Origin of the sequence: Bacillus sp. A01H (assembly GCF_045277205.1) — a bacterium.
GTDB lineage: Bacteria > Bacillota > Bacilli > Bacillales > Bacillaceae_G > Bacillus_A > Bacillus_A paranthracis.
Window position 1 is genome coordinate 5,169,709 of record NZ_CP117702.1, and the last position, 57,671, is coordinate 5,227,379.

The following is a 57,671-nucleotide window of genomic DNA, read 5'->3' on the forward strand; positions in this document are numbered from 1 at the left end:
AAAATCATTCAAGATGACTAAAAATCACTTTTTATATAGATAGATTTCAAAATAAGGGTTCCTTACAAAAATGTAAGTTTCCAGTTAGATACATCGATGTTTGCAAACATTTATTCCTTGTAAACTAATAACTAGTTAGTCCAATTTAAACACACAAATAACTTATAGAGGAGTTTTCATATGAAAAAATTACTTGCTTCATGCGCTACTTTTGCACTATTCGCTAGCTTTGCGGTTGGTTGTGATTTATCTTCCCCAATCAAAATGGGTTCAAAGGAATACTACGTTCAAATCCAAGGTGAGGGTAAAATGGAAGATAATCAACGCCTTTATACTTTACCTACTTACGATGAAAACGGAAATGAAAAAACAGTTACATTTAGTAGCCAAAAGAGAGAAAATGATAAAAAACTTAAAGAAAATGCATTTTTACGCCTTTACATTAAACAAGAGGATGAAAAGAAAACAGATATACCAAACACAGAAGTTAAATCTTATGAAGAAGTACAGAAATCAGATTTACCTGCAAAAACAAAAGAGAAATTAGGTATAAAATAACAGATGATTATCAAAAAAAATAAAAGGAGTAGCTCTTATTAAATAAGAGCTACTCCTTTTATTTTTTGGAAGCATTAGTTTACCACAAACAAAAAGAACCATAACCTCACCAACCTGGCAAGATTATGGTTCATATCATACAAAATAAAAAACCACCAAATATGTATTGGTGGAGACGGTGGGAGTCGAACCCACGTCCAAAAATATCGGCACTTAAGCTTCTACGAGTGTAGTCGATATATTAGCATTTCGCGAACTCTTCAGCCTATCGACAGGCTTCCAAGTTGCTAGTCTGGTTGTTCTCTTCCTTTGTCCTCAGACGGCGAACTCCGGCGTAGTCCACTTAGTTTGAGTCCCTTACCCTACCACATGGACGATGGAGGGAGGAACCTTTAGTGCAATTAAGCAGCTAAAGAAAGATTGTTTTGTTTGCCAATTATAGGCTTTGACGTTTTAACGAGGCCGATCCCCTCGACTCGCAACCTAAGCTCGAACTATCCCTGTCGAATCCGTAACGTCCCCATGATAAAAATGGAGCATACGAAGAAAATTTCGTGATAGCTACTAAGAGCTGTTTTTCAATGTGCAACAATCTTACATAAGTTATTATAACATACGCGCGCCGTTTTACAAATGTAAATATCTGTATTACATCTTTTGGCGATCACGGAACGCGCGTGCAATTTCACGTTTAGCTTCTTTCTCTTTTAAATCGTGACGTTTATCGTATTGTTTCTTACCTTTTGCTAAACCAAGTGCCATTTTCGCAAATCCATTTTTTAAATAGATTTTAAGTGGAACTAATGCATATCCTGTTTCTTTTGCAGCTCCTGCTAATTTATCAATTTCTTTTTTATGCAGAAGTAACTTTCTCGTACGAAGCGGATCGTGGTTGAAACGATTTCCTTGTTCGTACGTACTAATATGCATATTATGAACCCATACTTCACCATTATGTACACGTGCAAACGCATCTTTCAAGTTCACTCGTCCAGCGCGAATTGACTTAATTTCCGTTCCTTGAAGGACAAGCCCTGCTTCGTATGTTTCTTCGATGAAATAATCATGAAAAGCTTTTTTATTTTGTGCAATAACCTTACCTGAACCTTTTGGCATATAACGTCCCTCCTCTATTTTTACTATTGTAACAAATGTTGATAAAAAGCGGAAGTGGCTCGTTCAGAATGTGAGGTGGATGGAGCTTCTGACCTTGAGGCGTTCTTTGCCTCTAGAGAAGAAGCGAAGCCGCCGAACATTCTAGCCACTGGAGCTGGATTCCAATAAAAAGCGAAAGTGGCTCGTTCTCCAGCCACTAAGAAAAAAGAAAAAGCCCCGCTTTTTATCAAAGCGAAGCCATCCTTTTCTTACTTACGCTTTTTCTTCTTCTTCTTGAATCCTGGTACGTTTTCGAAGAATGCTTTTTTCTTCTTGCCGTTACCATCTTTTTTCCCTGGTTGGCTAGCGGACGCGGATGCAGATCCTCTTCCTTTACCTTTGCCACCACGGTCAAATTTTCTACCTGTGCCACGTTCTCCGCCGCGCTCATTACTGCGTTCGCTACGTCCGCCGCGTTTCTTTCTGCCTGTTCTTGGCTGTTCAATCACGACTGGACGATCTTTGAACTTACGACGAGGCGTACCTTTCATGCCAACGATTTCAAAGTCGATTGCTCGCTCGTCTTTGTTTACGTTAATAACGCGAATTGTAATTTCGTCACCGATGCGGAATACGTTACCTGTACGTTCTCCGATCATTGCGAAATGCTGCTCATCATAACGATAGTAATCATCCGTTAAGTAGCTAACGTGTACAAGACCTTCAATTGTATTTGGAAGCTCTACGAATAAACCGAAGTTTGTTACAGAGCTAATCATACCGTCATACTCTTCGCCGATCTTATCAAGCATATATTCTGCTTTTTTCAGCTCGTCTGTTTCACGTTCTGCTTCAACTGCACGACGCTCCATATTAGAAGAGTGCTCTGCAATCTCAGGTAATTTTTCACGCCATTTTGCTTGTGTTTCATTGTCGACTTTACCGTTAATGATGTATTCACGAATTAATCGATGAACAATCGTATCTGGGTAACGACGAATTGGTGATGTGAAATGTGTGTAGAACTCAGTTGATAAACCAAAGTGACCTAAACTTTCTGCATCGTAACGCGCTTGCTTCATAGAACGAAGCATAACTGTTGAAATGACTACTTCTTCAGGCTGCCCTTGAACCATTTCAAGAATTTGTTGCAGCGCACGAGGATGTACTTCATTTGCACGTCCTTTTACTGCATATCCAAAGTTCGTTACAAACTCAAAGAAACGCTCTAGCTTATCTTCTTTCGGATCTTCATGGACACGGTACATGAATGGTACGTTCATCCAGTGGAAATGCTCTGCTACTGTTTCGTTTGCAACAAGCATAAATTCTTCAATTAACTTCTCTGATACAGAACGATCACGCATAACAACGTCTGTCGGTTTTCCTTCTTCATCTACTAATACTTTCGCTTCTTTAAAGTCAAAGTCGATTGCACCGCGGCGCATACGTTTTTCACGTAAAATTTGTGCTAATTGCCCCATCTCTTTAAACATAGGCACTAACGGCTCATAACGCTTAATTAGCTCTTCGTCCTCATCTTCTAAAATGCTTCTTACGTCAGCATACGTCATACGCTCTGTCGTTTTAATTACACTTTGGAAAATCTCGTGTTTGACAACGTCACCTAAATTGTTAATTTCCATTTCACAAGATAACGTCAGACGGTCTACTTTCGGATTTAATGAACAAATACCGTTAGATAGACGATGCGGAATCATCGGGATTACACGGTCAACAAGATACACACTCGTCGCTCTCTCCGCTGCTTCTACATCAATTGGAGAACCTTCTTGAACATAATGGCTTACATCCGCAATGTGAACGCCAAGCTTATAGTTACCGTTCTCAAGCTTCGTTACTGTAACAGCGTCATCTAAATCTTTCGCGTCTGCACCGTCAATCGTTACGATCATTTGGTCACGCAGGTCACGGCGATCTTTTAAATCTTCCTCTGAAATCGTTTCTGGTACACTGTTTGCGTGTTCCATCACTTCTTCAGGGAACGCTAAAGGTAAATGATGTTTATGAATAACAGATAAAATATCTACTCCTGGGTCATTTTTATGACCTAGAATTTGAACAACTTCACCTTCTGCACTTAAACGATTCTCTGGATAGCTCGTAATTTTCACAACTACTTTATGACCTTCTACAGCACCCATTGATGCGCTTTTCAATACGAAAATGTCACTTGTCCAGCGTTTATTGTCAGGTATAACAAATCCAAAGTTTTTCGATTCTGTATATGTACCAACTAATTCTTTCGTTCCGCGTTCTAAAATGCGTACAATGGAACCTTCTTGACGCGAACCACTCGATTGGGAACTAAGGCGTGCCAATACTGTATCGCCGTGAAGTGCACCGTTTAATTCTGTAGGCGGGATGAAAAGATCATCGTCTCCTGTTTTCTTCTCGTCTGGTACAACAAATGCAAAACCACGCGCATGTCCAATTAACTTACCACGTATTAAATTCATCTTTTCAGGAAGACCGTAACGGTTGCTACGAGTACGAATAACAAGTCCCTTTTCTTCCATCGTTACAAGTGCTTTTACGAAATCTTTAAAGCCCTCAGAACCTTCAATCCCAAATGCCTCTTCTAACTCTTGTATCGTTAGCGGTTTATACGCTTCTTCTCTCATAAATAATAACAACTTATCAATATGTTCTTGTATGATTTCTTCCAAGCAAAAATACCTCCTTTAAAACCTTATATTATTTAGTGTATCCGAAAGATAGGGGATGTATAAAGCGAAACTTCAATACTCCCCTTATGATTTTTACAGTTTTCACAAAAAATTCCTTATGAAAAAAAGAGGCAACTAGATCTTACCAATCTAGTTGCTCCAAGAAGTTATATACATCCTCATGTAGCTCGTCACGCTGCTTATCAAGTGTAATGACATGCGTAGAGTCTTCATACCATTTAATGTCTTTTAACGTTGATTCTACACCGTTATAAATAATGTTCGCACTATCTGTATTAATCATTTCATCATGACGCGCTTGTACAACAAATGTTGGTGCATAAATCATGTCCACATTGTTACGTACGTCAGCAATTAATTGTTGTAATGCTTTTAATGTATTCATCGGTGTCTTTTGGAATTCCAACATTTCTTGTTCGATTTGCTCTGGTGATTTTTGCTCACGCTTTTTATATTCGCGGGCATATGCCAATATACCTTGGTACATCGTTTCTTCACTCTTAATATACATTGGTGCACACATCGGCACTACACCTAAAACCGGTACTGTATAACCTAATTTTAGTGAAAATACTCCGCCAAGTGACAATCCAACCACAGCAATTTTCTCAAAACCTTTATCTTTTAAAAGCTGATATGCCTCCGTTACATCTTGCCACCAATCTTCAGGACCTGTATGAACAAGCTCTTCTGGTGGTACACCGTGCCCTTTATAAATTGGGGCATGACAAGTGTAGCCTTTCTTTTCTAAGAAACGCCCTAACATACGTACATCAGCTGAGTTTCCTGTGAATCCATGTAGTAATAAAACAGCGCGGTCTCCACCCTCAAATGTAAATGGTTTCGGAGATGCTAATTTCATCATGTACTTCTCCTCTTTCTCTTCTGTAATCTAGTCGTATTCTTTCTATATCTAGTGTACCATATTTATATTTCTATAATCTAATTAGAAACATCTTTCAAATGGCAAAACAAAAAAAGAAGAACCATTAGTACATCCTACTAACGCTCCTTCTTTCAATTCTATAAGTTTAAGTACGTAACACCAATTGTTAATGCGAAGAACAATACAGCTAAAACAATTGTAATACGGTTTAATACCGCTTCAATTCCACGTGCTTTTTGCTTACCAAATAATTGCTCTGCACCGCCTGAAATTGCACCTGAAAGGCCTGAGCTATTACTAGACTGCATAAGTACCATAACAATCATTAAAATCGATACAATAATAAGTAAAACGGATAATAACGTATGCACTTGGCGTACCTCCTACAAAGATTCAGTTATTGTAACTGTAGCATAAATTCTATAGAAAAGCGAGAGCTATAAGGTTGCTCTCGCTTTTCTTCTATTACATGAACATCATTGCAAATAGCGGCCCGAGCAAACATGTCAAAATGGCTGTTAATGTCATTGTTACCGATCCAATAACACCTTCATGTTCATTATTTTTCATCGCTCTCATCACGCCCATAATATGAGAAGCACATCCAAATCCGATACCTTTACCAACTGAGTTTGTAACGCGGCTCCATTTTAATAAAAGCGGGCCGGTAATCGTTCCAGTAATACCTGCAATAACAACGAAAGCTGCTGTTAATGACGGTACACCACCAACTTGCTCCGAAACACTCATCGCAACTGGCATTGTCACCGATTTTGGTAAAGAAGATAAAATTAAGCTTTTATCTGTTCCCATAAGTGACGCAATAGCAAAGTCACTTGCAATGGCAACTGTTGTACCTACTAATACACCACCGGCAATCGGTACAACATACTTTTGCAGAACGTGACGTTGTTTATAAAGAGGAATTGCAAATGCTACAACACCGGGTCCAAGTAGCTTTGCAATCCAGCCGCCACCACTTTCCATATAATGTTGATATGGTATATCAAGCACGATAAATAGGAAAGCCATTAATCCTGTTGCTACAAGCATTGGAATGGTGAATGGTGTTGGAAATAATTTATAGATTTTTTTAGATAATTGATATAATAGCACCGTAAAAAGAACCCAACCGATCCCGATTAATATTTGACTCATCGCGACTCTCTTTCCTTTCTATTCGCAAGATATTGTCCTGTATGTCCTGCGACAATAATGATTAAAAATGTACTCGCTACAACTGTAATGAAAAGAGAAATTCCTTTACTCATAAAAAAAGCACCGTAATTCATTAGGCCAAGCGTTGGCGGAATTAATAAAAACGGCATAATAGCAACGAGTGTTTCTGCTCCTAAATCGAACCATTTCACTGGAAGAACTTTTAGGCTAAGTAAAACAAGTAAGAGGAACATTCCAATCAAACTTCCTGGGATCGGAATATTTAACATTTCTTGTACCCAAGTTCCAACCATATAAAAAACGTAAAGAGCAGCAATTTGGACAAGAATCTTTGTAAATTTCATGTTCATCATCCCTCTTGTTTATACGATCTTCTGTTAATATCTTTATCATAGTATAAATTGTAAAAAGCTGCAATTTATCAACTTGACATCAAAAAACGCCTATGTTATACGCTTACAACCTTGATATGACTACATTTCTAAAAGGAAATTAAGTCAAAAACCTTGACCTAATATAAGAAGTTTTTATTTTCTGAATTTTAAAGGTTGTTATTTCAATAAAATAATCTTTTTATCCTTAAGCTTACATATATATAAACAAGATAGGTGGTGAACATATGCCCAAAAAAGTTCTTATTTTTTGTGATCCTGGCATTGATGATACGATGGCTCTCCTCTTAGCATTCTTTATCGATGAAATAGAAATCATCGGCATTGTTGCTGATTACGGCAATGTTCCAAAAGAGATGGCCGTACAAAATGCTCATTTTCTTAAGAATGAAACAAGGAATAGAAATATTAAGATATTCGGTGGTTCAGAACGCCCTCTTACTGGTGCCCCGCCTGCTTTTTTTACAGAAGTACACGGGAAACAAGGGCTTGGGCCAATTATTCCAAATGGGAATGTGACTAACGGAGAAATGGAGAATTTCTTTGAAGTGATTCCTCTTATTGAACAGTATAAAGATGAATTAATTATTGTAAGTTTAGGAAGACTTACCTCTCTAGCAATTTTATTTATCATGTGCAAACAGTTAATGAAACAAATTAAATCTTACTACGTAATGGGCGGTGCCTTTTTACATCCTGGTAATGTCACCCCTATTTCTGAAGCAAACTTTTATGGTGATCCTACTGCCGCTAATATAGTCCTTCAATCCTCACCTAACATGTACATCTATCCATTAAACGTCACCCAATATTCCATCATTACACCAGAAATGGCTGAATATATTGAAGCAAAAGGAAAAGCCCCACTCGTCAAACCGTTATTCGATCATTATTACTACGGCTATTATAAAAATGCTCTACCACATTTAAAGGGTAGCCCCTTCCATGACACAATGCCAATACTCGCTTTACTTGATAACTCTATGTTTACGTATCACACATCCCCTATCGTTGTCATGACAGAATCCTCTGCACAAGGAGCAAGCATAGGGGAATTTCGTTCTTTAGTGAACCAAAAGCCATTTATTGATTGGCCGGGTCATCAAATTGCAATTGATTTTGATTATAACAGTTTCTTTAAACATTTCATGTCACTTATGACGGGGGAACAATTTTAGCATAAAAAAACAGACCGTGATTTCTCACGGTCTGTCGTTATTTTCTACAATTATCGTTTGATGTTGTAGAAAGATTTGATACCATCGTAAACAGCGATTTCGCCTAGTTCGTCTTCGATGCGTAATAATTGGTTGTACTTAGCAATACGGTCAGTACGGCTCATAGAACCAGTTTTGATTTGGCCAGCGTTAGTTGCAACTGCGATGTCAGCGATTGTAGCATCTTCAGTTTCACCAGAACGGTGAGATACAACTGCTGTGTAACCAGCACGTTTAGCCATTTCGATAGCTTCGAAAGTCTCAGTTAAAGTACCGATTTGGTTAACTTTAATTAAGATTGAGTTAGAGATACCTTTTTCGATACCTTCAGCAAGTTTTTGAGTGTTAGTTACGAATAAATCGTCACCAACTAATTGTACTTTGCTTCCAAGACGCTCAGTTAATAATTTGTGACCATCCCAGTCGTTTTCGTCTAAACCATCTTCGATAGAGATGATTGGGAAGTCTTTGCAAAGCTCTTCGTAGAAATCAACCATTTCTGCAGAAGTTAAGCCAGTACGGCCTTCGCCTGCAAGGTCATATTTACCAGTTTCTTTGTTGTAGAACTCAGAAGAAGCAACGTCCATTCCTAAGAATACGTTCTCGCCAGCTTTGTAACCAGCTTTTTCGATAGCTTCGATGATTACTTCTAATGCTTCACGGTTAGAACCAAGGTTTGGAGCGAATCCACCTTCGTCACCTACTGCAGTGTTAAGACCTTTGTCATGTAATACAGCTTTAAGTGCATGGAATACTTCAGCACCCATACGGATTGATTCTTTGAATGTTGGAGCACCAACTGGTAAGATCATGAACTCTTGGAAGTCTACGTTGTTATCAGCGTGAGAACCACCGTTGATGATGTTCATCATTGGAGTTGGTAATTGTTTTGCATTGAATCCACCAAGGTAACGGTATAATGGAAGACCTACGAAGTCAGCTGCTGCGTGAGCTACTGCCATAGATACACCAAGGATAGCGTTAGCGCCTAGTTTACCTTTGTTTGGAGTGCCATCTAATTCGATCATAGCACGGTCGATACCAGCTTGGTCAGTTACGTCGAAACCAACGATTTCTGGAGCGATAATTTCGTTAACGTTGTTTACTGCGTTAACAACACCTTTACCAAGGTAACGAGATTTGTCACCGTCACGTAATTCTACTGCTTCGTGTTCACCAGTAGATGCACCACTTGGTACGATAGCGCGTCCGAAAGCGCCGCTTTCTGTGTAAACTTCTACTTCTACAGTTGGGTTACCACGAGAGTCAAGGACTTCGCGAGCATAAACATCAATAATTGTTGACATAATAAATTCTCTCCTTTTTATATAAGCAAATTATTTAATAATTGTTTTACCTGTCATTTCTTTCGGTTGCTCAACACCAAGAAGTGTAAGCATAGTTGGAGCGATATCACCTAAGATACCACCTTCACGTAATTCTACGTCGTTCTTAGTAACAATGAAAGGAACCGGGTTAGTTGTATGAGCTGTCATTGGCTCTCCGTCAGAAGTTAATTCTTCGTCAGCATTACCATGGTCAGCAGTAATAAGTGCTACACCATCTTTTGCAAGAATCGCTTCTACAACTTTTCCTAAACATTCGTCAGTTGCTTCTACTGCTTTAATTGTTGGTTCCATCATCCCAGAATGGCCAACCATATCACAGTTCGCAAAGTTAAGAATGATAACATCATGTTTATCATTTTCGATTTCATTTACTAAAGCGTCCGTTACTTCGTAAATGCTCATTTCAGGTTTCAAGTCATACGTTGCAACCTTCGGTGAGTTAATTAAGATACGTTCTTCTCCTGGGAATTCAGCCTCACGACCACCGCTAAAGAAGAATGTAACGTGCGGATACTTTTCAGTTTCCGCGATGCGAAGTTGCTTTAATCCCGCTTGCGCAACAACTTCACCTAAAGTGTTATCAAGGTTCATTGGCTTGAATGCCACGTAACCATCTACTGTTTCACTAAAGTGTGTCATACATACGAATTCTGGAATGTGAGGTACTTTTTCACCACGATCGAACTCACGGAAGTCTTCGTTTGTAAATACACGAGCAATTTGAATTGCACGGTCTGGACGGAAGTTATAGAAGATAACTGCATCATCATCATTGATTGTTGCAACTGGCGTGTTATCTTCGGTAACAATTACAGACGGCAATACGAATTCATCGTAGATACCATTTGCATAAGAGTCTTCTACACACTCTTCTGCTGATTTATAAGTAGGTCCTTCACCATTCACCATAGCACGGTAACATTTTTCTACGCGATCCCAACGCTTGTCACGGTCCATGGAGTAATAACGACCAGAGATAGTCGCGAATTGTCCTACTCCTGTTTCTTTAATTACTTCATTTGTTGCATCGATATAGCTTTGTGCTGTTTTTGGTCCAACATCGCGGCCATCTAAGAATGCATGAATGTATACTTTCTCAACGCCTTCTTTAGCTGCTAAGCGAAGAAGAGCAAACATGTGGTTCATGTGACTGTGCACACCACCGTCAGAAAGTAAACCGAATAAATGAAGTGCAGTACCTTTTTCTTTTACGCTTTTAATTGCACTTTGGAACGTTTCGTTCTTATCGAACTCACCTTCACGAATTGCAACGTTTACGCGTGTTAAGCTTTGATATACAATGCGGCCAGCACCGATATTTAAGTGACCAACCTCAGAGTTACCCATTTGACCTTCTGGAAGACCTACTGCCTCGCCACAAGCTGTAAGCGTTGTGTGAGGGAATTTGTTCCAGTAACCATCAAAATTAGGTTTCTTAGCTTGTGCTACAGCATTCCCGTAAGTTTCTTCACGAAGTCCGAAACCGTCAAGAATAATTAGAGCTGTTGGCTTTCTCATTTTACCGCCTCCAGAAGACCTAAGAACGAAGCAGGCTCTAAGCTAGCACCGCCAACTAAAGCGCCGTCGATGTCAGATTGTGCCATGTACTCTTTAATGTTTTCTGGTTTTACGCTACCGCCGTATTGAATACGAACAGCTTCTGCAGCAGCTGGAGAAACAGCTTCTGCAACAACTTTACGGATGTGCGCACATACTTCGTTTGCATCTGCAGAAGAAGAAGATTTACCTGTACCGATAGCCCAGATTGGCTCATAAGCGATAACAGTTGCTTTAACTTGCTCTTCAGTTAAACCTGCAAGTGCTTTTGTCACTTGACCTGCTACTAGATCAAATGTTTTTCCGCTTTCGCGCTCTTCTAAAGTCTCACCACAACATACGATTGGTGTTAAACCATGTTCAAATGCTGCGATAGTCTTTTTGTTTACTGACTCATCTGTTTCAGCAAACATTTCACGACGCTCAGAGTGGCCAAGTACTACGTAGCCTACTTTTAAGTCGCTAAGTGCTACTGGGCTAATTTCGCCAGTGAATGCACCATTTTTTTCGAAGTGCATGTTTTGTGCACCTACTTGTAAATCAGTTCCTTCAGTCGCTGCTACAAGGCGCTCTAAGAATAGAGCTGGAGAGCAAACTACTGCATCAACAGCTGAAGCTGCTGGGATTTGACCTTTAACTTCCTCTACGAAGCTAACTGCTTCAGATAGAGTTTTATTCATTTTCCAGTTACCTGCGATAATTGGTTTACGCATGCTTTGCACCGTCCTTTTTCTTTGGCTGCTACTTATTTGTCGTTAAGACAAACTACACCTGGAAGCTCTTTACCTTCCATGAATTCTAATGACGCACCGCCGCCAGTAGAAATGTGGCTCATTTTATCAGCCATACCGAATTTTTCAACAGCTGCTGCAGAGTCACCACCGCCGATAACAGAGTATGTACCTTCTGCATCTGCTAATGCTTGTCCTACTGCTTTTGTACCTTGTGAGAATGGAGTCATTTCGAATACACCCATTGGTCCATTCCATACAACAAGCTTAGAGTTTTTAATTACATCTGCATAAATTTCACGTGTTTTAGGACCGATGTCCACGCCTTCCCAGTTAGAAGGGATAGAATCGATATTAACGATTTTAGTTGTTGCAGTTTCAGAGAATTCCTCAGTGATTACAACATCAACTGGCATGTAGAAGTTTACGCCTTTTTCTTTTGCAAGTTGCATAAATTCTTTTGCTAGTTCGATCTTGTCGTCTTCACATAGAGATAGACCAATTTCATGACCTAAAGCTTTAACGAATGTGTAAGCAAGTCCGCCACCGATGATTAAGTTATCTACTTTGTCTAATAGATGACGAATTACACCGATTTTATCTTTTACTTTCGCCCCACCGATGATAGCTGTGAATGGACGATCTGGGTTAGAAAGTGCTTTTCCAAGAACATCTAACTCTTTTTCCATTAGTAAACCAGATACTGCTGGTAGGTAGTCCGCGATACCTGCTGTAGAAGCGTGAGCACGGTGAGCTGCACCGAATGCATCGTTTACGAAGATGTCAGCAAGAGCTGCAAATTCTTTCGCAAGTTCTGCATCGTTCTTTTCTTCGCCCGCATAGAAACGTACGTTTTCAAGAACTAATACGTCGCCTTCTTTCATTGCTGCAACCATTTCTTGTGCAACTGGTCCGAATGCTTCGTCTGCTTTTTTAACGTCTTTACCAAGAAGCTCGCCTAAACGTGCTGCTACTGGAGTAAGACGTAATTCTTCTACTACTTGACCTTTTGGACGGCCTAAGTGGCTTGCTAAAATAACTTTCGCACCTTGCTCTACTAAATATTGAATTGTAGGAAGAGCTGCACGGATACGAGTTTCATCTGTAATTTTGCCTTCTTTCATAGGTACGTTGAAGTCAACGCGGCAAAATACACGCTTACCTTTTAAATCTACGTCACGAATTGATTTTTTGTTCATTGGATTTCCCTCCGACTACTAGTTAGGATTGACAAAACCCACTCAAAAGCTTAACACATTTGCTTTTAAAACGAAAGAAGAGAGAGAGGGAACAAACCCTCTCCCTCGTTTTGTCATTGATAACTTATATAATTAAGAATTAAAGACCTTTTGAAGTCATGTAAGCTGCTAGGTCTACTACGCGGTTAGAGTAACCAGTTTCGTTATCGTACCAAGAAAGTACTTTAACCATGTTACCTTCCATTACCATTGTAGATAATGCATCGATTGTAGAAGAAGCTGTACATCCGTTATAGTCGATAGATACTAATGGCTCTTCGCTGTATCCAAGGATACCTTTTAATTCGCCTTCAGCTGCTGCTTTGAATGCTGCATTTACTTCTTCAACTGTTACTTCTTTGTCAAGTTCAACAACTAGGTCAACTAGAGAAACGTTAGCAGTTGGAACACGTACAGCGCCACCGTTTAATTTACCTTTAAGTTCTGGTAATACTAATGCTACTGCTTTAGCTGCACCAGTAGATGTTGGGATCATGTTTTCAGCTGCTGCACGAGCACGACGTAAATCTTTGTGTGGTAAGTCTAAGATTTGTTGGTCGTTAGTGTAAGAGTGAATTGTTGTCATCATTCCGCGTTTTACGCCGAATTTTTCGTTTAATACTTTAGCGAATGGAGCTAAGCAGTTTGTAGTACAAGAAGCGTTAGATACTACGTTGTGGCTAGCTGCATCGTATTGTTCGTGGTTAACACCCATAACTACAGTGATATCTTCGTCAGAAGCTGGAGCTGAGATGATAACTTTTTTAACTGATCCACCTAAGTGTTTTTCAGCGTCTGCTTTTTTAGTGAAACGGCCAGTAGATTCTACTACGATTTCTACTCCGTAGTCGCTCCATGGTAATTGTGCTGGGTCACGCTCAGCGATAACTTTAATTTCTTTACCGTTAACAACGATGCTGCTTTCGTTAGCAGATACTTCTGCGTTTAAAGTTCCGTGAACTGTGTCATATTTTAAAAGGTGAGCTAAAGTTTTAGCATCTGTTAAGTCGTTGATTGCTACTACTTCTACCTCTGGGTTGTTAAGTGCTGCGCGGAATACGTTACGTCCGATACGTCCAAATCCATTAATACCAATTTTAGTCATTTGAATTTCCTCCTTGGGGGATTATATTAAAGGGTAATACCCTTTGTTAACTGTTTTGCTGCACCTTCATCTGTAATTAGAATTGAAGTGTGCCCTTGTTTAATTACAGCCTGTATTGCCTTTGCCTTTGAAGAACCTCCAGCGACTGCAACAACGTGAGATACATTTTGTAAATCCTCTAGTTGCATACCAACTGTTCTTACTTTATGAACAACATTTCCTTGTTCATTAAAGTAGTAACCGAAAGCTTCGCCAACTGCTTCGCTTGCCTGAATCTTTAACCAATCTGCTTCTGAAGTATTTCTGCGACGTGCCATTGTTAACGCATCACCTATTCCATGAATGACGATATTGGAAGATCGAATCAACTCAAGAACTTCTTTCACGGAAGGCTCTGTCACAATAGACGCATATGCTTCGCTGCTAACATGGTCTGGAACATACAATAAGCGATAATTACTCATCGTATTTTGCGCCATCTTGGCACAAATAGTATTGGCTTCTAACTCGACGCCTTCTCCAATTCCACCCCGTGCTGGGACAAATAGCATATGTAAATCTTTGCAATCAAGCTGCATCATGTCCGCAACAGCAGCTAGCGTAGTTCCTCCAGCCACAGCAACGATATTATTCGCTGTCAGACGGTCTTTTATACAAGTCACACAAGCACGGCCCATCTCCAGTTTGACCCAAGGCGATTCATCACTATCACCAGGGACAACGAAAACTTCATCCAAGTCTAATGTTTCCTTAAGTTGCTTTTCTAAAACCTTTAACCCGGAAATTTCTTTCATAAAGTCTTCCAAAGCAAGAACTAAAGCTGTTCCTTCTTCTGTCAAAGTCATTCCAGAAGAAGCGACGTGAACTAAGTTTTGTTCTTTCAAAACTTGAACTTCACTTCGCAATACTCGTTCTGTCATACCGAGACTTGCTGATAAATTTCTTCTTCCAATCGGCTGCATAAGCCTAATGTATTGAAGAATTTGCATTCTCGTTTGCATAACAGGTAGCAGATCAGGTAATAATTTTTTTGTGTTCTGAATCCATGAGCGCATATCTTTTCTCCTCACTACATCGGTTCATTTCCCTCATGGTCACTTTACGTCCCGTAGTGACATTTTGTGTCCCACATAGGTTAAAAAAATAATCCCTGCTACGTGTATTATTGTAACAGGAGATAGAAACTTATTCAACTCTTAACTGCATTCTTTATATAGTTTATTATGACACCTTTGTGAATGTTACCATATTCTACTTGTTTTCCGTCTATTTCTACAACCGGAATCATTAGATGATATTTTTCTAAAAGGTCATTATCTTCATATATATCTATTTCCTCAATTTGAAAAGAATATTCACATTGTACTTCCTGTAAAACTTGTTTCGCCTTAACGCAAAGGCCACAATCATTTTTTGTATACAGTACAACTTTCATCTTCTTCACCTATCCGATCGTTTTTCGTAATGACGACGCTGGGATGTGCATTTGCTCTCTATACTTCGCCACTGTTCTTCGAGAAATAACGATTTCATGCTCTTCTTCTAACAATTTTGAAATCTTTTGATCTGAAAGTGGCTTTTTCTTATTCTCTGCCTCAACAAGCGTTTGAATAAATTGTTTTACACGCTTTGTAGAGACTGCTTCATCTTCAGTAGTCGAAACGGCATTACTAAAGAACGATTTCATCTCAAATAAACCGTGTGGTGTTTGCACATATTTATTTCGCGTTGCGCGACTAATTGTCGATTCATGCACACTTAACTCTTCAGCTACTTCTTTTAAAGCAAGTGGCTTTAAATACTCCGGACCTTTCCAGAAGAAATCACGTTGTTTTTCCATAATAATGGTCATTACTTGCAAAAGCGTTTGTTTTCTCTGTTTCAAACTACGCATAATCCACTGCACATGCTGATACTTTTCTGAAACGTAAGATGCTACTTCACTTTCACTATTATTAAGAAGCGCACTATATTCAGAATGAATTTCAATTCTCGGCATATTTCTCTCATTCATTTGTAAAACGAGACGATCACCATCTTTTTTCACCGCCATATCAGGCACAATATAAAGTGGTTTATCAGAAGAAAACGCAAGACCTGGTTTCGGCTGTAATGACGTAATACAGTTCACCGCCGATTGCAATTCCTCATTACTACACTTCAACACTTGAACGAGCTTTCGCCAATCTTTCTTCACGAAATAAGCGAAATGGTCTTCTACAACCTCTTCTGCTAATCCATTCCGTCTTTGTAAGCGCTTCAATTGTAAAGTTAGACATTCCTGAATATTACGCGCTCCTACCCCTGCTGGCTCCAGTGATTGGACAAGCTCTACAGAGCGGTCGACTACATGAAGTGGTACGGAAAGAAGATTTGCTAACTCTTCATTCGTTTCTTGTAAATACCCATTTCCATCCATGTTCATAATAATGAAAGAAGCTACTTTTCGCTCTTCTTCCTCTATTTTATAATACTGTATTTGATTTAATAAATGTTGCTGAATCGTTGTAGAATCCACACTGTAGATTTCCATCTGATTCTCGACTTGTTTGCTGGTACTTTTACTGTTGTTAGAGCTCTTTTTCTTCTCCCTCTCAAAACCACCTAACTCAATAAGGGGATTCTCTAACGATTGCTCATACAAAAACTCCGATAATTCTTGTACATTATACTGGAGCATTGTAATCGCTTGCCTTAACTCTTGTGTCATTGCCAAACGTAAGCTTTGTTCTTGTAAAAGACTTGCCTTCAAACTAATCTCCCCCTTGTTTCTATTGTACAATAAGTTTGGTAAAAGGAGAATGCTATCACAGACACCCATTCCAAAATATTATTAATTTATATGTATTAATGAGATTTACAACTTACAACCGAAATTTGAATAATATTGAAAGAAAATAATAACGGAATTAAATCATAACCAAGTACTAATAGTAAATCTTATTATCAGATATAACAAGAGGGAAATAAAAAAAGTCCTAACCTACAAAACGTAAGTTAGGACTTTTTGACGCGCCCAGAGGGATTCGAACCCCCGGCAGACGTGGTACCGGAAACCACCGCTCTATCCGACTGAGCTATGGGCGCATGATAATAGAAAACACTTCATTTTCTTCTCATAATAATAGCAATAAAATCCATCTAAATCAATAAAAATATCCCCGTAATCCTTTATGACGCTTAGTTATGAGTATATTAACAAAGCACCCACCCCTAAATTTTCCAATCATAAATTCACCCCAACTCACAAATTATAATCTTTGAATTGATATTCCAAAGGGGGCTTCATTCAATGACTGTAATTACGAAATTAAAACAAACTGTTTCTGGATTAAAAAGTGCACAAGCTAGCTTAGAGGGATTCGCTCTTGATACGGATAATCAACAAGCTAAGCAACTTTTCCAAACAGCTGCACAGCAAACACAAACGATTATCGATTCTTTAAACCCACGCGTTGAAGAAGTCCAACAAGAAGAACCACAATACTCACAGCAATAACGAATCAGTCTTGCTGTGAAATAGAAAAAGGATGATATGCAGTCATCCTTTTTCTATCACATTACATATTGCAATAGAAATGGAATGATAAATATGCAAAAACTCGGACTCATAACCGTATTATTTGCCCTTCTATTTAGCTCTTTTACCGGATGTGATAATAGTCCTTTAGATAAAAAAGTGAAAGAAGAAGCAAAACGAACGGAGAAAGAGAAAGGTCCAAAGTTAACAAAAACGAGTATGGAATCCTTTAATCAATCTATATCACAAGGAGCCAAGAAAAGGGCCCTCGCTATGGATGGGATTATAAAAAGTGCGGCAGTAAATTCAAATTTAGATCTCTACATAGCAGTTACACCTGAGCATCACGAAAGATTTGGATTAAAACCTCTCCGTAAGAAGCTCCAAAAGCAGCTAAGTGATGAGCACCCCACTTTCGATGTTCGTGTAAGTACAGATAAAAAAATCTTTATGTTACTTGAAAAGCTTGAAAGAAAAATTAAGGAAAAGAAAGTATCTAAAGATGAAATTAATAAACAATTAAAATTCATTGGTAAAAAAATGGAGTCTAACACTTAACGCTTTTTAAAAGAAAAGGAAGGTTTGCAATGTCTAGTAAAGATAAAAACTTAACCCCTGTGCAACAGGAATATAAAAAATTCGAGCAAGAACGCGAACCGAAGCGTCCTGTCTTAAAAAACTGTATAAAAGCCTTTTTCGTTGGTGGTTTCATTTGCCTAATTGGGCAACTCATTTCTACTTTTTATATTACGTATTTCGATTTCACTGAACGCTCAGCAGGGAATCCAACAGTAGCAACTCTTATTTTCATCTCGATGTTACTAACTGGGTTCGGCGTATATGATCGTCTCGGTCAATTTGCAGGTGCTGGGACAGCTGTACCTGTCACTGGATTTGGTAACTCTGTTGTCGCCGCATGTATCGAGCACCGGACGGAAGGTTTTGTCCTTGGCGTTGGCGGTAACATGTTTAAATTAGCCGGCTCCGTTATTTTATTTGGTGTATTTTCAGCTTTCGTCATCGCACTTATTAAAACGATTCTCGTTCAATGGGGAGGGCTATAAATGTTACAAGGACACCGAACGTGGGTATTTGAAAACAAACCAGTTATTATTTCGACAGGAGTCGTCGGCGGGCCGTTTGAAGCAAAAGGAAAAATCCCCGAAGACTTCGATATCCTTCATGAAGATTTATGGCTCGGACAAGATTCCTATGAAAAGGCACATAAAATTTTGTTCGAAGAAGCTTGTAGCCGCGCCACTGAAAAAGCAGAACTTCGTAAAGACGATATCCAATTTGTACTCGCAGGAGATTTAATTAATCAAATTACCCCTACAAGCTTTGCTTGCCGTACACTGGGCACTCCTTATCTCGGACTATTCGGCGCTTGTTCTACTTCTATGGAAGGTTTAGCACTTGGGGCGAGTATCGTAAATGCAAAAGGCGCAAAATATTTATTAACTGGTGCATCCAGTCATAATACAGCTGTAGAAAAACAATTCCGCTATCCTACCGAATACGGCGGACAAAAGCCACCTACTGCACAGTGGACAGTAACTGGAGCAGGAGCCGCTATTTTAAGTGATACTGGAAACGGCCCTAGGGTAACATCAGCCACAATCGGAAAAGTGGTTGATATGGGATTAACAGATCCGTTTAATATGGGAGGCGCAATGGCTCCAGCCGCCGTCGATACAATTGAGGCCCACCTACGCGAACGCCAAATCGACGCCTCTTACTACGATTTAATCGTAACCGGTGACCTCGGACATGTCGGCCGCGAAATTGCTTATGACTTATTACATAAACACGGAACGAAAGTAACGAGCGAACAGTTTCAAGATTGCGGGCTGCTCATTTATAGAGAAGGGCAACCTGTCATAGCCGGGGCTAGTGGACCAGGATGTTCCGCAACAGTCGTGTACGGTCATTTATTAAACAGAATGAAAAGAGGAGAGTTCAAAAAAATACTTGTCGTTGCGACAGGCGCTTTACTATCTCCACTTACATTCCAACAAGAAGAAACGATTCCGTGCATCGCTCACGCCGTTTCAATTGAATTCGGAGGTGCAACGCAATGATTTTTTTCTGGGCTTTCGTCATTGGCGGACTCATATGTGTAATTGGCCAACTTATGTTTGATGTCGGCAAACTAACACCCGCTCATACAATGGCAACACTCGTTGTTGCTGGAGCTATATTAGATGGATTTAATTTGTATGAACCATTAATTGACTTCGCTGGAGCTGGGGCAACCGTACCTATTACAAGCTTTGGTAATGCCCTCGTTCACGGCGCAATGGAAGAAGCCGCAAAACATGGCATCGTTGGCGTTATTACCGGCATGTTTAAAGTAACAAGCGCCGGTGTATCCGCAGCTATTATTTTCGGCTTCATCGGAGCATTGTTATTCAAACCGAAAGGATAAGGAGTGTTTGTATGACTGTTATCGCTAGCGTAAAAACCTGTCTCGCTAGTGTAAGGGGCGCTCAAGCAAGTTTAAGTTCCCTTTCACTAAATTCACAGGATGAAGAAACAAAACGTGTATTTCACGAATGCATGCTAGAAATGGACAGCATCATCGCTGATTTACAAAATAGAGTTTCAGTATTAGAACGTGAAGAACCTCAATATAAAGGGTTTTAAGTAGACTGGAGGAAATGACTATGTCTCACCTGCCGGAATGGACACTTGTCATTCTTCGCTCTGTATTCATATTAATTATTTTATTCGCTATTACGAAATGGTTAGGGAAAAGACAAATCTCTCAGCTCTCCTTCTTTGAATACATAGCCGGAATGACAATCGGTGACATCGCTGCCCAAGTATCTACAGGGCTCGATTCAAAATTTTTTCACGGCGTCTTTGCGATACTCATTTTCGCTGTGGTACCTTTTTTAACAGGAATCCTCTCTTTAAAGAACAAAACAGCTCGGGACTTCTTTGAAGGGAAATCTACCGTATTAATAAAAGACGGAAAGATACTCGAAGACAACTTAAAGAAAGAAAAATATACAAGTGATGAATTACTGGAACTTCTCCGTGGAAAAGGTGCTTTCAGCGTAGCTGATGTTGAATTTGCTGTCTTAGAACCGAGCGGAGAATTAAATGTATTATTAAAGAAAGATTCCCAGCCACTTACAGCAAAAGACATCGGTTTAAAAGTAGCAAACGAAAAAGAACCACAAACTGTTATTATGGATGGCAATGTCTTAGATGAACCGCTATCCGCAAGTGGACATAACCGCGCTTGGCTACATGCTGAACTAGAAAAGCTCGGTGTTGTTATCGAAAATGTCTTTCTCGGTCAAGTTGATTCATACGGACAACTGACTATCGACATTTATAATGACAAACTACAAATGCCTTCTCCTCAAAACAAACCTTTATTATTAGCATCATTAAAAAAATGTCATGCTGATCTTGAACTATTTTCCTTAGAAACAAAGTCGAAATCAGCGAGCGAAATGTATAGTAAAAACGCGAAACAAATCGAAAAGATTTTAAATAAAGTAACCTATCTTTTAAAAGAATAGATATCGAAAGAACGCTTCAGTCAAAAGGCGTTCTTTTCTTTTTTTCTACAGTTTTTATAACGTTTAAATTTATGTAATTCGGTTATGATGTTGAAGATACATAAGCAGGGAATTTCAAAAACATAGCGAATATTTCATGGTACAACTACATATTTTTTTGATTTAAAGTGGTTTCGTTTGACCTTTATTGACCATAATTGTATTATAAGACTAAGAAAGCTTTATAAGGAGGAAATAACAGATGAATTTAATTCCTACAGTAATTGAACAAACAAATCGTGGAGAACGCGCTTACGATATTTACTCTCGACTATTAAAAGACCGCATCATTATGCTTGGTAGTGCAATTGATGACAACGTAGCTAACTCAATCGTTTCCCAGCTTTTATTTTTGGAATCTCAAGATCCAGAAAAAGATATTCATATCTACATCAACAGCCCTGGTGGTTCTATCACAGCAGGTATGGCAATTTACGATACAATGCAGTTTATTAAACCGCAAGTATCAACAATCTGTATCGGTATGGCTGCATCTATGGGTGCATTCTTACTTGCAGCAGGTGAAAAAGGAAAACGTTATGCACTTCCAAACAGTGAAGTAATGATTCACCAACCACTTGGTGGTGCACAAGGTCAAGCGACTGAAATCGAAATCGCTGCTAAACGTATTCTATTCTTACGTGAAAAACTAAACCAAATTCTTGCTGACCGCACAGGTCAACCACTTGAAGTGCTACAACGCGACACAGACCGCGACAACTTCATGACAGCAGAAAAAGCTTTAGAATACGGTTTAATCGATAAGATCTTTACAAATCGTTAATAGATATTTAAAGCGGAAGCGGCTTATTTAGAGTCGCTGGAGCTGGATACATAAAAAAGCGCCTATTACAGGGCGCTTTTTTATAGTTAAATCTCCGCACGAACATACCCCACTCAGTATCCCTCTAAATATATCGGCGATTTTTCAAATATATCGACCGTAACTCCAATTATATCGGCGATTATTTTAATATATCGACGTTTCGACACAACTTATCGACTTACCGACAATCCTCGACAAGAACGCACATCTCACATACCCCCACCAACAAGCCCCAAACAACAAAAAAGCTATCGCACATGCGCGATAGCTTCTTATTGTACATATGCAGCTAATGCCTCTAAAGCCTCTTCTGCATCTGAACCTTCTGTTGTAATTGTTATCATGCTACCAGTTCCAATTGCTAAGCTCATAATCCCCATTATGCTCTTTGCATTTACTGTCTTCCCATCTTTTTCGATGAAAATATCTGCATGAAAGCGATTGGCCTCTTGTACAAACAACGCAGCCGGACGTGCTTGTAAACCGTTTTTTAATGAAACCTGAACTCTTTTTTGAACCACAGCTCCATTTCCCCTTTAACCTCTTATTTTTTTGCTACCGTTTCCCCCGCGCGTAATTTCTCTGCAATATCATCAATTTTACGCAAACGATGATTAATACCCGATTTACTAATTTTCCCCCCGGATACCATCTCACCTAACTCTTTCAATGTTACATCTTGATAATCTCTTCGTAATTGCGCAATTTCTCGTAGTTTATCCGGCAATATATCAAGACCAACCGTCTCATCAATATAACGGATATTTTCAATCTGCCTTAGCGCTGCACCAATTGTTTTATTTAAATTAGCTGTTTCGCAGTTCACTAAGCGATTTACAGAATTACGCATATCACGTACGATTCGAATGTCTTCAAATCTTAAAAGTGCATTATGAGCACCTATAATATTTAAAAACTCTGTAATCTTTTCTGCTTCTTTCAAATACGTAATGTACCCTTTTCTTCTTTCCAACGTCTTACTATTTAAATCAAATCCGTTCATCAGTTCACATATAGCATCATTATGTTCCTTATATAACGAAAAGATCTCTAAATGATAAGATGATGTTTCTGGGTTATTTACTGAACCACCTGCTAAAAATGCACCGCGTAAATACGATCGTTTACAACATTTCTTCTCAATTAATTCTTGTGATATATTTCGAATAAATGAAAAGTCGTCTCGAACGATATGAAGATCAGCTAATATTTCGCGTGACTTCTCAACAAGCCTTACGATATATACATTGTTTTTCTTCAATCGCATTTTTTTACGAACAAGTAATTCTACCGTCACGTCATATCCTTTTTTCAAAAGCGTATAAATCCTTCTTGCAATTGCCGCATTTTCCGTTTGAATATCGATTGATAGACGACGATTTGAAAAAGAAAGCGATCCGTTCATGCGAAGTAACGCTGATAATTCTGCTTTCTCACAGCATTCCTTCATCTCCAGATTCGTCAACTCTTTCTTTGTTTCTGATGCAAATGACACAGTCAACACCTCCTTATACGATTATTGTGGAACAAAAATCTTGTCCTATATGAAATGAGGAGCGTTACCTCAAACGAGGCAACGCACATCTACAACAGTGAATATAAAATAGAAGCTAGTTTTAATGTATCGTGTCTTACAACACGGTCATCATACTTCGCTAATTGATCTTGAATCACATTAATATTATTTTCAGTAAAACGCTCTTCATCTACTACAACTGGCGCTGACATTTCTTCCTCATATAACTGACGTAATTCACAAGGAATATCACGGTTATTTACAATTGCAGTATCGATAAATGGTTCACCTAAATGATCATGTAACGCCTGCACATGATCAAACGCAGTATATCCCATCGTTTCACCAGCTTGCGTCATAACATTACACACATATACCTTCTTCGCTTTTGCAGCAAGAACAGCGTCCCCGATTTTGTTAACAACTAAATTCGGTAATATACTCGTATACAAACTTCCTGGACCGAAAACAAGTAAATCAGCTCGTTTAATCTCAGTCAACGTTTCATGTAACGGCTCTACATCTTCTGGAGTTAAAAAGACACGGTTAATCTTCTTTCCGAAATAAGGAATCTTTGATTCACCTGTTACAATTTCTCCATCTTCTAGTTCCGCATGCAGTACTGCACTTTGATTCGCCGCCGGTAATACACGTCCTCTAACATTTAAAACTTTACTCGTTTCTGTAATAGCATGGAAGAAGTCTCCTGTAATCGAGGTCATACCTGCCAATAATAAATTTCCTAACGCATGACCTTTCAGTCCATCTCCCGTTGTGAAACGATGCTGAAATAAAGCTTCCACCAGTGGCTCTACATCTGATAACGCAACAAGTACGTTACGAATGTCACCTGGGGGTGGAATTTCTAGCTCATCACGTAATCTACCTGAACTGCCACCATCATCAGCGATTGTAACAACTGCTGTAATATCAACCGGATATTGTTTTAATCCTCGTAATAAAACAGAAAGTCCCGTTCCGCCTCCCATGATAACAATTTTAGGTTTTCTCTCTTTTTTCATCCCTTAATGACCCTTTCTCTTCTCCACATCACGATGAGATACATGAACGCTATACTCTGGTTTCAGATGTTTCCCAAGGTATTCTGTAAGCGTAACAGAACGATGCTGTCCACCTGTACATCCAATTGCAATTACAAGTTGACTCTTGCCTTCTCTTTTATAATGAGGCAGCATGAAAGTGATAAGATCAGTCAATTTCTCTAAAAACTTATGCGTCTCATTAAATTTCAGCACATACGATGAAACTTCTTCATCTAGTCCTGTTAATGGCTTCATATGTGGAATGTAATATGGATTTGGTAAAAAACGAACATCAAATACTAAATCTGCATCAATTGGAATACCGTACTTAAATCCAAATGACATAACATTTACACGAAATGCTTGCTCAGTTTCAGTTGAAAATAGGTGAACAATTTTTTCACGTAATTCTTTCGGTTTTAAATCAGATGTATCAAGCACAATATTCGCGCGTGCCTTCATATCTGTTAATAAATTACGCTCTGCTTCGATTCCCTTTAACGGCAGACCAGTTGGTGCAAGTGGATGCGAGCGTCTCGTTTCTTTATAACGAGTTACAAGTGTGCTATCTTTCGCATCTAAGAATAAAATATGAGGAATAATCCATGTACGTTCTGATAAATCATCAAGCGCTTCCCATAAATGTTCGAAAAACTCTCGGCCACGTAAATCAATACCAAGTGCTACTTTATTCATTTTTCCTTTTGAATCCGCCATAAGCTCAATAAACTTTGGCAATAACATCGGTGGTAAATTATCCACACAGAAATATCCTAAATCTTCAAAACTTTGTAAAGCTACTGTCTTTCCAGCTCCAGACATTCCTGTAATAATTACCATTTTTATATCATTATTCTCTGTCATCGTATCCTCTCCTTGACGGTTTAACTCGGATCTAATCGATATGAAAGCAACTCAAAATCTGGGGTATATACAAATGTACCGTAGATTATGCCATTTCCTTTAATTAAATAATCAATAATGTGATAATCTCCTGGTGCCATTGCTAAATCATCAATTTTATCAAATGTATGCCAACCAATGATGCCTTCTTCGCTCTCTAGTTTGTTTTCTCCTGCAAAATCTGTCGCTAAAAAGGAGAACATCATCCATTCAGAAACAACTTTATCACCTTCTTGGATGACAAAGGTGAAGACCCCCTTTAACGCTGGGTTCTTTAAATAAATACCTGTTTCTTCACGATACTCGCGAACAACGGAATCTCTTACAGTCTCACCACGCTCCATTTTCCCGCCTGGTGCAACCCACCAATTCCGGCGAGGTTTTTGGAGTAAGAGTACTTCATTATCTCTAATTAACACACAGTTTGTCACTCTTTGCATGTTTCTTCACCTCAGCTACTTGCAGCAAATTTCTCACTGCATACTCATTTCATTATACTATCAAAAACAGTTTGCTACAACGAAGGAGCCAGTCCCCCTTTCGCTAAGCACTGCTACTCAACAATTTTAAAAAAGCTTTTTATAACAAGCAATGTAAATGCCTGGACTTTCCGTGAATAGCATGAAAAATCCCCTTAACGACTTTTATCGCCAAGGGGACTACAGCCCTTACTTCTTACCGAAATAAGTAACAATCGCAAATCCTAAAATAAAGGTAATAATTGAACTTATAATTGAAAATCCTCCAGTTGGAATACCAGGGAACACAATTACAATCGAACCGATAACTAGTCCAATAATTGCCGCAAATGTCATACTTTTATATCGATCTAATAAGAAACTAATTCCTTTACTACTTACAACGAACCCTACCATAACGCCAGCACCAATAACTGCAATTAAAGGTAAGTTGAGTGTAGTTAAAGCATTAATTGCTGTCGGATATACACCAATAATTAATAAAATAAACGATCCGCTAATTCCAGGAAGTAACATCGCCATACTAGCCATCCATCCTGCGAAAAATAAACCAATTGCATTTAAAATTGTTAACGTCGTAATTGGATCTGCTGTCTTATCTGGTTTAAAGAAAGCTGTGATCGCAACAAGAATTGCTGCAACTATTAATAAAACAATGTGCTTACCTTTAAACGACGACTTTGCATCAGCTTCTCTCATTAACATCGGTAATATACTAATAATTAAACCGAGGAAGAAAAATTGAGTCGGTTCATAATGATTTGCAAGTAAATATTTAATAACGTGACTTAACGTTAAAAACGCTGCTGCCACACCAGCTGCAAGTGGAATTAAAAATCCTAAATGTTTTTTCCATTCACGACTAAAGAATCCACTAATTGCCGCAAGCAATTGTTCATAAATCCCTAACACAACAGCGATTGTACCGCCGCTCACACCAGGAATTAAATCACTAACGCCCATACAAAATCCACGATATATATTACGCCATTCCATACTGAATAAATTCCTCATTTCTTATAGTGATTTTTTCCGTAAAGTCCAGTATATCAATAAGAAAGCTTATAATCCCAATATTTTTTGACAAAACTTTGACATTTTCACACAAAAAAAGAAGAAAGCTCCTATCGGTAGCTTTCTTCTCAAAAGGTATATTATCCCTTATTTTTCTGATACAGTTTTTAGTTCTTCTAATAATTCTTCTACGTAATGTTGTGCACTTTGTGCTGCAATACTACCATCACCTGTTGCAGTTACAATTTGACGTAGCATTTTTTCACGAACATCACCTGCTGCGAAAATACCAGGAACTTTCGTTTCCATACGCTCGTTTGTTTCAAGGTAACCATTTTCATTTGTAATACCTAGTTCAACAAATGGTTTTGATAGTGGTAACATACCGATGTATACGAATACGCCGTCAGTTTTGACTTCTTTCTCTTCTCCACTGTTTACATCTACAAGTGTTACACTTCCTACTTTACCATTTGCTTCGTTAATTTCTTTTATCGTGTGGTTCCAAATAAAGTCTACTTTTTCGTTTTGGAAAGCACGATCTTGTAAAATTTTCTGTGCGCGAAGCGTGTCACGACGGTGAACGATCGTTACTTTTGATGCGAAGCGTGTTAAGAACACACCCTCTTCAACAGCAGAATCTCCGCCGCCAATAACTACAAGTTCTTTACCTTTAAAGAATGCGCCATCACATACCGCACAATATGATACACCGCGGCCGCCAAGTTCTGTTTCACCTGGTACACCGATTTTTTTATACTCTGCACCACTTGCAACGATAATTGCACGTGCTTTATATTCTTTTTTACCAGCAATAATTGTTTTGTATTCTTTACCATCGATGACTTCTTTCACATCACCGTATGCATATTCAGCACCAAATTTCTTCGCATGCTCGAACATTTTATTTGATAAGTCTGGTCCTAAAATAGACTCATAACCTGGGTAGTTTTCTACATCTTCTGTATTTGCCATTTGCCCGCCTGGAATACCACGCTCAAGCATTAATGTGCTTAAATTCGCACGAGATGTATATACTGCAGCTGTCATACCAGCTGGTCCTGCACCAATAATAATGACATCATAAATTTTTTCTTCTGACACACTATTCACTCCTATCCATTCCTACACAATTAAGTTACCCTCATTATACTGTTCGCATCATTTTTTTCCCAATGATTTGCTTATCTATGTGTGCGTACGCTTAACAGCTTGCACATACTTTCGAACAGTCGCTACAGATACATTATACACATCTCCGAGCTCCGACTGTGTCATCTTATTTCCTTGTTCACTGCGTACGATATATTCAACCGCAGCTGACCAGCCGTATACATTTGTAAAAACTGCCCCAGATGTATATAAACGTATGAACGTACAAAACCAAAATTGTAAACACTCTTCGATTAATTCATCATCTTTTTTCGTATAATTGTATAAAGCATCCGCGATTCGCGCGCACTGTTCAAATTGCTGTAAATCAGCTGGAATACTCTTATGGCTATTCAGTAAAAAGAAATACTTTGCAAGTTGCGATACGATTGGAACACCATTCTTCGCCTGCGTTACATCAAAGAAGAATCCAACCTTCTCCGGCGTTGATAATTCATTCATTAAATATAAAGCTAGCATTTGTTCCTCTAGCGTCGCACTTTGCTGGAATGATTTTCGTAATTCTTCAAATAACACATTTTGTCCTTCATCCGCTAAATTCAATGCATTCCACGGTTCTTTTCCCTTTTTATCAGGGTGCAATTCTACAACATGTTGCCACATTTTTTCAGCTACTTGCTGATCTTTCACCATATACGCAGAATATGCAAACCAATAATAGAAACTAACGTCTCCTTCGTATCCTTGACGCTTTAATAATTTGAACCATTTATATGCAGGCTCGAAATGACCAATTGTTGCAAGTGTCGTCCCAAGTTTCAAACGATGTTCAAACGAAATCGGATATACCGAAACTAACTGAGCAGCTAACACCTCTACTTGTTTATGCTCTCCAATTGAATATAGAAAAATAAGTGTATTACAAAGCGCATGTATATTACCAGGATTTTTCTCTAAAATCATTTCCGTTAATTTCAGTGCCTTATCTACATTACCAGATTGAAAATGCGCAATGGCTAAATTATTATGCCCTGACCAAAATTCCGGATAGTCTTTCGTAACAATTTCTAATGTAGCAATTGCTTCTTCCAATTGTCCATTACGAATATAACGATTGGCTTCTTCCTGCATAACAATTAAATCATCTTCATCCTCAATCTCTTCCGCACCCATCGCTTCTTCTTCCATAATTTCAAGTAATTCTAATGTATCTTCAACAAATTCCTTCTCTTCTGCAACTTCTAAATAGCGATCCGCATACTTCTTCGCATGCTGAAATAGACCCATATACGCATAATTATTTGCAATAAAATAATAACATTGTTCAAGTTCTGGATTAGATCTAACAAGCTTAAAGAAGGTTTGATTCGACTCTTGATATTCACCAGCCTCAGATAATACTGTTGCTAATTGACATAAAATAAACGGCTCCTTCTCGCTTTGTGCCGCTCTTCGAAAATATTTAATTGCATCTTGCAATTTTTGTCCTTTGTAAGCCCTCATCCCTTTTTTATAAAAGAAGTCCGCTAATTGATTAAAAGAGATAACTTGTCCGTTCTCCTTATATATTCTTTGATTTTTCCCCATATATCCTCCAGTTTTTTGTTTTCTTCGTTCACACATTCTTCTATCTATAAGTATAAACGATTCCGTAAAAAACAAAACAGTATATTATACTCAATTATTTCCTTTTTATTCATTAAAAAAGAAGAGAAATGTTACATTTCTAGTATGAACCTTCTCTAGCCTCCATTTGCTCTTTCGTATAAATAACACGCATTGGATTCCCACCCACGAAAGCACCGCCTGGCACATCTTTATGAACGAGTGTGCCAGCTGAAACAATCGCGCCATCCCCAATTTTCACACCTGGTAATATAGTCGTATTTGCCCCGATCATCACTTCGTTTCCAATAACGATCTCTCCAAGTCGATATTCGCGAATTAAATATTCGTGCGCTAAAAGCGTCGTGTTATAGCCAATAATCGAATTATCTCCCACAGTTATCTTTTCCGGGAACATAATATCCGGCATTACCATGAGCGCAAACGATGTTTTCTTTCCTACTTTCATCCGCAAAAATGTGCGGTACAACCAATTTTTTACAGATAAAAATGGCGTGTAACGTGCAATTTGGATAATAATAAAATTCTTCATTACCTTCCAAAAAGACACTGTCTTATACACATTCCATAATGAATTTTCTCCTGAAACAGGATAGCGCGTTGTCCGTCGCACTTCACTCGCTCCTCTACTTATCTTTACGAACGATTCATGTCGGACAAAATCGGCAATAAATCACTCATTTTATCTAGCATAAAGTCTGGCTTGTAAGCCTCTAAATACGCTCTACCTTTCAATGTCCATGAAACCGCAGCTGTTTTCGTACCCGCATTTTGTCCGCCAACAATATCATGATGATTATCCCCAACCATCAATGCTTCTTCCGGTTTCGCATCTAATAACTGAAGCGCTTTTTGAAGTGGCTCTGGATGTGGTTTCACATGCTCGACATCATCAATTGTCACAACAACATCAAAAAACTCATCAAGCTTCGATAACTTTAATCCCATCTCAACAGTTTGTCGTGCTTTCGTTGTAACAATACCAACCTTATAGCCTTGTTTCTTCAACTCTTGAACTGTTTCATATACAGTTTCATATTCTTCTACTAATTCATCATGATGATCATGATTAAATTGACGATAACTCGTAATTAACTCTTCAACCTTGCTTTCATCAATCTTACTGAACGTATCATGCAAAGACGGACCGATAAATGGTAATACATCTTCACGCTTATATTGATTTGGATAATATGTATGTAAAGTATGTAAAAAAGAAGAAATAATAAGTTCGTTTGTATTAATTAATGTTCCATCTAAATCAAATAACACTGTATTTATTCTCATTGTCTTAGTCCTTTCTCTTTCCTGAATATGAAAGAAGCAGCATCTTATAATAAGATGCTACTTTTCTCTAATTTTCTAAATATCTTTTATCAGCTTGCCCCATTTTTCGTCTCACAATAATGAAAATAATAGAAATAACAACAAGTCCAATTGACATTACTTGTGCAATACGAAGTGGCCCTAGCATTAAACTATCTGTACGTAACCCTTCTACGAAGAAGCGTCCTACTGAATACCAAATTAAATATGTGAAGAATAATTCCCCGCGGCGTAAATTCACTTTTCTTAATGCAAGTAATAAAATGACACCTGCAAAATTCCATAATGATTCATATAAAAACGTCGGGTGGTAGTACACACCATCAATGTACATTTGATTAATAATGAAATCTGGTAAATGAAGACCTTCTAAAAACTGTCTCGTTACTTCATCACCATGCGCCTCTTGGTTCATAAAGTTTCCCCATCGGCCAATTGCTTGTCCTAGTAAAATACTTGGCGCAGCAATATCTGCCAACTTCCAGAATGAAACCCCGCGGCGTTTCGCAAAAAGAATCCCTGTAATAACAGCCCCGATTAAACCACCATGAATCGCCAAGCCACCTTGACGAATATTAATAATTTGACTCGGGTTTTGCGCGTAATATTCCCATTCAAAAATAACATAGTACATTCTCGCAAATAGAATAGCGATCGGTACTGCAATTAATACAAGGTCAACAAATGTATCTTTTGGAATACCTAGCCTTTCTCCTTCGCGAGTTGCTAGCCAAAGACCTAATAGCACACCTGTACCGATAATAATCCCGTACCAATAAACAGGAAACGGTCCAAGTTGGATAGCTACGCGGTCAAGCTGTGGTACAGAACCTAACAGCATATGTATGACCTCCCTCTCCAATGTTTACTCCTGATTTCCTAACTCAATCGCACTCATTAATCGTTCTGAGAACTGCTGTGCTGCATTGACTCCCATACGTTTTAAACGGAAGTTCATCGCTGCCACTTCAATAATAACAGCTAAGTTTCGACCAGGGCGAACTGGAAGTGTAATCTTCGTAAGTTCTGTATCAATAATCTTCATCTTCTCTTCATCAAGACCTAAGCGATCATAATTTTTCTTTTGATCCCAAATTTCAAGATTAATAACAAGTGTAATACGCTTATAATTTCGCACTGCCCCTGCACCGAATAACGTCATAACGTTAATAATGCCTAGACCTCGAATTTCTAATAAATGCTCAATTAAATCTGGAGAGCTTCCGACCAACATGTCTTCATCTTCTTGGCGAATTTCTACACTATCATCCGCAACAAGGCGATGACCACGTTTTACAAGTTCAAGAGCTGTCTCACTCTTACCGACACCACTTTGCCCTGTAATTAAAACACCAACGCCGTAAATATCTACTAACACACCATGAACGGCAGTTGTTGGCGCTAACTTACCTTCTAAATAATTTGTTAAACGACTTGATAGTCTTGTTGTCGTTTGAGAAGAACGTAATAAAGGCATGCCTGATTCACGTGATGCTTGCAGTAACTCATCTGGTACATCTTGATTACGAGTTACAATAATACATGGCGTCTCCTCAGTACAAAGCGCTTTCATTCTCTCTTGTTTTTGATCTGACGTTAACGTGTCAAAGAATGTAAGCTCCGTCTTTCCAAGAAGCTGCACGCGATCAGCTGGATAATATGTAAAAAATCCTGCCATTTCAATTCCAGGTCGTGATAAATCACTTGTATCAATTGGACGATGAATTCCTTCTTCACCACTTATTAACTCCAATTGAAATTGTTCAATCAAATCTTTTGTCCTTACTTTTGGCATATGTATAAACCTCCACTCCGCTGCGGGTTCAGTCTCATTTGATGTAAAATTCCATTCTACCGGATATTGTACCATTTTTTTCTGGAAACAAGAAATACGGTTTCTAATAAATAGAAAAAAACATTTCATACATATCATGAAATGTTTTTCTTTTTGTCATTTTCTCTTTTTTTCATATAAAGGTTCCACAATTGCCTTTTCAATAATCATATTAAAAATTGAAATACAAATTGCCGCAACGATCGCTACACCGAAACCTGATATATTAAATGCGTCTCCTAATAATGAATCTGCTATTTTTAACGTAATCGCATTAATAACAATTAAGAAGAAACCGAAAGTTACAACAGTAATTGGTAGCGTAATTAAAATTAAAAACGGTTTTACGAACACATTTAAAACAGCCAAAATAATACTCGCAATAATTGCAGTTTGTATATTTGCTACGTAAAACGCGTCTGGTGCAATCCCTTTTAAAAGTCCCGATACAGCGATTAACACAACGCTATTTACAAGAAGTGATACAATCCATCTCATTTTCTTACACATCCTTTTAAACATATATCTTTCATCATACGCTAATAGACAATAAACGCAAGTATGATACGGACACTTATATCAACTTATTCTACTCTTCATGCTTGTATACCTACTAGCACTTCTTTGCGAAATAAGGCCCACACCATCTATGTTCATGCGTTTTTACAAAAGTCCAAGTGAACTCTCTATCTACAATGTAAATATCGCCTTTATACATATCATCCATACTTAATAAACTTGCATCTTTTATTAGTAGTACATCATCACAGTGTTGATAGAAGATGTAGCACTCCTTTTTCCCTTCATTATGAAACGTGTTTTCCGCTTCTTTACCCTCTAAACACTTCTTTTTCTCATAACTAAATATGTGCCATAGATACCCACATCTATACTTATCTCCATAAAGAAAAATATCTTCTTTTTCTTCATCACTTAAATGATTTGCAAAGTTATCCTCCCAGCGCTTCCGAAAATATACACCCCAATTTCGAAACTCTCTTACCTTCATATTTTTCTTTCGCAACACATCTAAAAACTCCACCTTCTCCCCCTATACAATAAAAACCGAGCGTCATTTCCACTCGGTTTTTATTACTAAACTTATTGCGATAACTCTACTTCTTTTATTTTCTCTTTCATTCTTGCTTTATCACGATTTAAAATCTCTTTTAAATACTTACCCGTATACGAACGCTCTTCTTTCACTACTTGCTCTGGAGTTCCGGAAGCAACGATTTGTCCACCTTTGTCTCCGCCCTCTGGTCCAAGGTCAACGATATAATCTGCTGTTTTAATTACATCTAAATTATGTTCAATTACAAGTACCGTCTCACCGCTCTCAACAAGACGTTGCAGCACTTCTAGAAGACGCGCGATATCATGCGCATGTAAACCAGTCGTTGGCTCGTCTAAAATGTATAGTGTACGCCCTGTAGAACGACGGTGTAATTCAGAAGCTAATTTCACGCGCTGTGCTTCACCACCAGATAACGTCGTAGCTGGTTGCCCTAATTTCATATAACCAAGTCCAACATCTACAAGCGTTTGAAGTTTACGCTTAATTTTTGGGATGTTAGCGAAGAACTCTACCCCATCTTCAATTGTCATTCCTAATACTTCAGAAATGTTCTTATCTTTATATTTCACTTCTAACGTTTCACGGTTGTAACGTTTACCGTGACAAACTTCACACGGCACGTATACATCTGGTAAGAAGTGCATTTCGATTTTTATAATTCCATCACCACGGCACGCTTCACAACGTCCACCTTTTACATTAAAGCTGAAACGTCCTTTTTGATATCCGCGTACTTTCGCTTCATTCGTTTGAGCAAACACATCACGAATATCATCAAACACACCTGTATAAGTCGCTGGGTTAGAACGTGGTGTACGTCCAATTGGCGATTGATCAATATCGATTACTTTATCTAAATGCTCAAGACCTTTAATTTCTTTATGAGTACCCGGCTTCGCTTTCGCTTTATATAACTTTTGCGCTAACGATTTATATAGTACTTCATTAATCATCGTACTTTTACCAGAACCAGATACACCCGTTACCGCTACAAACGTACCAAGCGGGAATGACATTTTCGCGTTCTTTAAGTTATTCTCCTTTGCACCGACAATTTCCACTTTTCGTCCGTCACCTTTACGTCTTTCAAGTGGAACTGGAATAAACTCTTTACCGCTTAAATACTTACCTGTTAGCGAATTCTCATCTTGCATCACTTCAGCTGGTGTACCTGCTGATACGACTTGTCCACCGTGAATACCTGCGCCAGGCCCGATATCAAGTAAATAATCAGCTGCCATCATCGTATCTTCATCATGCTCAACAACAATTAACGTATTACCTAAATCACGCATTTCTTGCAATGTACGAATAAGACGATCGTTATCGCGCTGATGCAAACCGATAGAAGGCTCATCAAGAATGTAAAGTACGCCAGTAAGACGAGAACCAATTTGCGTTGCTAAACGAATACGTTGCGCCTCACCACCTGATAAAGTTCCTGCGGCACGACTTAACGTTAAATAATCTAAACCGACGTTCACTAAGAACCCAACGCGCTCCTGAATTTCTCTTAAAATTAAATGAGCAATTTTTTGTTGTTTCTCTGTTAGCTCCACACTTGAGAAGAATTCCTGTACTTCTTGAACAGAATATTTCGTTACATCAGCAATCGTTTTTCCGCCAACGAAAACAGCTAAACTCTCAGGCTTTAAACGTCCACCTTTACACTTCGGACAAGCTTGCTCTGCCATATACTTTTCCATTTGCTCACGAACGTAATCCGAACTCGTTTCACGATAACGACGTTCAATATTTGGAATAACACCTTCAAATAAAATCTCATTTTCCTTTACTTGACCAAATTCATTCACATAACGGAAATAAACTTTCTCTTCTCCGCTTCCGTACAACACTTTATCAAACAAATCTTTCGGTATATCTTTCACAGGCACATCCATATCAACGCCGTAATGATTACATACAGATTGTAAAAGTTGTGGGTAATATTGTGAACTTGTCGGCTCCCAAGGCGCAATCGCATGTTCATTTAATGATAAATCCCAGTTCGGAATAACAAGTTCTAAATCTACCTCTAACTTTGAACCAAGCCCATCACAAGAAGGACATGCCCCGAAAGGACTATTGAATGAGAACATACGCGGTTCTAATTCTCCAATTGAAAAACCACAATGCGGACAAGCATGATGTTCACTAAATAGAAGTTCCTCTTCTCCCATAACATCGATTAACACTCGTCCCCCGCCAAGCTTTAATGCACTTTCAAGAGAATCTGCAAGACGGCTTGCGATCCCTTCTTTTACAACAATACGGTCTATTACAACTTCAATGGAATGCTTCTTATTTTTATCTAACGCAATATCTTCAGACACATCAAGCATTTCACCATCAACACGTACACGAACATATCCTTGCTTCTTAATATCTTCAAGCACTTTCACATGTGCACCTTTACGACCAGAAACGATAGGAGCTAGCACTTGTAATTTCGTACGTTCAGGATATTCAAGTACACGGTCTACCATCTGCTCTACTGTTTGTGACGTAATTTCAATGCCATGATTCGGACAAATTGGCGTACCAATTCGCGCAAATAATAAACGTAAATAATCATAAATCTCCGTTACCGTTCCAACAGTTGAACGCGGATTACGACTCGTCGTTTTTTGATCAATTGAAATTGCTGGTGACAATCCTTCAATCGTATCTACATCCGGTTTATCCATTTGCCCTAAAAACTGGCGTGCATACGCAGATAACGATTCTACGTATCTGCGCTGCCCTTCTGCATAAATCGTATCAAATGCTAATGATGATTTCCCCGAACCAGACAATCCCGTTACAACGACAAGCTGATTTCTCGGAATGGTTACATCAATATTTTTTAAGTTATGTGCTCTAGCACCTTTTACAACGATAAAATCCTTGCTCTTACTCACTCTTTTCACCCTTCCGCTTTTAATTCTAATAGTAAATCTCTTAATTCAGCTGCACGCTCGAAGTCTAACGCTTTTGCTGCTTCTTTCATTTCTGCTTCCATCTTCGCAATTGTCTTTTCACGCTCTTTTTTCGTCATCTTCTTAGCTGGCGTTGCTTCATATGTTTCTGTCTCTTCAGCAGCTGTCGTTGCACGTATCACATCACGCACACCTTTTTGAATCGTTTTCGGCGTAATACCATGCTCTTTATTGTAAGCTTCTTGTATAGTGCGACGACGCTTCGTTTCTTCAATCGCAATTCCCATCGATCTCGTTATACGATCTGCGTACATAATAACGCGGCCGTTTTCATTACGTGCTGCACGGCCAATTGTTTGAATTAATGAACGTTCTGAACGTAAGAATCCTTCCTTATCAGCATCTAAAATCGCTACAAGGGATACTTCTGGAATATCTAATCCTTCTCGCAATAAGTTAATACCAACGAGAACATCAAACTTACCAAGGCGAAGATCTCGTATAATTTCAATACGTTCTAACGTTTTCACTTCAGAATGCAGGTAATTCACCTTAATTCCTACATCTTTTAAGTAGTCTGTTAAATCCTCTGACATCTTCTTCGTTAAAGTCGTAATTAATACACGTTCATTTTTTGCAATGCGATCTTGAATTTCTCCTAATAAATCGTCAATTTGCCCTTCAATTGGTCGTATATCAATTGGCGGATCTAAAAGCCCTGTTGGACGAATAATTTGTTCTATTACTTCTGGCGACTGCTCTAATTCATACGGTCCTGGCGTTGCTGAAACGTAAATAACTTGATTCGTTTTCTCTTCAAACTCATCAAAAGTGAGCGGTCTATTATCTAAAGCTGATGGCAGACGGAATCCATGATCCACAAGTACTTGCTTACGCGCTTGGTCCCCGTTATACATCGCTCTTACTTGCGGCACTGATACGTGCGACTCATCCATAACAATTAAGAAATCTTCCGGGAAATAGTCTAATAACGTATACGGCGTTGCCCCCGCTGGACGAAGTGTTAAATGACGGGAATAGTTTTCAATACCTGAACAAAAGCCCATCTCACGCATCATTTCTAAATCATAACGTGTACGCTGCTCTATACGCTGCGCTTCTAACAACTTGCCGTTATCATTTAATTCCTTTAAACGCTCTTCTAGTTCTTTTTCGATATTTTCAATAGCGACCTTCATCTTTTCTTCACGTGTAACGAAGTGAGATGCTGGGAAGATTGCTACATGATCACGTTCTGCTAATACTTCCCCCGTTAAAGCATTTACTTCGCGAATACGATCAATTTCATCGCCAAAAAACTCAATTCGAATACAATGCTCGTCAAGTGATGCCGGGAAGATTTCAACTACATCTCCGCGCACACGGAATGTACCACGCTTGAAATCAATATCATTACGACCATACTGCACATCAACAAGTTCACGAAGCAATTGATTGCGATCCTTTTCCATACCAACTCGAAGTGAAACAACTAACTCGCGGTATTCTTCTGGAGAACCTAAACCATATATACACGAAACACTCGCAACGATAATTACATCATCCCGTTCAAATAATGCAGACGTTGCCGAGTGACGCAATTTATCAATTTCATCATTAATCTGTGCGTCTTTTTCAATAAACGTATCTGTTTGCGGCACATACGCTTCTGGTTGATAATAATCGTAATAACTAACAAAATATTCAACTGCATTATTCGGGAAAAAGTCTTTCAACTCACTATATAACTGTCCTGCTAACGTTTTATTGTGAGCCATGACAAGTGTTGGCTTTTGCACTTCTTTAATGACATTTGAAATCGTAAATGTCTTACCCGTTCCTGTCGCTCCAAGCAACACTTGCTTTTTCTTTCCACTATTAATTCCCTCTACAAGCTTCTCTATAGCTACCGGCTGATCACCTTGTGGGGAATACGCTGAGACAATTTCAAATTGACGTTCCAAGAAAATCCGACCTCCTCATAAAAATCTGTATTATTATTTTACCACGAATGCCCATAAAAAACCTAAAAAAACGAACAGATATTCGGTAAAGTTTTCGACAATATATATAGAAAAAGGAAGGAGAGTACACTTCCTTCCTTATCAAATCTTCTTCCGCATGAACAAACAGTAAGCACCACACTGATTAAGATTCCACTTCATTTAAAATCCGCTCTTTTTCCTACTGTCATCCTCTCCTATACAAACTATCGGTATACTAAAAAAGCTACTTTCCTCTAAGAAAGTAGCTTCTCTTTCCCCTTCTCCTTCTTCGGAAAAAGAACATATGAAAATGAAATAACTGTATCCACTAAAAGTATAATCGCCCAAACTCGGCTAACCCGACTCGCTGCTTTATTTAAAACAATTCCCGTTTCTAACCAATTACGCCATTGTTCAACCGGGGCAAGACCGTACAGAAAGAAAAAGAAAATATGCACAACAACAAACAAACTAAGGTGCAATACCCAATTTTTCATTTCCTGCTTCGCATAAGCCATACCTGTTAATTCTACCTGTTCTTCTATAATAGGCGCCGGCTCATTCCGCCATTTCGCAACTAATTTTTGCGCAAATATATCAAGCTTCTTCAAATCCTTTTTCCCGTAGAAGACTGCATACAATAAAATGATTACAGTAATGATTTGAAAGTTAGAAAACTTTCCTGTTTGATAATAGTCCACTACCCCTAAAGTTAAAATAAACACTTCATTTACGAGTAGCACAATTCCCATAATAAAACTCGCCTTTTTCAAACGAAATCCGTAACGGAGTAAAAAGAAACCGATAGCCGCTAACCAAAATACAATTTCTGCCCCAATTAGAAAATACCAACGATATTCTGCGAGCATACTCATTTAGCCTTCTCCTTTTCATCATAGATACGAAAAGCTTCATCCATATATAGTAAAAGTTCTTCTTCAATCGGATACAGGCTCATTTTCTGTGAATCTTCCTTCGATTTTCTAACTTCCCATAACTTATCTAAAAACGCTTCATCACCATTAGCCATTTCTAAACATTTCTGCATTAATTTCTTCGTTGCCCCTTGTACCTCATCACTAGCTACTTCTTTACCGTCTTTCATAAAAGTACGGAATTGCTTTAATAAATCTACCCATTCTAAAACATTCGGATCTTCCTTACTCATGTTTGGTAAATTATGAAGCAATTTTTGTTCTTCCTTTGAAAATACTTCATTTTGAAATATTTCACGTATACGAGAAGACTGCTTCGAAAGCTGAATCAGTTCAAACATAACTTTCCAATCGAGTTCTCCTTCCACATCTACCGAATAAACAACTGCTTGTAAAACACTCTCCATTCGATTAAATTTCTTTTGTTCTTCTTGTACAAACCGAAGTTGTTTTTCAAGCGAATTTTTTAAATCTAGCTCACCTTTTACTAACATATTCGCAGTTTCTTTTAATGAAAATCCCATTTCCTTTAAAAACAAAATTTGTTGCAAACGAATAACGTCCGCTTCACTATATAACCGATGTCCACCCTCTGTTTTACCACTCGGCTTTAATAAATCTATTTGATCATAATAACGTAATGTACGTACCGTAACCCCTGTTTCTCTCGTCAATTGTTGAATTGAAATCACTACCATCACCTCTTCTCCTTCATTATAAAAGATGACGTTACGTAACTTTCAAGTGTTTTGTAAAAAAAATACAAAAGGCTGTTTATACGCTTCGTATAAACAGCCTTTACGGAAATAACCCCTTTTGCACAGCACGACCACAAAATAAAATAAGTGCCCCAACAACAACACTCGTTGCTGTTTTATGATAATGAGCTGAAACTAATAAATAATACGATAAACCTACAGTACCAAGCATAATACAAATACTCGGCACTGGATTATGAGAAAAGTTCTGCATTCCCCAAAACAAAGCAAAAATAGCCGTAGCGACACATAATACCGGTAATCCCATCCCAGTTCCCCTTTTTCTATCTATTCCTTGTTGCTAACACGCTCGTCGATGCCATACTTATTAATAGACCAAAAATAGCAATATATAATAACTCATTTACATGTACTACTAGCCTGTCTAAATACTTATTTACACAAAGATACATAATGAACAAGAAAACGAAGCTTGTCATACTAATCGTAAAATATGACTTCATCTTGTTCACAACTCGCTCATCAATCGACGGTATTCCCTCTTCTTTCAAACGCTTCTGTTCTCTATATTCCGCAATGCCATATAAAATGACTAGTGCTACATTCGATATGAAAATAGTTCTCCACGAAATACTTAACATTATTAAACTCGCATTTAAAATAAGCTCCGCTAAAAATAAACTTCCTATAAACCTTATAACATCTTGCTTACTCATACATGATCCGCCTCTTTTTGATTTCTATACTTCCACTTCGGCCAATAGTTCACAAGAAAATACACCCACTGTCCTAGTACAAATAAAACAAATGGCATACCAGCATTTCCATCAACAATTAAATTGTACAAACTCCATATGGCTAAACTAATCGCTAAAAACAACCCTAAATATTTAAACGCTTTATCCGACTGAAATCTCTCAAACTCATCTTGCATCTTTCATTCCTCCTATCGCTATGCTCGTTTTCCTATCATGGCTCCTATGATGAGACTACCCGCAAATAAGGAACTACATATCAGAAATATTTCTTGCACTGGTATAACAGCCCTGCCTATTGCTTTACTCGCAACAATATAAACAATAAGCAATAGAAACGCGAATACAAATGAGATATTTACATATTTTTTTATATTTTCATTTACTCGTTCATCTATATCTGGAAGTTCTTCTTTTCTGTACTTACGATTTTTGTAATTTGTATACAACACTAGAAATACAATCGCTAAAATATTACTACATACGAGCGGTAAAATTGGTATAGCCGGATTCATAATATGAACTATAACGTCTCCCAAAAACAATCCAAAAGTCGCACCGATCAATAGCTTTTTCGTATTGTTCATTTTTCCTCCCCTTACTCTAGCGTAAATATTTCTTCCACCTTCACTCCAAAATATTTGGCAATTTTTAAGGATAACTCTAGACTCGGGTTGTAATGATGGTTTTCAATCGCCACGATTGTCTGCCGCGTCACCTGCATCGCCTTTGCCATTTCAACTTGTGTTATATGATGTTGCTTTCTTAATTCTTTAATTTTATTTTTTACACCCATAGGCTCCACCTTCAAAAGTAAAGATATCTTTACTTAAATTATAAATATTTTCCAGTTGTAAGTAAAGGTATCTTTACAAATTTTAGAAAAATATTTCACTGAACATCTTTTCTAACAAAGTACAGAGGGAATTAAATTTATATCAGCGATTTCCTAAATATATCAGCGCAACTGAAATTATATCGGCGATTCCCCAAATATATCAGCGCAACTCCATTTATATCGGCGATTTTTTCAATATATCGACTTACCGACAAATACCGACATCTGTAGCACTATAAACATAAGAAAGAAGCTGTCCCAAAATATCTTTTGGAACAGCTTCTTCCTACTACATAAATCCTAACGCATATACAAGAACATATCCAAGCACCGATAAGCAAACCGAGCCAATTAGCCCTGCCACGAATGCTTTGCTTCCTAACTTCCGGAACGTTTTAAACTCTACATTTAAGCCAAGCCCCGCCATCGCCATTGCGATAAGCATATAAGCGATGACTACAATATATCCCGCAACAACTTCTGGAATCACGCCAAGAGAATGCACCGCACTCATCGCTAAAAATCCGAAAATGAACCACGGAATTGGAAGGTCGCGCCATGATCTTTTTTCCTTGCTTCCCTCACTCTTACCAAACCATAATCCAATTAAAATCGCTACTGGTACAAGCATTGCAACGCGCGTTAACTTCACGATAACTGCGATGTCTACAGCCGTACTTCCTCCTGGCGCCGCAGCTGCGATAACATGAGCGATTTCATGCAGCGTCGCACCCGAGAATACACCGTAGCCGTACGGAGAAAAGCCAAGCACTGGATATAATAACGTATAAATAAGCGTAAATATCGTACCTAAAATAGCAATGATTGCAGCCCCAACTGCCGTTTCATCATCTTTTGCTTTCACTTGCGGCGCAATTGCCACGACCGCTGCCGCGCCACAAATCGCTGTTCCGCATGCTGTTAAAATTCCAAGCTTCTTCTCTACTTTAAATACTTTCGTTAGTCCGTATACAACGAAAATCGTAAATGTAATAACAACCGCTGCGATGACCAATACTTTCGGCCCTGCCTTCGCAATATCAACAAGATTTAATCGCATTCCAAGTAAGATAATCCCAAAGCGAAGCAATTTCTTACTCGCAAAGTTCGTCCCCGCAATTGCTTCATGAGGGACTCCAATTGCCGCACGCCAAACCATCCCAATTAGAATAGCAATTACTAATTGTCCCATAATATTTAAAAATGGAAGCTCCGCTAAATATTTCGCCACAATTGCGATTAATAATGTAATCCCAATCCCTTGCGAAAATCCAAAACGCTTCTTCTTTTGTATAACAAGTGTTTGTTCCACTTTGAACCACTCCAATAATCGTATTGGAACATGCATGTTCTTTCTACTTACATTATAAGAGAGTTTCTATAATAAGTTTAATACCAATACCAAATCTCTATCATCAGAAATACTTATGATAAGATGATAGAAAAAGAAAGGAGCAGATGATATGAACGTAGACATTTTAAAAATTTTTGTTACTGTCGTTGAGCAGAAACATTTCTCCCGTGCAGCAGAATTATTAAATCTTTCACAGCCTGGCGTAAGTATGCATATACGCAACTTAGAAAACGAATTTGGAACTACGCTTATTCAGCGATCCCCCAAACATGTCCAAGTTACGGAAGCTGGAAATATTCTATACATACATGCAAAGCAAATGCTCTCTCTTTATGAAGATGCCAAACAAGAAATTAATGAACTACATAACGTTGTAACAGGAACGCTTCGCATCGGTGCTAGTTTTACAATTGGCGAATACTTACTTCCAAAAATACTCGCTAATTATGCCAATGAAAATCCACGCGTCGAAGTTCATACCCTTATTTCAAATACAGAAGACGTTTTGCAAAGCCTTCGCTCTAATCAAATTGATATCGGCTTAGTAGAAGGTCAAGTTGTATACGCCGACGTTGACGTTGAAACGTTTATGCAAGATGAAATGAAACTCGTCGTCCCGCCAAACCATCCACTACTCCGCACAAATGAAATAAATGAAAGGACACTCCAAGATCAAGTATGGGTATTAAGAGAAAGTGGTTCTGGTACACGTGCTTATAGTGACCGTTTTATTCATCAACACCATTTAAAACTAAAGCGTTCCTTTACATTCAGCAGTATTCAAAGCGTGAAGGAAGCGGTGAGTGCTGGGCTTGGCATCGCTATCCTTTCTGATTGGACTGTACGGAAAGAGCTACTGGCAAAAGAACTATTCCACGTCGAAGTTCCAGATGAACAACTCATCCGTCCATTCTCCATCGTGCGCGGCAAATATTTTATTCCGTCTAAAGCTATTCAAGTGTTTTTAAATCATGTAAATTCTTTTGCGAAAAAACAGCATTGACCTTCACATTAGTGTGAAGGTTTACAATACATGTAGAAGGAGTGAAACGCATTGCGAATCGGGGAGTTATCAAAAGAAACTGGCGTTAGCGAAAGATCACTAAGACATTACGAAGAAAAGGGATTACTTCCTTCGAAGCGCCTCGCAAATGGCTATCGTGATTTTGACGAAAGTGCCATCGAAAAAGTGAAGCTTATTCTGATGTACTTACAAATTGGCTTGAATTTAGAAGAGACGGCAAGGATGCTGCGCTGCCTTGAAATTGAACCGCACTTATACGACAATCCGTGCAGCAGCATCCTTACGCTTTATGAAGATAAACTTAATGAAGTAACAAAGCAAATCTCATTGCTTTCCCATATTCAAACGAATTTGCAAAAACACGTTTCACTCCTAAAAAAAGAAAAAGAAAAGGAATGATTACATGTTTGTTATACACGGCAGTTCAAGACAAAATGGAAATACGGAAGCTTTAACACATATGATGATTGATGGAATTGAAACAGAACAAATTTATTTACGTGATCATACAGTCTATCCTATTACAGATCAGCGTCATGATACAGAAGGATTCCAACCTGTAGATGATGACTACGAGCAGTTAACCAAGCGCATGTTAGAGCACGACACAATTATCTTTGCTACACCATTATATTGGTACGGGATGAGTGGTCATATGAAAAACTTCGTCGATCGCTGGTCACAAAGCTTGCGCGATACATCCCTTCATTTCAAAGAAAAAATGAAAGGCAAAAAAATGTACGTTGTTATCGTTGGCGGCGATAATCCGAAACTAAAAGCATTACCACTTATCTCCCAGTTCCAATACATCTTTGATTTTGTTGGTTCATCGTTTGAGGGTTATATTATTGGGGATGCGAATGGGTTAGATGAAATCCAAAATGATGCTGAGGCGATAGCTAAGGCACAAGTTTATAATAACGAATTCAAAAATCACAAGCTGAAATAAGTTTGACAAACTATTTAGACTTAGCAACGCAAGAAGAATTAGAAAGCATGTTACAAGAATATCCTGGCACTATACTTTTCATTAGCCATGACCGTGCCTTTATTCGCTCTGTGGCAGACCATATTCTAAAAGTAGACGAAAGTGAACCTAGAGTATTCCACGGCAATTACGAGCAATACACCAAGAGAACAACCGAGGATTCTGTAAATGTTACTGAACAAGAATTGTTACGATTACAAACAAAATTAACAGAAATCATCGGCCGAATTTCCATACAAAATCATCACGATGACATCACATCTCTCGAACAAGAATACGAAACATTATTAGTTCAAATCCGGAAATGTAAAGAAGCGCTCTAATGTCTTCCCTATATATCGACGGGACCTGCCGCATTTCCCAAGAAATATTGAATCTTCGACATAGCATATAAAAAGCCGTGCATCAGCACGGCTTTTTACTTCAGATACGAACAGCAGTCCCGCTCACAGCAACCATTAGCATTCCTTCGCGAACGACTTCATAATCCACATCGATACCAACGATGGCATTCGCATTTTTTTGCCTTGCGAGAGTTTTCATCTCTTCCATTGCAATGTCACGTGCTTCTTTCAATTTGCTTTCGTAAGCGCCTGAGCGACCGCCGACAACGTCACGAACAGAGGCAAAAAGGTCACGAACGATATTCGCGCCCATAATCGCTTCTCCATTGACGATATCGACATAATCAATAATTTCTTTCCCTTGAATTGTAGAAGTTGTTGTTACAATCATACCGTATAGCCTCCCATATAAGATTTTCACTTACTTATGGTGCGCTAATTCGGCAAAAATTATATTTACGAACTAAACTGAGCTTCGTATAACCTACTGTATCCTCCGCCTTGTTCAATTAATTCATCATGTGAACCTTGTTCTGCAATCCCATCTTTATTTACAACGACGATGCGATCTGCATTTTTAATCGTTGCAAGTCTGTGAGCGATAACTAACGTTGTACGGCCGACAGATAGTTCAGCAAGTGATTTTTGAATTGCAAGTTCCGTCTCTGTATCTAGCGCAGAAGTCGCTTCATCTAGTATTAAAATTGGCGGATTTTTCAAGAACATACGAGCAATCGCTAAACGCTGCTTCTGTCCGCCTGAAAGTTTCACGCCGCGCTCACCGATAACAGTATCTAAACCGTCTGGTTGTGAGTAAATTAAGTCTTCTAATTGCGCACGTTTTACTGCCTGCCAAATTTCAGCCTCTGATGCTTTTAAATTTCCGTAAGCAATGTTTTCACGAATCGTTCCTGAGAATAAGAACACATCTTGCTGCACAATTCCAATTTGCTTACGAAGTGAAGATAACGTCATGTCTTTCGTATCAATACCATCAATTTGAATCGATCCAGATGATTGCTCATAAAAGCGTGGTAATAGGCTACATAACGTCGTTTTCCCAGCTCCAGATGGCCCAACGAACGCAACTGTTTCACCTGCATGTATTTTCAAACTAATATCATTTAAAATCGGTTCTTTGTTTTCATATCCGAATGTAATGTTGTTATATTGAATATCACCGTGTACATGTTTTACTTCCATTGCATCTTTAGAGTCCACAATATCTGGCTCTGTTTCAAGAAGCTCTACATACCTTTTAAAACCGGCGATTCCTTTCGGATAGCTTTCGATTACCGCATTAATTTTTTCAATTGGACGGAAGAAAATATTCGTTAATAGAACGAATCCGATAAATCCACCATACGTTAATTCTCCTTGCAGAACAAACCACGTACCGCATATTAAGACGAAGAGCGTTACGAGACGCATAAGCATATAACTAATTGACGAATTTAGCGCCATAATTTTATACGCCATTAATTTCGTTGTACGGAAACGAGCGTTGTTAACAGCAAATTGCTCTTTCTCAAACTTTTCATTTCCGAATGCTTGTACAACGCGAATACCACCAACGTTGTTCTCAATACATGCATTGAAATCAGCAACATCTGAGAATAAACGTCTAAATGTACCTGTCATTTTTTTATTGAAGTAAAGTGCCAACCATAATAAGAATGGAATAACGAAGAACGTTAATAGCGCTAACTTCCAGTTGATCATCATCATAAATGAAAATGCCCCAACTAAAGTCATTACGGCGATAAATAAATCTTCTGGTCCATGATGAGCAATTTCCCCAATTTCCATTAAATCGTTTGTAAGGCGTGAAATTAAATGACCTGTTTTATTATTATCAAAAAATCTAAATGATAGCTTTTGAATATGATCAAATAATTTCTGCCTCATATCTGTTTCAATGTTAACACCAAGCATATGTCCCCAATATGTAACGACATATTGTAAGCCTGCATTTAACATATAAACTGCGAGTAAACCGAAACAAGCCCATAAAATAAGCGTCCAGTTTTGCCCTGGCAATAACTTATCAATAAATTGATTTACGATAAGCGGGAAGCCGAGTTCTAATAATCCTGCGACGACCGCACAAGAAAAGTCGAGTATAAATAAACCTTTATACGGTTTATAGTAAGAAAAAAATTTACGTAGCATATCTTCCCTCCATTTTCCAAAATTAAAAAGACTCCCTAAATGATAACCATTATCAAATAATTATTCAAGTTATCCGTCTATGAAACTGAAAATAAGCTTTGCGATAGTTGTCGTTTTTGGCCGGAAAGTCGATATATTCGAATAATCGCCGATATATTTCGAGTTGCGCTGATATATTTGCAAAATCGCCGATATATTTCAAGTTGCGCTGATATATTTGCAAAATCGCCGATATAAATTTCATGTACTATAACTACCGCCCTGCTTACACAAAAAAAGGCATCACCACAAGGTGATACCTTTTCTTCTATTACATCGCTTCCGAATCCCACTCATGCTCCTGCTGAACAAACACAATACCTAATTCGTGATGTCCACCAGCGTATAATGCCGTTTGAGCAAGGCGAAGTTCTCCATTTGTATCTAAAACTTCTAACTTACAAAATGCTCCTGTCGTCTTCGTTTGAAGCGCATCATAAAATTCCTCAGCACTTCTTGGAATGACTCCATTTACTTTCGTAATCATTTCTCCAGGCAGTAAATTCAGCTCTGCTCCAATTGTATTTGGAATTGTATCTAGTACAACGAGTCCATCATTACGTGCAGCGAAGTACGCTGGTCTTGTTTCATCCGCAATTTTCTCTTGCATGGAAATTGTAAAACGTCCAAGCATTGCAACGCCCATTGCAATAATGGCAAGTACGTGCCACCAATAACTTGCGATTCCTAAAACAAGCACAAGTCCTGCTAATCCGTACACACGTCTTCCTGTAAATAATAAAGCTTCCGTCGGCTCATAACTTCTAATCCTTCTCATAAATCCAATTAAAAATGGAACGAGGAATAGAGAATATGTATGTGAACCGATTGAAACGACAGGCCACCATGAAATAAACTGCGTTACTGCGTCACCTGGTACAAGAATAAAAATAGGAATGATCCATAAACGCTTTGATTCGTGTAAACCAATCTTTAATCCGCGCTTACCCTTCCTAATCTTCGGCGTCGAATATCCTACTGCATTTTTAGAAATCAACAAGCCCTCTACAACGAGCATGATGCCTAGCAAAATAGCAAGGGATACGATTGTATTCTCTTCACCTTCTCCAAGCTGTAAGAAAGAAACTGGTAGCTTAGAAGATAATAGAACACATACAATCGCGATACTAAACGTATAAGCCGCTGATAAATATCGATACATAGCAGTTAATCCAAATAGTAACGTCCAAAGTAAAATGGTCCATAAGCTCGCCTTAGAAACAACAAGTCCGAGCCCAATCGTAATGATAGATACGATTAATCCGTATTTAACTCCCGCCAATAAAGATGTTCGCAGTTCAAACCAAATATCATAAACTTTAAAAGAAAAATCTTTTCGTTCTCGTAACATACGTAAGTATCCAACGAAGATACTACTTATTAGAAATACATAGACAGCAGGGTGTAAGAAAAAACGTCCAACTGCCCGCATTATTTCAAAAATCCATGCCTCCACGAACCCATTCACCACCATTTATATCATTCTTTCTTTTTATATTATCATAACTGGACAAACGTTTGTTTAACACAAAAAAATACAGGCAGCAAACTGCCTGTATTTCTTTTTATCCCACTTTAATGGGCAGTAAGCCTCCCACCTCAAAATTCAGCGAAAACAAAGAATTTAGGTGGGGAGTCAACTGTCCATAAAAGTCCGATTGGTTCAACTAATAATCAGTGGGGGATGAAGCCCCCCACTGATTAAAGTTTCACTTTACTTCGCCATTAATTTTAATGCTGACTGTAATTGTAGATCATTTTCTCCAGAACGGATTTTTTCAATAATTTTCGTTTGAATCGCCTCAGCTGTCTTTTTATCGAGCTGTCCTGTCGCTTCCATCTTATTCGCATTTTGGAATGCTTTCAGTGCTGATTCTGTCTCTTTACTAAAGTAGCCATCTTCACGTCCTGGTACATACCCTAAACTCTTAAGCATTTCTTGGGCATGTTTTACTTGTACATCATTTGCATTGTATGAAAGTGTCTTTTCAATTTGAATTGGTGTCGCATGATAATAATCTGGTTGTTTCACTTCTACAGTTGGCTTGATTCCTTTTTTATGAATCCAGTTTCCATCCGGTGTTAACCATTTGAACATCGTTAATTTGATGTTGCTGCCATCTTTAAATGGAACAGCTTGCTGAACAGTACCTTTGCCAAACGTTTTTTCACCAATTAAATCGTATCCTTCTCCCTCTTTTAGCGCACCCGCTAAAATCTCTGAAGCAGAAGCACTTCCATTATCAATTAATACTGAAATTGGATATGGCTTTCTCTCTTTTAGTTCCGTAGAGAATTTCTTCTTCTCACCATTTCTTTGCTCTACTTGTAGCATCGGCTTTTTATCCGTCATAATTTCTCCTAGTATCTCTTCTACACTATTTAAGTAGCCACCTGGATTACCACGTACGTCAATAACTAAGCCTTTTATGTTTTTCTTCTCTAACTCTTTTAACTGATCCTTAAATTCTTTCGCTGTATTTTCAGCAAAAGAAGTGATTTGCATATAACCGATATCTTTTCCACTCTCTTGTTTCACAGAGCTAAACACTGTGAAGATTGGAATTTTTTCACGCTTAATTTTAAATACAATCGGATCAGCTACTCCTGCACGCTTAATTTCAATCGCAACAGTCGTTCCTTTTTTACCACGAATCTTTAATACGGCTTCTTCACGTGATAAATCTTTCACACTATTTCCATCTACAGATAAAATTTGATCATTCGGTTTAATTCCAATCTTTTCTGCTGGTGAGCCTTTAATTGGAGATACGATAATAAGCTTACCGTCCGTTTTGTTCACCTCAGCCCCAATCCCTTCTAACTCGGGATCAAGCGATTCACTAAACTGTTTAGCCGTTTCTTTATCCATATACGTGGAATAAGGGTCCTTCAGCGTAGACAACATGCCTTGTATTGCACCTTCGACTAATTTTTCATCTTTCACGTCTTCCACATAACGTGAATCAATTAGTGCATACGCCTCATTAATTTTTGCCAAATTCCCTTGCGCAGTGCTAGCGTTTCCATTCGAAATTGTTTGCGTTACTTCTACTGGGTTAACCCCAAATAAAGACATACCCGCAAACATTCCGCCAGCACCAATTAAAAATGCAACAACCATTCCAATAATTGCAACTCTACGTTTCAATGCGGAATTCCCCTTTCCAAAACACACAGGTGGTGTAGCAAAAGGCATCACACAGTGTGTGATGCCTTTACCTATTTCTACTATATGATAAGCTTGTACGAATTATGTTTGCAACTTTTTATACTTTTAAGAAGCGACGAATTGACATTACACTTCCCCACATACCGATTAAAGCCCCGATTAACACTAGTAAACCAGCTAATTGGAATACGAATGGGCTGTATGGTAGAAGTTCGAAAATTGTTCCGCCAAGTTTTTCGTTAAACACACCTTGCAACGAATTATACGTAACTAGAATTAAGCCAATTGGAATAATTGATCCTAATACTCCTAGGAATAATCCCTCTAATAAGAACGGCCAACGAATAAACCAGTTTGTTGCACCTACAAGTTTCATAATTTCGATTTCTGTACTACGAGCATAAATTGTAATTTTAATTGTATTAGAGATTAAGAACATCGCTGTGAATAAAAGACCAGCAATTAACACAATCCCGATGTTACGACCAGTTTTTACAGTATCAAATAATCGTTCAACTTGCCCTTTTCCGTACTGAACATTACTTACAAACTGCATTTTTTCAATCTTTTTCGCAATTGTTGCTGTATCTGTTGGTTCTTTTGCTTTTACAACGAATACGTTTTTAAGTGGGTTATCTTGTTCAAATAACTCAAATGTCTTTCCGCTATCGCCTAAGCTTTTAATTAAACGTTTTAACTCTTCTTCTTTAGAAGAATATTTAATAGAGTCTACTTTTGCAATCTTACTCATATCATCTTCTAATTTCTTTTGATCAGCTTCTTTTGCTGCTGGATCAATGTGTACACGAATTTCTACATCTTGCTCTACTTTCGTCGCAAAATGGTTCATATTCATAATCGCTGTTAAAAAGACACCTACAAGTAATAATGTAACTGTTACTGCACTAACAGAAGCAAACGTCATCCATCCGTTACGTGATAGATTCTTTACACCTTCTCGCAAATGTCGACTAAGGGTCTTAGCCTTCATATCCGTATCCTCCCTCCATCTCATCTCGAACAATTTTTCCGCCTTCAATCGCGATTACACGATGACGGATTGTATTTACGATATCTGCGTTATGTGTCGCCATAACGATCGTTGTACCACGCTCATTAATGCGCGTGAAAATCTTCATAATATCAAGAGCTGTTTCAATATCTAAGTTACCTGTTGGCTCATCGGCAATTACAACCTTTGGTCTATTAACAATTGCTCTCGCAATCGCAACACGTTGCTGCTCCCCGCCTGAAAGTTCGCTTGGAAGTGCGTCTGCACGATCTTCAAGACCTACAAGACCTAACACTTCTGTTACACGCTCACGAATTGCATCTGGCTCTTCTTCAATTACTTCTAAGGCAAACGCAACATTCTCATATACCGTTAATTTAGGTAGTAATTTAAAGTCTTGGAAAATCACACCTAATTGACGACGGAAATATGGAACGTCTCTTTCTGCTAATGACTCGATAGTAAGACCATTTACATTAATTGATCCTGTAGATGGCTTCTCTTCACGATACATCATTTTAATAAATGTAGATTTTCCGGCTCCACTCGGTCCAACTACGTATACAAACTCGCCTTGTTTAATGTTAACTGTGAGACCAGCAATGGCTTTCATACCATTCGGGTACTCCTTATAAACATTCGTCATTTTTATCATTATTTATCACCCAATACTTAATGATTTTTTTCGAAATACTTTTCTGTACATTTGAAAATAAAAGCTAAACCTTTATTCTCTTTTAAACCACTCTTGTTGAAGGTAGTCTACTTATACTCTTTTTCTAAGCAATACTACTCTATGTAATATATTTCAGCAAAATTCTACAAACCTCATTGTAACATCAAACGGTTTCCAGTTTGGATACATTTTTGTTACAGTTATGTTACATTCCAAAAAAAGGGAAACGAGTTGATTATATGAATCAACTCGTCCATTTTACCCCTTTTTATTTATGTTCAGCTAACCACTCAGCTACTTTTTTCGCATCTTCACCTTGAATAAGTCCTGGCGACATTGAACCGCGACCTTTTTTAATAATTTCTTCGATATCTGCAGCGTCGTACTTCCCGCCTACTTTTCTTAAATCAGGTCCAGTTGCTCCTGATAAATCTGTTGCGTGACACCCAGCACAACTTCTTTGGAAAATTTGTTCTGCACTGTCTGTACTTGCAGACTGGTTCGAAGACTTACTCTCTTCTTTATTTCCACACGCTCCTAAAGCAAAAACGACTGATGTTCCTAGCGCAATAGCCAATAATTTCTTTTTCACTTCTATCGCTCCCCATTGTTGATATTCTTTTCATTCCTAACACACTCATTTTCATTATAAGCATTATCTTTATATAGAAAAACTAAGGTGTATTTCATATTCTTCAAAAATAAAGTGAGAACCCTAATGATATAAAGCTTTTATAAGTTGTTTCAATTCTGTGAACAACTTATAAACTTCTATAAAGGATTCTTTTTGAACGGGAATTTAGAAAAATTCTGTAGAAAGCCTTACTCTATTGCCAATCTGTTTTACTATTTTCTACTTTTTACAAAACAATATACAACATTGTATGCTACATATAATCCCATCAAAAAGAGAAGTTGTCGTTTCCAACTTCTCTTCCTCTGTACTTCATCCATATAAATAAAATAGCACTCTTTATGTCCTCTATATCCTCAACGTGCGCCAACAATTTTGTTGGCTTTTTTTCACTTAGCTTATTAGATGCGAGAACGTAAGTAAGCATCAATAAACGGATCAATTTCTCCATCCATAACTGCTTGCACATTACCGACCTCAGTATTTGTACGGTGGTCTTTCACAAGAGAATATGGGTGGAATACGTAAGAACGGATTTGGCTACCCCATCCGATTTCTTTTTGTTCTCCGCGAATTTCATCTAACTCCGCTTGTTGCTCTTCTAATTTCTTTTGATATAATTTCGCTTTTAACATCTTCATCGCGTGCTCACGGTTTTTAATTTGAGAACGCTCTGACTGACACGTTACAACCGTATTTGTCGGTGTATGCGTAATACGAACTGCTGAATCTGTCGTATTGACGTGCTGTCCACCCGCTCCACTTGCACGATACGTATCAATTTTCAAGTCTTCTGTACGTATTTCAATTTCAACTTCATCATTGAATTCAGGTACAACTTCACAAGATACGAACGATGTATGACGACGGCCTGAAGAATCGAATGGTGAAATACGTACAAGACGATGTACACCTTTCTCAGCTTTTAAGTAACCGTAAGCGTTATGACCCTTAATTAATAAAGTAACGCTCTTAATACCAGCTTCATCACCTGGTAAGTAGTCAACAGTTTCTACTTTAAACCCACGTTTTTCAGCCCAACGTGTGTACATACGTAATAACATAGAACCCCAGTCTTGTGACTCTGTTCCACCTGCACCTGGGTGTAATTCTAAAATGGCGTTATTTTTATCATAAGGATCGCTAAGTAGTAACTGCAGCTCATACTCATTCATTTCTTGAATTAAGCCTTTTACTTCTGATTCAAGCTCCTCATGTAAATCTTCATCATACTCTTCTTTTAAAAGTTCATGCGTTATTTCTAAATTTTCGAATGTCTCATCTAACTGACGGAAACTCCCAACCATATCTTTTAACGCATTTGCTTCGTTAATGACAGCTTGTGCGCCTTGTTGATCATCCCAAAATCCTGCGCCCATCATTTTCTCTTCTAATTCTGAAATTTGTTTCTCCTTAGTAGGGAGGTCAAAGAGACCCCCTAAAAGCCGCTAATCTCTTAGCCATTTTCTCTAATTCCTGTCTAATTTCTACTAATTCCATTTCCTTCACCTCTATGTAATTGCTGTTACTTTCGTATGAAAACAAGGGAAACTCTCTCCACTTATGACGGAGAGAGTTTAATCCTTCTTAATTATACATTTTTGATGTAAAAGTTTGCAAAGCAGCCTGGGCTACCGCCCTATATTACTTCCCGATACCACAGCAGTTTTTATATTTTTTACCGCTACCACATTTACATAAATCGTTGCGGCCCACTTGGTCACCTTTTACAACTGGTTTTTTCTTCGCTTCTTCGCCATCGCTAGATGGGTGAACAGCTTCACCTTGAACAACTTCTTGACGCTCTAAGTTTTGTTCAATTTCAGCTTTCATAATGTAACGAGAAATTTCCTCTTCAATAGAAGCAATCATTGATTCGAACATTGCGAACCCTTCCATTTGATACTCACGAAGTGGATCAATTTGACCGTAAGCACGTAAATGAATACCTTCACGAAGGTGATCCATCGCATCGATATGCTCTGTCCATTTCGTATCTACAACACGGAATACAACAACTTTTTCGAACTCACGCATTTGCTCTTCTGGCATAAGCTTTTCCTTGTCATTGTAACGCTCTATTAATTTCGCGATAATTGGCTCGCTCATTTCCTCTGGAGCAAGGCGACGTAATTCTTCTTCTTTCACATCTCCTTCTTGCAGAAGGTTTGTATTTAAGTAGTCAACAAGACCTTTAATGTTCCAATCTTCTTCAATTTCCTCTTGTGTATGAAGTGCAACCGCACGCTCTACTGTAGATTTCATCATACCTTCAATAATACCGCGTAAGTTCTCAGACTCCATTACCTCTTGACGCTGTTTGTAAATAACTTCACGTTGCTGACGAAGTACATCATCGTATTGTAGTAACTGCTTACGTGCATCATAGTTATTTCCTTCTACTCGTTTTTGCGCAGATTCTACTGCACGAGAAACCATTTTACTTTCGATTGGCTGAGAATCATCCATACCAAGGCGATCCATCATCGCTTTCATATTATCAGAACCGAAGCGGCGCATTAGTTCATCTTCCATTGATAAGTAGAACTGCGTAACACCTGGGTCCCCTTGACGACCAGCACGACCACGTAACTGATTATCAATACGACGACTTTCGTGACGCTCTGTACCGATAACGGCTAAACCAACGTTTTTCACATCGTCTCCAAGCTTAATATCTGTACCACGACCTGCCATGTTCGTCGCAATCGTTACAGCGCCTTTTATACCTGCTTCTGCAATGATATCCGCTTCACGCGCATGGTTTTTTGCATTTAAGATGTTATGACGTACACCTTTACGCGTTAACATTTTTGAAATAAGTTCTGACGTTTCGATCGCAACTGTACCGACAAGAACTGGTTGCCCTTGTTTATGACGATTTACAATATCCTCAACAACAGCATTAAATTTACCTTCCATTGATTTAAAGATTAAATCTGCACGGTCATCACGAATAATCGGTTTGTTCGTTGGAATTACGATAACGTTCATATTGTAAATGTTACGGAATTCCTCTTCCTCTGTTTTCGCTGTACCAGTCATACCAGATAACTTTTCGTACATACGGAAGTAGTTCTGGAATGTAATTGTCGCAAGCGTCATACTTTCATTTTGAATTTCTACGCCTTCTTTTGCCTCGATAGCTTGGTGTAACCCTTCGCTATAACGACGACCTTTCATAAGACGACCAGTAAATTGGTCTACAATTACGATTTCGCCTTCTTGTACAACATAATCTGTATCACGATGCATAACAACGTGCGCACGAAGTGCCTGATTAATATGGTGAAGAAGCGCTACATGTTTTAAATCAAATAAGTTTTCAATATGGAAAGCTTTCTCCGCTTTCGTAATACCATCTTCTGTTAACATTACATTTTTCGTCTTCACATCAAATGAATAATCTTTTTCATTTTCTAACGTACGAACGAATGCATTTGCAAACATGTACAGCTCTGTTGATTTTTGAGCTTGTCCAGAAATAATAAGTGGCGTACGCGCTTCATCGACTAAGATAGAATCGACTTCATCGATAATAGCAAAGTGCAGTGGGCGTTGAACGCACTGCTCTTTATATAAAACCATGTTGTCACGTAAGTAATCGAATCCAAGCTCATTATTTGTGCTATACGTAATATCAGCAGCATAAGCCTCTTGTTTCTCTTCGCGTGACATACTGTTTAAATTAATTCCTACTGTTAATCCTAGGAACTCATGAAGTTGTCCCATTTCGCTCGCATCACGTTGTGCTAAGTATTCATTGACTGTAACAACGTGAACACCTTTTCCTGTTAAAGCATTTAAATATACAGGTAATGTAGATGTTAACGTTTTACCTTCACCCGTTTTCATCTCAGAAATATTCCCTTCATGTAAGGCAATACCACCCATTAACTGTACACCATACGGACGCATTCCAAGAACACGAGTCGCAGCTTCACGAACAACCGCAAAAGCTTCAGGTAGTAGATCATCTACTGTTTCACCTTTTGTTAGACGTTCTTTAAATTCAAGCGTCTTCCCTTTTAATTGTTCATCAGTTAATGGCTTAATAGATGACTCTAATGCATCAATTTGCTCAACTGTTTTCTGCATACGTTTAATTTGGCGTTGATTTACATCAAACACCTTTTTTAAAATACCGATCATAGGAAATACGCTCCTCTTTTTATTAAAATAAAACTTCCGATTGTTTTTTCTTTTTCTCTATTACAATCAGTCGTTATAAAAAT

Annotated in this window: 61 protein-coding genes, 1 tRNA gene and 1 other RNA gene; 14 read left to right on the plus strand and 49 right to left on the minus strand. The window is 38.3% G+C overall.

The window, feature by feature from the left end; genetic code table 11:
* Positions 1-180: 180 nt before the first annotated feature.
* Positions 181-558, plus strand: coding sequence for a YxeA family protein (locus PSR14_RS27575; RefSeq protein WP_000734548.1), 378 nt, complete (start codon positions 181-183; stop codon positions 556-558).
* Between the two features lie 167 nt (positions 559-725).
* Here PSR14_RS27575 and ssrA read toward each other — a convergent pair.
* The 7 genes from ssrA to PSR14_RS27610 form a co-directional block, all read right to left on the minus strand.
* Positions 726-1,080: a transfer-messenger RNA gene (gene ssrA, locus PSR14_RS27580) on the minus strand.
* A gap of 126 nt (positions 1,081-1,206) precedes the next feature.
* Positions 1,207-1,674 (minus strand): SsrA-binding protein, encoded by a 468-nt coding sequence (gene smpB, locus PSR14_RS27585; protein WP_001123901.1) that lies wholly within the window; start codon positions 1,672-1,674, stop codon positions 1,207-1,209.
* Positions 1,675-1,922: 248 nt separating this feature from the next.
* The gene (rnr, locus tag PSR14_RS27590) at positions 1,923-4,343 is read right to left on the minus strand and encodes a ribonuclease R (RefSeq protein ID WP_000391094.1); all 2,421 of its coding nucleotides are present in this window, start codon (positions 4,341-4,343) and stop codon (positions 1,923-1,925) included.
* A 142-nt stretch (positions 4,344-4,485) separates the two neighbouring features.
* Entirely contained in the window at positions 4,486-5,226 is a 741-nt protein-coding gene (estA, locus tag PSR14_RS27595; RefSeq protein ID WP_000761976.1) for a carboxylesterase, read from the minus strand.
* Positions 5,227-5,387: 161 nt separating this feature from the next.
* Positions 5,388-5,621, minus strand: coding sequence for a preprotein translocase subunit SecG (secG, locus tag PSR14_RS27600; protein WP_000557262.1), 234 nt, complete (start codon positions 5,619-5,621; stop codon positions 5,388-5,390).
* Positions 5,622-5,715: 94 nt separating this feature from the next.
* Complete coding sequence (locus tag PSR14_RS27605) at positions 5,716-6,408, minus strand: LrgB family protein (protein ID WP_000078304.1); 693 nt, start codon at positions 6,406-6,408, stop codon at positions 5,716-5,718.
* The gene (locus tag PSR14_RS27610; protein WP_000673222.1) at positions 6,405-6,773 is read right to left on the minus strand and encodes a CidA/LrgA family holin-like protein; all 369 of its coding nucleotides are present in this window, start codon (positions 6,771-6,773) and stop codon (positions 6,405-6,407) included. The genes PSR14_RS27605 and PSR14_RS27610 overlap by 4 nt, the downstream gene beginning before the upstream one ends.
* A gap of 275 nt (positions 6,774-7,048) precedes the next feature.
* Here PSR14_RS27610 and PSR14_RS27615 point away from each other — a divergent pair, with 275 nt between their 5' ends.
* On the plus strand, positions 7,049-7,999 hold the full coding sequence (locus PSR14_RS27615; RefSeq protein ID WP_073540505.1) for a nucleoside hydrolase: 951 nt from the start codon (positions 7,049-7,051) through the stop codon (positions 7,997-7,999).
* Positions 8,000-8,049: 50 nt separating this feature from the next.
* Here PSR14_RS27615 and eno read toward each other — a convergent pair whose 3' ends face one another.
* From eno to PSR14_RS27660, 9 genes are all read right to left on the minus strand, one after another.
* Positions 8,050-9,345, minus strand: coding sequence for a phosphopyruvate hydratase (gene eno / locus PSR14_RS27620; RefSeq protein ID WP_000103957.1), 1,296 nt, complete (start codon positions 9,343-9,345; stop codon positions 8,050-8,052).
* Between the two features lie 30 nt (positions 9,346-9,375).
* Positions 9,376-10,905, minus strand: coding sequence for a 2,3-bisphosphoglycerate-independent phosphoglycerate mutase (gene gpmI, locus PSR14_RS27625; RefSeq protein ID WP_073540503.1), 1,530 nt, complete (start codon positions 10,903-10,905; stop codon positions 9,376-9,378).
* The gene (tpiA, locus tag PSR14_RS27630; RefSeq protein ID WP_001231036.1) at positions 10,902-11,657 is read right to left on the minus strand and encodes a triose-phosphate isomerase; all 756 of its coding nucleotides are present in this window, start codon (positions 11,655-11,657) and stop codon (positions 10,902-10,904) included. Before tpiA ends, gpmI begins: the two co-directional genes overlap by 4 nt.
* Positions 11,658-11,689: 32 nt before the next feature.
* Entirely contained in the window at positions 11,690-12,874 is a 1,185-nt protein-coding gene (locus tag PSR14_RS27635) for a phosphoglycerate kinase (protein WP_098487187.1), read from the minus strand.
* Positions 12,875-13,013: 139 nt separating this feature from the next.
* Positions 13,014-14,018 (minus strand): type I glyceraldehyde-3-phosphate dehydrogenase, encoded by a 1,005-nt coding sequence (gap, locus tag PSR14_RS27640; RefSeq protein ID WP_000161231.1) that lies wholly within the window; start codon positions 14,016-14,018, stop codon positions 13,014-13,016.
* Positions 14,019-14,044: 26 nt separating this feature from the next.
* Complete coding sequence (gene cggR / locus PSR14_RS27645) at positions 14,045-15,073, minus strand: gapA transcriptional regulator CggR (protein ID WP_001258187.1); 1,029 nt, start codon at positions 15,071-15,073, stop codon at positions 14,045-14,047.
* Positions 15,074-15,207: 134 nt separating this feature from the next.
* Positions 15,208-15,453, minus strand: coding sequence for a glutaredoxin family protein (locus PSR14_RS27650; protein WP_000869738.1), 246 nt, complete (start codon positions 15,451-15,453; stop codon positions 15,208-15,210).
* Between the two features lie 9 nt (positions 15,454-15,462).
* Positions 15,463-16,770, minus strand: a complete 1,308-nt coding sequence (gene rpoN, locus PSR14_RS27655) for an RNA polymerase factor sigma-54 (RefSeq protein ID WP_000647974.1) — start codon at positions 16,768-16,770, stop codon at positions 15,463-15,465.
* 259 nt (positions 16,771-17,029) lie between these two features.
* A tRNA-Arg gene (locus tag PSR14_RS27660) sits at positions 17,030-17,105 on the minus strand.
* Positions 17,106-17,310: 205 nt separating this feature from the next.
* Between PSR14_RS27660 and PSR14_RS27665 the strand changes: the two genes are divergently transcribed.
* The 8 genes from PSR14_RS27665 to clpP all read left to right on the plus strand — a co-directional run bounded on the left by PSR14_RS27665 (position 17,311) and on the right by clpP (position 21,897).
* Positions 17,311-17,517, plus strand: coding sequence for a DUF1657 domain-containing protein (locus PSR14_RS27665; protein WP_000216166.1), 207 nt, complete (start codon positions 17,311-17,313; stop codon positions 17,515-17,517).
* 93 nt (positions 17,518-17,610) lie between these two features.
* Positions 17,611-18,096, plus strand: a complete 486-nt coding sequence (locus PSR14_RS27670; protein ID WP_001170595.1) for a YhcN/YlaJ family sporulation lipoprotein — start codon at positions 17,611-17,613, stop codon at positions 18,094-18,096.
* A gap of 29 nt (positions 18,097-18,125) precedes the next feature.
* Positions 18,126-18,602: a stage V sporulation protein AC gene (gene spoVAC, locus PSR14_RS27675; RefSeq protein ID WP_000095407.1), complete on the plus strand. Its 477-nt coding sequence runs from the start codon at positions 18,126-18,128 to the stop codon at positions 18,600-18,602.
* On the plus strand, positions 18,603-19,619 hold the full coding sequence (gene spoVAD, locus PSR14_RS27680; protein WP_000938956.1) for a stage V sporulation protein AD: 1,017 nt from the start codon (positions 18,603-18,605) through the stop codon (positions 19,617-19,619).
* Entirely contained in the window at positions 19,616-19,966 is a 351-nt protein-coding gene (gene spoVAE / locus PSR14_RS27685) for a stage V sporulation protein AE (protein ID WP_000575919.1), read from the plus strand. Before spoVAD ends, spoVAE begins: the two co-directional genes overlap by 4 nt.
* A gap of 11 nt (positions 19,967-19,977) precedes the next feature.
* Complete coding sequence (locus PSR14_RS27690; protein WP_000215911.1) at positions 19,978-20,184, plus strand: DUF1657 domain-containing protein; 207 nt, start codon at positions 19,978-19,980, stop codon at positions 20,182-20,184.
* Positions 20,185-20,204: 20 nt separating this feature from the next.
* The gene (locus tag PSR14_RS27695; protein ID WP_000018916.1) at positions 20,205-21,074 is read left to right on the plus strand and encodes a DUF421 domain-containing protein; all 870 of its coding nucleotides are present in this window, start codon (positions 20,205-20,207) and stop codon (positions 21,072-21,074) included.
* 241 nt (positions 21,075-21,315) lie between these two features.
* A complete protein-coding gene (clpP, locus tag PSR14_RS27700; RefSeq protein WP_001049162.1) occupies positions 21,316-21,897 on the plus strand; it encodes an ATP-dependent Clp endopeptidase proteolytic subunit ClpP in 582 nt (193 codons plus the stop codon).
* Positions 21,898-22,211: 314 nt separating this feature from the next.
* Here the strand turns inward: clpP and PSR14_RS27705 are convergent, their stop codons facing one another.
* The 24 genes from PSR14_RS27705 to PSR14_RS27820 all read right to left on the minus strand — a co-directional run bounded on the left by PSR14_RS27705 (position 22,212) and on the right by PSR14_RS27820 (position 43,333).
* Entirely contained in the window at positions 22,212-22,460 is a 249-nt protein-coding gene (locus tag PSR14_RS27705; protein WP_000250307.1) for an HPr family phosphocarrier protein, read from the minus strand.
* A 23-nt stretch (positions 22,461-22,483) separates the two neighbouring features.
* Entirely contained in the window at positions 22,484-23,434 is a 951-nt protein-coding gene (gene whiA / locus PSR14_RS27710; protein ID WP_000006561.1) for a DNA-binding protein WhiA, read from the minus strand.
* Positions 23,435-23,523: 89 nt separating this feature from the next.
* Positions 23,524-24,477 carry a YvcK family protein gene (yvcK, locus tag PSR14_RS27715; protein ID WP_000712175.1) on the minus strand — a complete coding sequence of 318 codons (954 nt, stop codon included), beginning with the start codon at positions 24,475-24,477 and terminating at the stop codon, positions 23,524-23,526.
* Positions 24,478-24,480: 3 nt separating this feature from the next.
* The gene (gene rapZ / locus PSR14_RS27720; RefSeq protein ID WP_000138457.1) at positions 24,481-25,362 is read right to left on the minus strand and encodes an RNase adapter RapZ; all 882 of its coding nucleotides are present in this window, start codon (positions 25,360-25,362) and stop codon (positions 24,481-24,483) included.
* A gap of 20 nt (positions 25,363-25,382) precedes the next feature.
* Positions 25,383-25,841, minus strand: a complete 459-nt coding sequence (locus PSR14_RS27725; RefSeq protein ID WP_001190080.1) for an 8-oxo-dGTP diphosphatase — start codon at positions 25,839-25,841, stop codon at positions 25,383-25,385.
* 228 nt (positions 25,842-26,069) lie between these two features.
* On the minus strand, positions 26,070-26,876 hold the full coding sequence (locus tag PSR14_RS27730; RefSeq protein ID WP_000455203.1) for a DUF368 domain-containing protein: 807 nt from the start codon (positions 26,874-26,876) through the stop codon (positions 26,070-26,072).
* A gap of 165 nt (positions 26,877-27,041) precedes the next feature.
* On the minus strand, positions 27,042-27,998 hold the full coding sequence (trxB, locus tag PSR14_RS27735; RefSeq protein ID WP_001288072.1) for a thioredoxin-disulfide reductase: 957 nt from the start codon (positions 27,996-27,998) through the stop codon (positions 27,042-27,044).
* A gap of 84 nt (positions 27,999-28,082) precedes the next feature.
* Positions 28,083-29,594 (minus strand): lipopolysaccharide assembly protein LapB, encoded by a 1,512-nt coding sequence (locus PSR14_RS27740; RefSeq protein ID WP_098487185.1) that lies wholly within the window; start codon positions 29,592-29,594, stop codon positions 28,083-28,085.
* Positions 29,595-29,733: 139 nt separating this feature from the next.
* Positions 29,734-30,246: a DapH/DapD/GlmU-related protein gene (locus PSR14_RS27745; protein WP_001255062.1), complete on the minus strand. Its 513-nt coding sequence runs from the start codon at positions 30,244-30,246 to the stop codon at positions 29,734-29,736.
* Positions 30,247-30,269: 23 nt separating this feature from the next.
* On the minus strand, positions 30,270-30,920 hold the full coding sequence (gene ppaX / locus PSR14_RS27750; protein ID WP_001222399.1) for a pyrophosphatase PpaX: 651 nt from the start codon (positions 30,918-30,920) through the stop codon (positions 30,270-30,272).
* A gap of 67 nt (positions 30,921-30,987) precedes the next feature.
* Positions 30,988-31,800: a prolipoprotein diacylglyceryl transferase gene (lgt, locus tag PSR14_RS27755; protein ID WP_000924232.1), complete on the minus strand. Its 813-nt coding sequence runs from the start codon at positions 31,798-31,800 to the stop codon at positions 30,988-30,990.
* Positions 31,801-31,824: 24 nt separating this feature from the next.
* Positions 31,825-32,754, minus strand: coding sequence for an HPr(Ser) kinase/phosphatase (hprK, locus tag PSR14_RS27760; protein ID WP_001127244.1), 930 nt, complete (start codon positions 32,752-32,754; stop codon positions 31,825-31,827).
* A gap of 156 nt (positions 32,755-32,910) precedes the next feature.
* Positions 32,911-33,291 (minus strand): phage holin family protein, encoded by a 381-nt coding sequence (locus PSR14_RS27765; RefSeq protein WP_001267308.1) that lies wholly within the window; start codon positions 33,289-33,291, stop codon positions 32,911-32,913.
* Positions 33,292-33,406: 115 nt separating this feature from the next.
* Positions 33,407-33,835 (minus strand): DUF4275 family protein, encoded by a 429-nt coding sequence (locus tag PSR14_RS27770; RefSeq protein WP_098487184.1) that lies wholly within the window; start codon positions 33,833-33,835, stop codon positions 33,407-33,409.
* Between the two features lie 59 nt (positions 33,836-33,894).
* Positions 33,895-36,771: an excinuclease ABC subunit UvrA gene (uvrA, locus tag PSR14_RS27775; protein ID WP_000045569.1), complete on the minus strand. Its 2,877-nt coding sequence runs from the start codon at positions 36,769-36,771 to the stop codon at positions 33,895-33,897.
* 5 nt (positions 36,772-36,776) lie between these two features.
* A complete protein-coding gene (gene uvrB, locus PSR14_RS27780) occupies positions 36,777-38,753 on the minus strand; it encodes an excinuclease ABC subunit B (protein ID WP_000441051.1) in 1,977 nt (658 codons plus the stop codon).
* Positions 38,754-39,028: 275 nt separating this feature from the next.
* Positions 39,029-39,649, minus strand: a complete 621-nt coding sequence (locus tag PSR14_RS27785) for a hypothetical protein (protein WP_098487183.1) — start codon at positions 39,647-39,649, stop codon at positions 39,029-39,031.
* A complete protein-coding gene (locus tag PSR14_RS27790; protein ID WP_000260364.1) occupies positions 39,646-40,407 on the minus strand; it encodes a MerR family transcriptional regulator in 762 nt (253 codons plus the stop codon). Before PSR14_RS27790 ends, PSR14_RS27785 begins: the two co-directional genes overlap by 4 nt.
* Before the next feature lie 100 nt (positions 40,408-40,507).
* Complete coding sequence (locus PSR14_RS27795) at positions 40,508-40,735, minus strand: hypothetical protein (protein WP_000524119.1); 228 nt, start codon at positions 40,733-40,735, stop codon at positions 40,508-40,510.
* A 16-nt stretch (positions 40,736-40,751) separates the two neighbouring features.
* Entirely contained in the window at positions 40,752-41,144 is a 393-nt protein-coding gene (locus tag PSR14_RS27800; RefSeq protein ID WP_046198072.1) for a hypothetical protein, read from the minus strand.
* The gene (locus tag PSR14_RS27805) at positions 41,141-41,362 is read right to left on the minus strand and encodes a hypothetical protein (RefSeq protein ID WP_098487182.1); all 222 of its coding nucleotides are present in this window, start codon (positions 41,360-41,362) and stop codon (positions 41,141-41,143) included. The genes PSR14_RS27800 and PSR14_RS27805 overlap by 4 nt, the downstream gene beginning before the upstream one ends.
* Before the next feature lie 18 nt (positions 41,363-41,380).
* Positions 41,381-41,770 (minus strand): hypothetical protein, encoded by a 390-nt coding sequence (locus PSR14_RS27810; RefSeq protein ID WP_046198070.1) that lies wholly within the window; start codon positions 41,768-41,770, stop codon positions 41,381-41,383.
* A gap of 11 nt (positions 41,771-41,781) precedes the next feature.
* The gene (locus tag PSR14_RS27815; RefSeq protein ID WP_000538359.1) at positions 41,782-41,979 is read right to left on the minus strand and encodes a helix-turn-helix transcriptional regulator; all 198 of its coding nucleotides are present in this window, start codon (positions 41,977-41,979) and stop codon (positions 41,782-41,784) included.
* 331 nt (positions 41,980-42,310) lie between these two features.
* Positions 42,311-43,333: a YeiH family protein gene (locus tag PSR14_RS27820; protein WP_000438458.1), complete on the minus strand. Its 1,023-nt coding sequence runs from the start codon at positions 43,331-43,333 to the stop codon at positions 42,311-42,313.
* A 151-nt stretch (positions 43,334-43,484) separates the two neighbouring features.
* Here PSR14_RS27820 and PSR14_RS27825 point away from each other — a divergent pair, with 151 nt between their 5' ends.
* Genes PSR14_RS27825 through PSR14_RS27840 form a run of 4 tightly spaced genes read left to right on the plus strand, consistent with a single transcriptional unit; the run spans position 43,485 to position 45,710 of the window.
* Positions 43,485-44,378, plus strand: coding sequence for a LysR family transcriptional regulator (locus tag PSR14_RS27825; RefSeq protein WP_001100010.1), 894 nt, complete (start codon positions 43,485-43,487; stop codon positions 44,376-44,378).
* 51 nt (positions 44,379-44,429) lie between these two features.
* Positions 44,430-44,798: a MerR family transcriptional regulator gene (locus PSR14_RS27830; RefSeq protein ID WP_098487181.1), complete on the plus strand. Its 369-nt coding sequence runs from the start codon at positions 44,430-44,432 to the stop codon at positions 44,796-44,798.
* Positions 44,799-44,802: 4 nt separating this feature from the next.
* Positions 44,803-45,348, plus strand: coding sequence for a flavodoxin family protein (locus tag PSR14_RS27835; RefSeq protein WP_000497606.1), 546 nt, complete (start codon positions 44,803-44,805; stop codon positions 45,346-45,348).
* Between the two features lie 2 nt (positions 45,349-45,350).
* Positions 45,351-45,710 carry a macrolide transporter gene (locus tag PSR14_RS27840; protein ID WP_071742118.1) on the plus strand — a complete coding sequence of 120 codons (360 nt, stop codon included), beginning with the start codon at positions 45,351-45,353 and terminating at the stop codon, positions 45,708-45,710.
* A gap of 100 nt (positions 45,711-45,810) precedes the next feature.
* On the opposite strand, the gene PSR14_RS27845 is transcribed toward PSR14_RS27840, so the two are convergent.
* The 9 genes from PSR14_RS27845 to secA all read right to left on the minus strand — a co-directional run bounded on the left by PSR14_RS27845 (position 45,811) and on the right by secA (position 57,588).
* The gene (locus tag PSR14_RS27845) at positions 45,811-46,122 is read right to left on the minus strand and encodes a heavy metal-binding domain-containing protein (RefSeq protein ID WP_000637521.1); all 312 of its coding nucleotides are present in this window, start codon (positions 46,120-46,122) and stop codon (positions 45,811-45,813) included.
* A gap of 65 nt (positions 46,123-46,187) precedes the next feature.
* Positions 46,188-47,903: an ABC transporter ATP-binding protein gene (locus PSR14_RS27850; RefSeq protein WP_000944619.1), complete on the minus strand. Its 1,716-nt coding sequence runs from the start codon at positions 47,901-47,903 to the stop codon at positions 46,188-46,190.
* 310 nt (positions 47,904-48,213) lie between these two features.
* Positions 48,214-49,398, minus strand: coding sequence for a PDZ domain-containing protein (locus PSR14_RS27855; protein ID WP_142328645.1), 1,185 nt, complete (start codon positions 49,396-49,398; stop codon positions 48,214-48,216).
* Between the two features lie 258 nt (positions 49,399-49,656).
* On the minus strand, positions 49,657-51,141 hold the full coding sequence (locus PSR14_RS27860) for a S41 family peptidase (RefSeq protein WP_113733022.1): 1,485 nt from the start codon (positions 51,139-51,141) through the stop codon (positions 49,657-49,659).
* A 70-nt stretch (positions 51,142-51,211) separates the two neighbouring features.
* Positions 51,212-52,105 carry a permease-like cell division protein FtsX gene (gene ftsX / locus PSR14_RS27865; protein WP_000645019.1) on the minus strand — a complete coding sequence of 298 codons (894 nt, stop codon included), beginning with the start codon at positions 52,103-52,105 and terminating at the stop codon, positions 51,212-51,214.
* Entirely contained in the window at positions 52,095-52,781 is a 687-nt protein-coding gene (gene ftsE / locus PSR14_RS27870) for a cell division ATP-binding protein FtsE (protein WP_000594318.1), read from the minus strand. Before ftsE ends, ftsX begins: the two co-directional genes overlap by 11 nt.
* 289 nt (positions 52,782-53,070) lie before the next feature.
* Positions 53,071-53,394, minus strand: coding sequence for a cytochrome c551 (gene cccB / locus PSR14_RS27875; RefSeq protein WP_000727972.1), 324 nt, complete (start codon positions 53,392-53,394; stop codon positions 53,071-53,073).
* Positions 53,395-53,837: 443 nt separating this feature from the next.
* Positions 53,838-54,936, minus strand: a protein-coding gene (prfB, locus tag PSR14_RS27880) for a peptide chain release factor 2 (protein ID WP_096001580.1) whose coding sequence is annotated in 2 segments (ribosomal slippage) — positions 53,838-54,863 and positions 54,865-54,936 — 1,098 coding nt in all. Because the reading frame shifts where the segments join, the coding sequence is not laid out codon by codon here.
* 144 nt (positions 54,937-55,080) lie between these two features.
* Positions 55,081-57,588, minus strand: a complete 2,508-nt coding sequence (secA, locus tag PSR14_RS27885) for a preprotein translocase subunit SecA (protein ID WP_000579381.1) — start codon at positions 57,586-57,588, stop codon at positions 55,081-55,083.
* Positions 57,589-57,671: the final 83 nt, after the last annotated feature.

What these genes read in the sequence shown, in the direction of transcription:
- PSR14_RS27575 (WP_000734548.1), top strand. Translation starts at nt 181, where the DNA reads ATGAAAAAATTACTTGCTTCATGCGCTACTTTTGCACTATTCGCTAGC.
- smpB (WP_001123901.1), bottom strand. Translation starts at nt 1,674, where the DNA reads ATGCCAAAAGGTTCAGGTAAGGTTATTGCACAAAATAAAAAAGCTTTT.
- estA (WP_000761976.1), bottom strand. Translation starts at nt 5,226, where the DNA reads ATGAAATTAGCATCTCCGAAACCATTTACATTTGAGGGTGGAGACCGC.
- PSR14_RS27605 (WP_000078304.1), bottom strand. Translation starts at nt 6,408, where the DNA reads ATGAGTCAAATATTAATCGGGATCGGTTGGGTTCTTTTTACGGTGCTA.
- PSR14_RS27610 (WP_000673222.1), bottom strand. Translation starts at nt 6,773, where the DNA reads ATGAAATTTACAAAGATTCTTGTCCAAATTGCTGCTCTTTACGTTTTT.
- PSR14_RS27615 (WP_073540505.1), top strand. Translation starts at nt 7,049, where the DNA reads ATGCCCAAAAAAGTTCTTATTTTTTGTGATCCTGGCATTGATGATACG.
- eno (WP_000103957.1), bottom strand. Translation starts at nt 9,345, where the DNA reads ATGTCAACAATTATTGATGTTTATGCTCGCGAAGTCCTTGACTCTCGT.
- gpmI (WP_073540503.1), bottom strand. Translation starts at nt 10,905, where the DNA reads ATGAGAAAGCCAACAGCTCTAATTATTCTTGACGGTTTCGGACTTCGT.
- tpiA (WP_001231036.1), bottom strand. Translation starts at nt 11,657, where the DNA reads ATGCGTAAACCAATTATCGCAGGTAACTGGAAAATGAATAAAACTCTA.
- PSR14_RS27635 (WP_098487187.1), bottom strand. Translation starts at nt 12,874, where the DNA reads ATGAACAAAAAATCAATTCGTGACGTAGATTTAAAAGGTAAGCGTGTA.
- gap (WP_000161231.1), bottom strand. Translation starts at nt 14,018, where the DNA reads ATGACTAAAATTGGTATTAATGGATTTGGACGTATCGGACGTAACGTA.
- cggR (WP_001258187.1), bottom strand. Translation starts at nt 15,073, where the DNA reads ATGCGCTCATGGATTCAGAACACAAAAAAATTATTACCTGATCTGCTA.
- PSR14_RS27650 (WP_000869738.1), bottom strand. Translation starts at nt 15,453, where the DNA reads ATGAAAGTTGTACTGTATACAAAAAATGATTGTGGCCTTTGCGTTAAG.
- PSR14_RS27665 (WP_000216166.1), top strand. Translation starts at nt 17,311, where the DNA reads ATGACTGTAATTACGAAATTAAAACAAACTGTTTCTGGATTAAAAAGT.
- PSR14_RS27670 (WP_001170595.1), top strand. Translation starts at nt 17,611, where the DNA reads ATGCAAAAACTCGGACTCATAACCGTATTATTTGCCCTTCTATTTAGC.
- spoVAC (WP_000095407.1), top strand. Translation starts at nt 18,126, where the DNA reads ATGTCTAGTAAAGATAAAAACTTAACCCCTGTGCAACAGGAATATAAA.
- spoVAD (WP_000938956.1), top strand. Translation starts at nt 18,603, where the DNA reads ATGTTACAAGGACACCGAACGTGGGTATTTGAAAACAAACCAGTTATT.
- spoVAE (WP_000575919.1), top strand. Translation starts at nt 19,616, where the DNA reads ATGATTTTTTTCTGGGCTTTCGTCATTGGCGGACTCATATGTGTAATT.
- PSR14_RS27690 (WP_000215911.1), top strand. Translation starts at nt 19,978, where the DNA reads ATGACTGTTATCGCTAGCGTAAAAACCTGTCTCGCTAGTGTAAGGGGC.
- PSR14_RS27695 (WP_000018916.1), top strand. Translation starts at nt 20,205, where the DNA reads ATGTCTCACCTGCCGGAATGGACACTTGTCATTCTTCGCTCTGTATTC.
- clpP (WP_001049162.1), top strand. Translation starts at nt 21,316, where the DNA reads ATGAATTTAATTCCTACAGTAATTGAACAAACAAATCGTGGAGAACGC.
- yvcK (WP_000712175.1), bottom strand. Translation starts at nt 24,477, where the DNA reads ATGAAAAAAGAGAGAAAACCTAAAATTGTTATCATGGGAGGCGGAACG.
- rapZ (WP_000138457.1), bottom strand. Translation starts at nt 25,362, where the DNA reads ATGACAGAGAATAATGATATAAAAATGGTAATTATTACAGGAATGTCT.
- PSR14_RS27725 (WP_001190080.1), bottom strand. Translation starts at nt 25,841, where the DNA reads ATGCAAAGAGTGACAAACTGTGTGTTAATTAGAGATAATGAAGTACTC.
- PSR14_RS27730 (WP_000455203.1), bottom strand. Translation starts at nt 26,876, where the DNA reads ATGGAATGGCGTAATATATATCGTGGATTTTGTATGGGCGTTAGTGAT.
- PSR14_RS27740 (WP_098487185.1), bottom strand. Translation starts at nt 29,594, where the DNA reads ATGGGGAAAAATCAAAGAATATATAAGGAGAACGGACAAGTTATCTCT.
- ppaX (WP_001222399.1), bottom strand. Translation starts at nt 30,920, where the DNA reads ATGAGAATAAATACAGTGTTATTTGATTTAGATGGAACATTAATTAAT.
- lgt (WP_000924232.1), bottom strand. Translation starts at nt 31,800, where the DNA reads ATGCTGTTAGGTTCTGTACCACAGCTTGACCGCGTAGCTATCCAACTT.
- hprK (WP_001127244.1), bottom strand. Translation starts at nt 32,754, where the DNA reads ATGCCAAAAGTAAGGACAAAAGATTTGATTGAACAATTTCAATTGGAG.
- PSR14_RS27765 (WP_001267308.1), bottom strand. Translation starts at nt 33,291, where the DNA reads ATGAGATGGATTGTATCACTTCTTGTAAATAGCGTTGTGTTAATCGCT.
- PSR14_RS27785 (WP_098487183.1), bottom strand. Translation starts at nt 39,649, where the DNA reads ATGAGTATGCTCGCAGAATATCGTTGGTATTTTCTAATTGGGGCAGAA.
- PSR14_RS27790 (WP_000260364.1), bottom strand. Translation starts at nt 40,407, where the DNA reads ATGGTAGTGATTTCAATTCAACAATTGACGAGAGAAACAGGGGTTACG.
- PSR14_RS27795 (WP_000524119.1), bottom strand. Translation starts at nt 40,735, where the DNA reads ATGGGATTACCGGTATTATGTGTCGCTACGGCTATTTTTGCTTTGTTT.
- PSR14_RS27800 (WP_046198072.1), bottom strand. Translation starts at nt 41,144, where the DNA reads ATGAGTAAGCAAGATGTTATAAGGTTTATAGGAAGTTTATTTTTAGCG.
- PSR14_RS27805 (WP_098487182.1), bottom strand. Translation starts at nt 41,362, where the DNA reads ATGCAAGATGAGTTTGAGAGATTTCAGTCGGATAAAGCGTTTAAATAT.
- PSR14_RS27810 (WP_046198070.1), bottom strand. Translation starts at nt 41,770, where the DNA reads ATGAACAATACGAAAAAGCTATTGATCGGTGCGACTTTTGGATTGTTT.
- PSR14_RS27815 (WP_000538359.1), bottom strand. Translation starts at nt 41,979, where the DNA reads ATGGGTGTAAAAAATAAAATTAAAGAATTAAGAAAGCAACATCATATA.
- PSR14_RS27825 (WP_001100010.1), top strand. Translation starts at nt 43,485, where the DNA reads ATGAACGTAGACATTTTAAAAATTTTTGTTACTGTCGTTGAGCAGAAA.
- PSR14_RS27835 (WP_000497606.1), top strand. Translation starts at nt 44,803, where the DNA reads ATGTTTGTTATACACGGCAGTTCAAGACAAAATGGAAATACGGAAGCT.
- PSR14_RS27845 (WP_000637521.1), bottom strand. Translation starts at nt 46,122, where the DNA reads ATGATTGTAACAACAACTTCTACAATTCAAGGGAAAGAAATTATTGAT.
- PSR14_RS27850 (WP_000944619.1), bottom strand. Translation starts at nt 47,903, where the DNA reads ATGCTACGTAAATTTTTTTCTTACTATAAACCGTATAAAGGTTTATTT.
- PSR14_RS27860 (WP_113733022.1), bottom strand. Translation starts at nt 51,141, where the DNA reads ATGCCTTTTGCTACACCACCTGTGTGTTTTGGAAAGGGGAATTCCGCA.
- ftsX (WP_000645019.1), bottom strand. Translation starts at nt 52,105, where the DNA reads ATGAAGGCTAAGACCCTTAGTCGACATTTGCGAGAAGGTGTAAAGAAT.
- ftsE (WP_000594318.1), bottom strand. Translation starts at nt 52,781, where the DNA reads ATGATAAAAATGACGAATGTTTATAAGGAGTACCCGAATGGTATGAAA.
- secA (WP_000579381.1), bottom strand. Translation starts at nt 57,588, where the DNA reads ATGATCGGTATTTTAAAAAAGGTGTTTGATGTAAATCAACGCCAAATT.